The 54897-nt window shown below is 71.8% G+C and carries 59 protein-coding genes (1 of these 59 cut by a window edge); 14 read left to right on the top strand and 45 right to left on the bottom strand.

Features of this window, described 5'->3' with window-relative positions:
• From ACIBG6_RS19645 to ACIBG6_RS19610, 8 genes are all read right to left on the bottom strand, one after another.
• Positions 1 to 93, bottom strand: partial view of an aspartate-semialdehyde dehydrogenase gene (locus ACIBG6_RS19645; RefSeq protein ID WP_399223843.1) — the 5' end (the start) only. It extends 984 nt beyond the left edge of the window; the window shows 93 of its 1077 coding nt (coding positions 1-93); it begins with the start codon at positions 91 to 93; its stop codon lies off the left edge, out of view.
• Positions 90 to 1361, bottom strand: a complete 1272-nt coding sequence (locus tag ACIBG6_RS19640; RefSeq protein WP_329622594.1) for an aspartate kinase — start codon at positions 1359 to 1361, stop codon at positions 90 to 92. Before ACIBG6_RS19640 ends, ACIBG6_RS19645 begins: the two co-directional genes overlap by 4 nt.
• 115 nt (positions 1362 to 1476) lie before the next feature.
• Positions 1477 to 3468 (bottom strand): tetratricopeptide repeat protein, encoded by a 1992-nt coding sequence (locus ACIBG6_RS19635; RefSeq protein ID WP_399223842.1) that lies wholly within the window; start codon positions 3466 to 3468, stop codon positions 1477 to 1479.
• On the bottom strand, positions 3465 to 3863 hold the full coding sequence (locus ACIBG6_RS19630) for a hypothetical protein (RefSeq protein ID WP_399223841.1): 399 nt from the start codon (positions 3861 to 3863) through the stop codon (positions 3465 to 3467). The genes ACIBG6_RS19635 and ACIBG6_RS19630 overlap by 4 nt, the downstream gene beginning before the upstream one ends.
• A gap of 18 nt (positions 3864 to 3881) precedes the next feature.
• On the bottom strand, positions 3882 to 5873 hold the full coding sequence (locus ACIBG6_RS19625) for an NB-ARC domain-containing protein (RefSeq protein WP_399223840.1): 1992 nt from the start codon (positions 5871 to 5873) through the stop codon (positions 3882 to 3884).
• A gap of 36 nt (positions 5874 to 5909) precedes the next feature.
• Positions 5910 to 6572, bottom strand: coding sequence for a DUF5063 domain-containing protein (locus ACIBG6_RS19620; protein ID WP_399223839.1), 663 nt, complete (start codon positions 6570 to 6572; stop codon positions 5910 to 5912).
• Between the two features lie 44 nt (positions 6573 to 6616).
• A complete protein-coding gene (gene recR / locus ACIBG6_RS19615; RefSeq protein ID WP_024760125.1) occupies positions 6617 to 7216 on the bottom strand; it encodes a recombination mediator RecR in 600 nt (199 codons plus the stop codon).
• 104 nt (positions 7217 to 7320) lie between these two features.
• Positions 7321 to 7656, bottom strand: a complete 336-nt coding sequence (locus ACIBG6_RS19610; protein ID WP_399223838.1) for a YbaB/EbfC family nucleoid-associated protein — start codon at positions 7654 to 7656, stop codon at positions 7321 to 7323.
• Between the two features lie 270 nt (positions 7657 to 7926).
• Between ACIBG6_RS19610 and ACIBG6_RS19605 the strand changes: the two genes are divergently transcribed.
• Entirely contained in the window at positions 7927 to 8649 is a 723-nt protein-coding gene (locus ACIBG6_RS19605; RefSeq protein WP_399224024.1) for an SLATT domain-containing protein, read from the top strand.
• Between the two features lie 72 nt (positions 8650 to 8721).
• Here ACIBG6_RS19605 and ACIBG6_RS19600 read toward each other — a convergent pair whose 3' ends face one another.
• The 3 genes from ACIBG6_RS19600 to ACIBG6_RS19590 form a co-directional block, all read right to left on the bottom strand.
• A complete protein-coding gene (locus tag ACIBG6_RS19600; protein WP_399223837.1) occupies positions 8722 to 9372 on the bottom strand; it encodes a hypothetical protein in 651 nt (216 codons plus the stop codon).
• A gap of 125 nt (positions 9373 to 9497) precedes the next feature.
• Positions 9498 to 10205: a GntR family transcriptional regulator gene (locus tag ACIBG6_RS19595; RefSeq protein ID WP_399223836.1), complete on the bottom strand. Its 708-nt coding sequence runs from the start codon at positions 10203 to 10205 to the stop codon at positions 9498 to 9500.
• An 82-nt stretch (positions 10206 to 10287) separates the two neighbouring features.
• On the bottom strand, positions 10288 to 11652 hold the full coding sequence (locus ACIBG6_RS19590) for an aspartate aminotransferase family protein (RefSeq protein WP_399223835.1): 1365 nt from the start codon (positions 11650 to 11652) through the stop codon (positions 10288 to 10290).
• Between the two features lie 166 nt (positions 11653 to 11818).
• On the opposite strand from ACIBG6_RS19590, the gene ACIBG6_RS19585 reads away from it, so the two are divergent.
• Positions 11819 to 12424 carry a DJ-1/PfpI family protein gene (locus ACIBG6_RS19585; protein ID WP_399223834.1) on the top strand — a complete coding sequence of 202 codons (606 nt, stop codon included), beginning with the start codon at positions 11819 to 11821 and terminating at the stop codon, positions 12422 to 12424.
• Positions 12421 to 12894 (top strand): MarR family winged helix-turn-helix transcriptional regulator, encoded by a 474-nt coding sequence (locus tag ACIBG6_RS19580; protein ID WP_399223833.1) that lies wholly within the window; start codon positions 12421 to 12423, stop codon positions 12892 to 12894. The genes ACIBG6_RS19585 and ACIBG6_RS19580 overlap by 4 nt, the downstream gene beginning before the upstream one ends.
• A 76-nt stretch (positions 12895 to 12970) precedes the next feature.
• Here the strand turns inward: ACIBG6_RS19580 and ACIBG6_RS19575 are convergent, their stop codons facing one another.
• From ACIBG6_RS19575 to ACIBG6_RS19555, 5 genes are all read right to left on the bottom strand, one after another.
• Positions 12971 to 13369 (bottom strand): type II toxin-antitoxin system VapC family toxin, encoded by a 399-nt coding sequence (locus ACIBG6_RS19575; protein WP_399223832.1) that lies wholly within the window; start codon positions 13367 to 13369, stop codon positions 12971 to 12973.
• The gene (locus tag ACIBG6_RS19570; protein WP_384137584.1) at positions 13366 to 13632 is read right to left on the bottom strand and encodes a hypothetical protein; all 267 of its coding nucleotides are present in this window, start codon (positions 13630 to 13632) and stop codon (positions 13366 to 13368) included. The genes ACIBG6_RS19575 and ACIBG6_RS19570 overlap by 4 nt, the downstream gene beginning before the upstream one ends.
• 49 nt (positions 13633 to 13681) lie before the next feature.
• Positions 13682 to 14029 carry a hypothetical protein gene (locus tag ACIBG6_RS19565; RefSeq protein ID WP_399223831.1) on the bottom strand — a complete coding sequence of 116 codons (348 nt, stop codon included), beginning with the start codon at positions 14027 to 14029 and terminating at the stop codon, positions 13682 to 13684.
• A gap of 94 nt (positions 14030 to 14123) precedes the next feature.
• Positions 14124 to 14915 carry a DUF2785 domain-containing protein gene (locus ACIBG6_RS19560; protein WP_399223830.1) on the bottom strand — a complete coding sequence of 264 codons (792 nt, stop codon included), beginning with the start codon at positions 14913 to 14915 and terminating at the stop codon, positions 14124 to 14126.
• Between the two features lie 47 nt (positions 14916 to 14962).
• A complete protein-coding gene (locus tag ACIBG6_RS19555) occupies positions 14963 to 15382 on the bottom strand; it encodes a hypothetical protein (protein WP_399223829.1) in 420 nt (139 codons plus the stop codon).
• 183 nt (positions 15383 to 15565) lie between these two features.
• On the opposite strand from ACIBG6_RS19555, the gene ACIBG6_RS19550 reads away from it, so the two are divergent.
• Both ACIBG6_RS19550 and ACIBG6_RS19545 read left to right on the top strand, forming a co-directional pair.
• On the top strand, positions 15566 to 16402 hold the full coding sequence (locus ACIBG6_RS19550; RefSeq protein WP_399224023.1) for a helix-turn-helix domain-containing protein: 837 nt from the start codon (positions 15566 to 15568) through the stop codon (positions 16400 to 16402).
• Positions 16399 to 16578: a DUF397 domain-containing protein gene (locus ACIBG6_RS19545; RefSeq protein ID WP_399223828.1), complete on the top strand. Its 180-nt coding sequence runs from the start codon at positions 16399 to 16401 to the stop codon at positions 16576 to 16578. Before ACIBG6_RS19550 ends, ACIBG6_RS19545 begins: the two co-directional genes overlap by 4 nt.
• On the opposite strand, the gene ACIBG6_RS19540 is transcribed toward ACIBG6_RS19545, so the two are convergent.
• The 4 genes from ACIBG6_RS19540 to ACIBG6_RS19525 all read right to left on the bottom strand — a co-directional run bounded on the left by ACIBG6_RS19540 (position 16579) and on the right by ACIBG6_RS19525 (position 19926).
• A complete protein-coding gene (locus tag ACIBG6_RS19540) occupies positions 16579 to 17466 on the bottom strand; it encodes a glycoside hydrolase family 19 protein (RefSeq protein WP_399223827.1) in 888 nt (295 codons plus the stop codon).
• Between the two features lie 178 nt (positions 17467 to 17644).
• Complete coding sequence (locus ACIBG6_RS19535) at positions 17645 to 18493, bottom strand: FG-GAP repeat domain-containing protein (protein WP_399223826.1); 849 nt, start codon at positions 18491 to 18493, stop codon at positions 17645 to 17647.
• Between the two features lie 160 nt (positions 18494 to 18653).
• Positions 18654 to 18872, bottom strand: a complete 219-nt coding sequence (locus ACIBG6_RS19530; protein ID WP_399223825.1) for a hypothetical protein — start codon at positions 18870 to 18872, stop codon at positions 18654 to 18656.
• Positions 18873 to 18981: 109 nt separating this feature from the next.
• Complete coding sequence (locus tag ACIBG6_RS19525) at positions 18982 to 19926, bottom strand: NADP-dependent oxidoreductase (RefSeq protein ID WP_399223824.1); 945 nt, start codon at positions 19924 to 19926, stop codon at positions 18982 to 18984.
• Between the two features lie 172 nt (positions 19927 to 20098).
• Between ACIBG6_RS19525 and ACIBG6_RS19520 the strand changes: the two genes are divergently transcribed.
• Both ACIBG6_RS19520 and ACIBG6_RS19515 read left to right on the top strand, forming a co-directional pair.
• Positions 20099 to 21640, top strand: a complete 1542-nt coding sequence (locus tag ACIBG6_RS19520) for a PstS family phosphate ABC transporter substrate-binding protein (RefSeq protein ID WP_399223823.1) — start codon at positions 20099 to 20101, stop codon at positions 21638 to 21640.
• A 68-nt stretch (positions 21641 to 21708) separates the two neighbouring features.
• Positions 21709 to 23619, top strand: a complete 1911-nt coding sequence (locus ACIBG6_RS19515; protein WP_399223822.1) for a serine/threonine-protein kinase — start codon at positions 21709 to 21711, stop codon at positions 23617 to 23619.
• A gap of 2 nt (positions 23620 to 23621) precedes the next feature.
• On the opposite strand, the gene ACIBG6_RS19510 is transcribed toward ACIBG6_RS19515, so the two are convergent.
• The 4 genes from ACIBG6_RS19510 to ACIBG6_RS19495 all read right to left on the bottom strand — a co-directional run bounded on the left by ACIBG6_RS19510 (position 23622) and on the right by ACIBG6_RS19495 (position 27143).
• A complete protein-coding gene (locus ACIBG6_RS19510) occupies positions 23622 to 24731 on the bottom strand; it encodes a hypothetical protein (protein WP_399223821.1) in 1110 nt (369 codons plus the stop codon).
• 376 nt (positions 24732 to 25107) lie between these two features.
• A complete protein-coding gene (locus ACIBG6_RS19505) occupies positions 25108 to 25473 on the bottom strand; it encodes a hypothetical protein (RefSeq protein ID WP_399223820.1) in 366 nt (121 codons plus the stop codon).
• A complete protein-coding gene (locus tag ACIBG6_RS19500) occupies positions 25470 to 26123 on the bottom strand; it encodes a DUF6232 family protein (RefSeq protein ID WP_399223819.1) in 654 nt (217 codons plus the stop codon). Before ACIBG6_RS19500 ends, ACIBG6_RS19505 begins: the two co-directional genes overlap by 4 nt.
• A gap of 75 nt (positions 26124 to 26198) precedes the next feature.
• Complete coding sequence (locus ACIBG6_RS19495; protein WP_399223818.1) at positions 26199 to 27143, bottom strand: LysR family transcriptional regulator; 945 nt, start codon at positions 27141 to 27143, stop codon at positions 26199 to 26201.
• 88 nt (positions 27144 to 27231) lie between these two features.
• On the opposite strand from ACIBG6_RS19495, the gene ACIBG6_RS19490 reads away from it, so the two are divergent.
• Positions 27232 to 28062 (top strand): oxidoreductase, encoded by an 831-nt coding sequence (locus ACIBG6_RS19490; RefSeq protein ID WP_399223817.1) that lies wholly within the window; start codon positions 27232 to 27234, stop codon positions 28060 to 28062.
• 66 nt (positions 28063 to 28128) lie between these two features.
• On the opposite strand, the gene ACIBG6_RS19485 is transcribed toward ACIBG6_RS19490, so the two are convergent.
• Complete coding sequence (locus ACIBG6_RS19485; protein WP_317596806.1) at positions 28129 to 29412, bottom strand: adenylosuccinate synthase; 1284 nt, start codon at positions 29410 to 29412, stop codon at positions 28129 to 28131.
• A gap of 142 nt (positions 29413 to 29554) precedes the next feature.
• Between ACIBG6_RS19485 and ACIBG6_RS19480 the strand changes: the two genes are divergently transcribed.
• The 4 genes from ACIBG6_RS19480 (at position 29555) to ACIBG6_RS19465 (ending at position 31982) form a co-directional block, all read left to right on the top strand.
• Entirely contained in the window at positions 29555 to 30373 is an 819-nt protein-coding gene (locus tag ACIBG6_RS19480; RefSeq protein WP_399223816.1) for a diacylglycerol kinase, read from the top strand.
• A gap of 85 nt (positions 30374 to 30458) precedes the next feature.
• Complete coding sequence (locus ACIBG6_RS19475) at positions 30459 to 31034, top strand: hypothetical protein (protein WP_399223815.1); 576 nt, start codon at positions 30459 to 30461, stop codon at positions 31032 to 31034.
• Between the two features lie 87 nt (positions 31035 to 31121).
• The gene (locus ACIBG6_RS19470; RefSeq protein ID WP_399223814.1) at positions 31122 to 31814 is read left to right on the top strand and encodes a hypothetical protein; all 693 of its coding nucleotides are present in this window, start codon (positions 31122 to 31124) and stop codon (positions 31812 to 31814) included.
• Between the two features lie 27 nt (positions 31815 to 31841).
• A complete protein-coding gene (locus tag ACIBG6_RS19465; protein ID WP_399223813.1) occupies positions 31842 to 31982 on the top strand; it encodes a hypothetical protein in 141 nt (46 codons plus the stop codon).
• A gap of 31 nt (positions 31983 to 32013) precedes the next feature.
• On the opposite strand, the gene ACIBG6_RS19460 is transcribed toward ACIBG6_RS19465, so the two are convergent.
• The 18 genes from ACIBG6_RS19460 to ACIBG6_RS19375 form a co-directional block, all read right to left on the bottom strand.
• Positions 32014 to 33216: a cytochrome P450 gene (locus ACIBG6_RS19460; protein WP_399223812.1), complete on the bottom strand. Its 1203-nt coding sequence runs from the start codon at positions 33214 to 33216 to the stop codon at positions 32014 to 32016.
• Between the two features lie 27 nt (positions 33217 to 33243).
• Positions 33244 to 33909, bottom strand: a complete 666-nt coding sequence (locus tag ACIBG6_RS19455) for a response regulator (RefSeq protein WP_399223811.1) — start codon at positions 33907 to 33909, stop codon at positions 33244 to 33246.
• Positions 33906 to 35240, bottom strand: coding sequence for a sensor histidine kinase (locus ACIBG6_RS19450; protein WP_399223810.1), 1335 nt, complete (start codon positions 35238 to 35240; stop codon positions 33906 to 33908). Before ACIBG6_RS19450 ends, ACIBG6_RS19455 begins: the two co-directional genes overlap by 4 nt.
• Before the next feature lie 76 nt (positions 35241 to 35316).
• Positions 35317 to 36186, bottom strand: coding sequence for an alpha/beta hydrolase (locus ACIBG6_RS19445; protein WP_399223809.1), 870 nt, complete (start codon positions 36184 to 36186; stop codon positions 35317 to 35319).
• Between the two features lie 103 nt (positions 36187 to 36289).
• Complete coding sequence (gene kynU / locus ACIBG6_RS19440) at positions 36290 to 37492, bottom strand: kynureninase (protein WP_399223808.1); 1203 nt, start codon at positions 37490 to 37492, stop codon at positions 36290 to 36292.
• Positions 37485 to 38342 (bottom strand): tryptophan 2,3-dioxygenase family protein, encoded by an 858-nt coding sequence (locus tag ACIBG6_RS19435; RefSeq protein WP_399223807.1) that lies wholly within the window; start codon positions 38340 to 38342, stop codon positions 37485 to 37487. Before ACIBG6_RS19435 ends, kynU begins: the two co-directional genes overlap by 8 nt.
• 124 nt (positions 38343 to 38466) lie before the next feature.
• Positions 38467 to 39282 carry a DUF3152 domain-containing protein gene (locus ACIBG6_RS19430; protein ID WP_399223806.1) on the bottom strand — a complete coding sequence of 272 codons (816 nt, stop codon included), beginning with the start codon at positions 39280 to 39282 and terminating at the stop codon, positions 38467 to 38469.
• A gap of 305 nt (positions 39283 to 39587) precedes the next feature.
• Positions 39588 to 40001: a DUF3151 domain-containing protein gene (locus ACIBG6_RS19425; protein WP_317596825.1), complete on the bottom strand. Its 414-nt coding sequence runs from the start codon at positions 39999 to 40001 to the stop codon at positions 39588 to 39590.
• Between the two features lie 28 nt (positions 40002 to 40029).
• Positions 40030 to 41487 (bottom strand): MFS transporter, encoded by a 1458-nt coding sequence (locus ACIBG6_RS19420; RefSeq protein ID WP_399223805.1) that lies wholly within the window; start codon positions 41485 to 41487, stop codon positions 40030 to 40032.
• 95 nt (positions 41488 to 41582) lie between these two features.
• Positions 41583 to 42743: a MalY/PatB family protein gene (locus ACIBG6_RS19415; RefSeq protein ID WP_399224022.1), complete on the bottom strand. Its 1161-nt coding sequence runs from the start codon at positions 42741 to 42743 to the stop codon at positions 41583 to 41585.
• 95 nt (positions 42744 to 42838) lie between these two features.
• Positions 42839 to 43861, bottom strand: coding sequence for a class II fructose-bisphosphate aldolase (gene fbaA, locus ACIBG6_RS19410; RefSeq protein ID WP_399223804.1), 1023 nt, complete (start codon positions 43859 to 43861; stop codon positions 42839 to 42841).
• A gap of 221 nt (positions 43862 to 44082) precedes the next feature.
• Positions 44083 to 44622 carry an orotate phosphoribosyltransferase gene (gene pyrE, locus ACIBG6_RS19405; RefSeq protein WP_399223803.1) on the bottom strand — a complete coding sequence of 180 codons (540 nt, stop codon included), beginning with the start codon at positions 44620 to 44622 and terminating at the stop codon, positions 44083 to 44085.
• A 24-nt stretch (positions 44623 to 44646) separates the two neighbouring features.
• The gene (locus tag ACIBG6_RS19400; RefSeq protein WP_399224021.1) at positions 44647 to 45432 is read right to left on the bottom strand and encodes an aldose 1-epimerase; all 786 of its coding nucleotides are present in this window, start codon (positions 45430 to 45432) and stop codon (positions 44647 to 44649) included.
• Between the two features lie 69 nt (positions 45433 to 45501).
• On the bottom strand, positions 45502 to 46344 hold the full coding sequence (locus ACIBG6_RS19395; RefSeq protein ID WP_399223802.1) for an SRPBCC family protein: 843 nt from the start codon (positions 46342 to 46344) through the stop codon (positions 45502 to 45504).
• A gap of 90 nt (positions 46345 to 46434) precedes the next feature.
• Positions 46435 to 48168, bottom strand: coding sequence for a polyamine aminopropyltransferase (locus ACIBG6_RS19390; RefSeq protein WP_399223801.1), 1734 nt, complete (start codon positions 48166 to 48168; stop codon positions 46435 to 46437).
• A 75-nt stretch (positions 48169 to 48243) separates the two neighbouring features.
• Complete coding sequence (locus ACIBG6_RS19385) at positions 48244 to 48762, bottom strand: DUF2617 family protein (RefSeq protein WP_055642633.1); 519 nt, start codon at positions 48760 to 48762, stop codon at positions 48244 to 48246.
• Between the two features lie 307 nt (positions 48763 to 49069).
• Positions 49070 to 49285, bottom strand: coding sequence for a hypothetical protein (locus tag ACIBG6_RS19380; protein ID WP_399223800.1), 216 nt, complete (start codon positions 49283 to 49285; stop codon positions 49070 to 49072).
• Positions 49286 to 49337: 52 nt separating this feature from the next.
• The gene (locus ACIBG6_RS19375; RefSeq protein ID WP_399223799.1) at positions 49338 to 49595 is read right to left on the bottom strand and encodes a hypothetical protein; all 258 of its coding nucleotides are present in this window, start codon (positions 49593 to 49595) and stop codon (positions 49338 to 49340) included.
• 130 nt (positions 49596 to 49725) lie between these two features.
• On the opposite strand from ACIBG6_RS19375, the gene ACIBG6_RS19370 reads away from it, so the two are divergent.
• A complete protein-coding gene (locus ACIBG6_RS19370) occupies positions 49726 to 50895 on the top strand; it encodes a pyridoxal phosphate-dependent aminotransferase (RefSeq protein WP_399223798.1) in 1170 nt (389 codons plus the stop codon).
• Between the two features lie 96 nt (positions 50896 to 50991).
• On the opposite strand, the gene ACIBG6_RS19365 is transcribed toward ACIBG6_RS19370, so the two are convergent.
• Positions 50992 to 51525, bottom strand: coding sequence for a YbjN domain-containing protein (locus ACIBG6_RS19365; RefSeq protein WP_317596843.1), 534 nt, complete (start codon positions 51523 to 51525; stop codon positions 50992 to 50994).
• A 128-nt stretch (positions 51526 to 51653) separates the two neighbouring features.
• Positions 51654 to 54245 (bottom strand): ATP-dependent chaperone ClpB, encoded by a 2592-nt coding sequence (gene clpB, locus ACIBG6_RS19360; RefSeq protein WP_399223797.1) that lies wholly within the window; start codon positions 54243 to 54245, stop codon positions 51654 to 51656.
• A 125-nt stretch (positions 54246 to 54370) separates the two neighbouring features.
• Between clpB and ACIBG6_RS19355 the strand changes: the two genes are divergently transcribed.
• Positions 54371 to 54775: a pyridoxamine 5'-phosphate oxidase family protein gene (locus ACIBG6_RS19355; RefSeq protein ID WP_399223796.1), complete on the top strand. Its 405-nt coding sequence runs from the start codon at positions 54371 to 54373 to the stop codon at positions 54773 to 54775.
• Positions 54776 to 54897 lie beyond the last annotated feature (122 nt).

Raw genomic sequence — 54897 nt, 5'->3', positions numbered from 1 at the left:
CCAGACGTCCGCGTGGTGCGTGAGCATCTGGAGCATCACCGAGCCGACGGCTCCGGTCGCACCGACGACCGCGAGTGTCGGCTTCGGCGTCATCGGCCGGTGCCTCCATAGACGACGGCCTCGTCCGAGTCGCTGTCCAGACCGAAGGCGGAGTGGACGGCGCGCACGGCCTCGTTGACATCGTCGGCGCGGGTGACGACCGAGATGCGGATCTCGGAGGTCGAGATGAGCTCGATGTTCACGCCCGCGTCGGAGAGCGCCTTGAAGAAGTCCGCCGTGACGCCCGGGTTGGTCTTCATACCGGCGCCGACCAGGGAGATCTTGCCGATCTGGTCGTCGTAGCGGAGCGAGTCGAAGCCGATCGCGCCCTTCGCCTTCTCCAGGGCGTCGATGGCCTTGCGGCCCTCGGCCTTGGGGAGGGTGAAGGAGATGTCCGTCAGGCCGGTGGAGGCGGCGGACACGTTCTGCACGATCATGTCGATGTTGATCTCGGCGTCCGCGACGGCGCGGAAGATGGCCGCGGCCTCGCCCGGCTTGTCCGGCACGCCGACGACGGTGATCTTCGCCTCGGAGGTGTCGTGGGCGACGCCCGAGATGATGGCCTGCTCCACCTTGCGGTCCCCTTGCGGCTCGTTGCTGACCCACGTGCCCTGCAGCCCCGAGAAGGACGAGCGGACGTGGATCGGGATGTTGTAGCGACGCGCGTACTCGACGCACCGGTGCAGCAGCACCTTGGAGCCGGAGGCGGCGAGCTCCAGCATGTCCTCGAAGGAGATCCAGTCGATCTTCTTCGCCTTCTTCACGACGCGCGGGTCGGCCGTGAACACACCGTCGACGTCGGTGTAGATCTCGCAGACCTCGGCGTCGAGCGCGGCGGCGAGCGCCACGGCCGTCGTGTCGGAACCGCCACGGCCCAGCGTGGTGATGTCCTTCTTGTCCTGGGACACACCCTGGAAGCCGGCGACGATGGCGATGTTTCCCTCGTCGAGGGCGGTGCGGATCCGGCCCGGCGTGACATCGATGATGCGCGCTTTGTTGTGGACCGAGTCGGTGATGACACCTGCCTGGCTGCCCGTGAACGACTGGGCCTCGTGGCCCAGGTTTTTGATCGCCATGGCCAGCAGGGCCATGGAGATCCGTTCTCCGGCGGTCAGCAGCATGTCGAACTCTCGCCCGGCAGGGATCGGGGATACCTGCTCGGCGAGATCGATCAGCTCGTCCGTCGTGTCGCCCATCGCGGAAACCACGACGACCACCTGGTGGCCGTTCTTCTTGGCATCCACGATCCGCTTGGCGACGCGCTTGATGCCTTCGGCATCGGCAACGGAGGAGCCTCCGTACTTCTGCACGACAAGGCCCACGTGCGCTCCTCGCTCAATGTGTGCCGCAGCCGGCGCTGCGATCGGCTCAGTCTAACGAGCGGCCTGAGAACGCCTACGTGATATCGGATGCTGAGACGGGGCGCTCACTGGGTGATCACTCCGGCCCCTGCGCGCCGCTCGGCCCCTCCGCGTGACTCGTCCCCTGCGCGCGGCTCGGCCCCTCCGCGTGACTCGGCCCCCGCCCGTCGTCCAGCCATGGCGCGTCGAGGGCCTCGCGTACGTGGACGGTGTACGGGTGGTCGTCGCCGAGGAGGCGTACGCAGACGGTCAGCAGCTCCGCGTAGTCGGCGCGGGCCCGGTCGGTCATGCCGGCGCCGGCGTACAGGCCGGCCAGATTGATCCGGGTGACCAGGGTGTCCAGATCTTCATCGCCGAGGACCCCCCTCATCTCGGCCGCCGCGTACGCGCCCAGCGAGACGGCCTCGCTGGTCCGATGCAAGGCCTGGTAGATCCCGGCGAGCTCGGAGCAGGCCAGCAGCGTGTCCCCGTCCTTCGCGCCCAGGACACGGACCATGTCCTGGAGCACGCTCTCCTGAAGGGCGACCGCCCTGTGGAGCAGCCCGGCCTTCACATGGGCCTTCGCGAGGGAGCACCGCGCCCTGAACGTGTAGGTGTCGTCGGCTCCTCGCACCGCGGTCGTGCGCCGCACCATCGCGGCCGACGCCTCGATCGCCTCGTCCGCGCGTCCCGCCGAGGCGAGGGTCTCGGCCAGTGCGCCGCGCATGCCGAGGGTGGCCGGATCGTCCGGGCCGAGCAGCCGCTCACAGCCGGCCAGCGTGCGCTCGGCCACGGCGGCGGACTCCTCGTACAGCCCGTTCAGACTCAGGTACTCGCTCGTGGCGGCCAGCACGGGAAGCAGGGTCTCGCCGTCCCCCGCGGGGTCGGTGCACCTCAGGTACGCCTCGACGTGCGGGAACAGCACCCGCCACGTCTCCCAGTGGGCCGGGTCCACGTCGTCCAGCGGTGCGGCGACCCCGAATGCCGTCTCCGCGAGCCTGCGGGCCCGCTCGATCGCCTCCCGCTGCTCGTGCTCGTCCCCGGGGGGCGGACGGCGGGCGATGGCCTGCACGAGCCGGTGGACGGACACCGAGCCGTCCTCGTGCAGGGTGACCATGCTGTGCGCGGCCAGCTCCCCGAGCGCCTCTCGGACGCCGGGGAACGGCGGCAGGAGCGGCACGGGAATCCGGTCGGGGGCGAACCAGCCGAGCAGCCGGAAGATCCCCCCCGCGTACGGGACCGTGGCGGCGAGCCGGTTGAGCGTGACACGCAACGCCCGGGCGACGGCCTCCTCCGCGGTGCCGAGTCCGCCGCTCCGGCCGAGCTCCGCCAGGTACGCGAGCGGGGGCGTGGCCGTGCGCCCGCAGTACGCGGCGGCGATCTCGACGGCCAGCGGCAGTTGCCCGAGGGTCTCGCAGAGCTCCTCGGCCCCGGTCGTGTCCCGGGGTCCCGCGTGGGTGGCGACCCGGGTGAACAGCTCCACGGCCTCGCCCGCCGCCAGCACGGGCAGCGTGAGCACCCGCCCGATCCCGTACCAGGCGTCCGTCGTCCGGCTGGTGACGACGAACCGTCCCCGGCCGCCGGTCCTGGCCAGCAGGCCCTCCACGTCACCCGGATCGGTGACGTTGTCGAGGACGAGCAGCCAGCCGTCGTGGGCCGACAGCCACTGCAGCGCCCGCTCGCGCAGGGCCTCCTGCGGGAGTACGTCGATCAGCTCCGGCTGCATCGCGGCGGCGAGGCCCGCGAGCCCCGCGTCCACGTCCGCCCGGCTCTCCGCGGTGATCCACCAGACGGGGTTGCGGTCCGCCGCCTGCCGGAGCGCCCAGCGGGCGGCGAGCGAGGACTTCCCCACCCCGCCGAGGCCGCAGACCACGACGGTCTCCGCCTCGCGGTCGAGCAGATCGCCCTCCTCGTCGCGCCCCACGAAGTGGGCGGCCTTGCGGGGCACGTTGACGAGTCCGGGCGGGCAGACCACGGGCCCGAGCGCCTCCGGCGGCAGCGTGGTCACCCGGTCGCCGGTGTGCACCCACCCGATGTCCCCACCGGCCGCGACGGCCCGGTCCCCGGAGGCGGAGACGCCCCCGCTCACGCGTCGCCGGTCGATACGGACCCGATGTCACCACCCGCCGCGACGGACCGGTCACCGGAGGCGGTGACGGGGCCCGAGGCGGTGGGCCCACCGGCCGGCATGGCGGGCGGCGCGACCGGCTGCCGGCCGTCACCGGTGACGACGACCCCGATGCTCCCGCCGGCGGCGACCGACCGGGTGCCGGACGCTTCCACCGGTGCCTGGCCCCTGCTTCCGAACTGCGCCCACAGGGAGAGCCCGATCCCGGCGAGGGCGAGTACGGCTCCGGCGACGCTGGCGATCTGGTCGGCCTTGCCGAGGTCGGACACCGCTACGGCGAGCAGGGCGCCGACGCCGGCGCAGGCGACGCCGATTCCGCTCCGGAGCAAGGCCTTTGAGGGTGTGGTGGCTGCCATGGGGTCATGATGCGGGACTCAGTCGCTCAACGACAGCCGTTCACAGGCGAGCCGCCGAACCATCGCGGTCAACAGCGTTCCGCTCAGGGTGGATTCGCAGTCGTCGAGGAGCTCCTTCGCCAAGGGCCGGGCGCGGTCGATCTCACCCGCCTCGATCAGAGCGTGGACGTGGAATCCCCGTCGCATGAGGGTCTGCGGATGGTTCCGGCCGTGCCGCGCACTCACTCCGCCGACCGCTGCCCAGGTGAGTTCGAGAGCCCGTTCCGTCCGCCCCAGTTCCAGGAGAACAGTGGTGAGCGACGCCGCGATGTCGTGGATGAGATCGTCGCCCTCCGGCAGGACTTCCCTGGACCGCGCAAGGAGCAGCTCCAGCCCGGAACAGGCGGCCAGGCGGTCGGGATCGGCGAAGAGCAGCGCACGCCGTGCCCCCAACGTTTCCCGGTCGTCCTCTCCCAGGGACCGGACCGCTCGGTCCACGTTCTCCCGCAGCAGTTCCTCGGCCCGGTGACGGGACGACCTCATCAGGGTCTTCGCCAGATGCCCCCGGGCCGCGATCGTGCGAGGGTGGTCGGGGCCGTACAGCCGCACGTTGAGATCGAAGTGCTCCTCGTGCAGCCCGGCCGGCTCCGTAGGGACACCGTGCTGCTGCATCCCCAGCACCAGACCGCCCAAGGCATTCAGGGAGCGTTCGTCCTCCGCCCCGTACAGACGCCTGTAGCCCCGCAGCGCCCGCGCGTGGAGCGCGAGGGAACGTCCGTCGGTCGTCAGCCCGAGCACGAACGCGGCCCAGTTGAAGAGCAGGCACGGGCCCCCGGTGTCCTCGTCCGGATCCGTGTACCGGGCGAGGGCCAGCGCCTGGATCGCATACGGCCGCCACATGTCGATGTTCGCGAACAGGTCCCCGGATCCGCGCGCCACCCACAGCAAGAGCTTCCCCGCCGTCTCCCGCCCCTCACCGCCGTCCCCCGCGCGCACCACCGCCTGCACCGTCCGGTGCACCCCGATCGCGGTGCCGGCCAGCGTGATCATGCTGTGCGCGCGGAGCCGCCGTACCGCCTCCGTCACCTCCAGGGGCGTCCCCAGGGGATCCAGGAGCCGTCTCGGGATGCCCTCCGGGGCCCACCAGGCGAGGACGCCGAGGATCCGGCCCGCCAGCGGGGTGTCCCGGAGCCGGTCCAGGGTCACCTGCCAGACCCGGGCGACCGTCCGGCCCGCCTCGCCGCCCTCGGCCGCCGCCGCGAACATCTCGGCCGGGTACGCGGCGAGCAGTTCCAGGTACGCCCGAGGGGTGATGCCCGCCTCCGCGCAGTACGCGGCGGCCTGCTTCAGCGCGAGGGGCAGGTAGCCCAACTCCGCGCAGAGCGGGTCGAGTCCGTCACCCGCCTCGCACACGCCCGTGAAGAGTTCCGCCGCCTCCGCCGGCCCCAGGACGTCCAGGACCACCGTCCGCGCGATGTCCTGCCAGCCGCTCGACCGCCGCGAGGTGACCACGATCCGGCCGCCGCCCACCCGCGCGAGGAGAGGGCGCAGATCGGCCGGGGTGGAGACGTTGTCGAGGACGAGGAGCCAGTCGTCGTGGGTGGCCAGCCACTGCAACGCCCGCTCGCGCAGGGCGTCTTCGGGCAGGACGCCCACGACTCCCGGCTGCATGGCCCGCGCCAGGTCGGCGAGGCCCGCGTCGAGTTCGGCGGACGTCTCGGCCGTGATCCACCAGACGACGGTGTGGTCGGCCACCCGGTCCGCCGCCCAGCGCGCCGCAAGGGTCGACTTCCCGATGCCGCCGAGTCCGCAGATGACCTGGATGCCCGAAGCCTCGTCCAGCAAGGCGAGTTCGCGGGCGCGGCCCACGAACAGCTGTGTGCGCTCGGGGAGATGGACCAGTCCGGCCGCCGGGGAGACCGTGAGCGCCTCCGCCGGCAGCACCGTCACGCGGTCGCCGGTGTGGACCGACCTGATGTCCCTGCCGGCCGCAACCGACCGGTCACCCGACGCGCCCACCGTCCCTGCCATCGGCCCATGATGGCAGGGCCCGGCCCGAGAGGTCCGCTACTTCCTGACCGACCTCAGGCCCAGCGGCGCCGCGATCTCCTCCAGCATCACGCGCCCCGCCTCCTCCGCCAGCTCCTCCTCCGCCAGGTCCTCGTCCGTGTCGAGGCCGTCCAGCTCGGCCAGGGGCTGGTCGAGGCGGACGTGGGCGACGAGGGACTGGAGGGCGCGGAGGGTCGCCGAGGCGGTGGGGCCCCAGTTGGAGAAGTACGAGAACTGCCACCACCACAGCGCCTCGCTGGTGCGGCCCGCGCGGTAGTGGGCGAGGCCGTGCCGGAGGTCGGTGACGATGTCGGCGAGGTTGTCGGAGATCCGCGCCGGCACCGGGGCCTTGCGCGGCTCGTACGGGTCGAAGACCTCGGAGAAGACGTCGACCGGGTCCAGCATCACGGCGAACCGCTCGCGCAGGTCGTCGACGTCCGGCTCCGGCCCCGTGTCCGGCTCGTACCGCTCGTCGGGGACGATGTCCTCGTGCGCGCCCAGCCGCCCGCCCGCGAGCAGCAGCTGCGAGAGCTCCAGGAGCATGAACGGGACCGCGCTGTCCGGCTCGTCGCCCTTGGCGACCTCGGCGGTCGCGACGATGAAGCTCTCGATCGAGTCGGCGATCTGGACCGCGAAGTCGTCGGGGTCCTGCGTGACGGAGTGAAGCGTGGCGTCAGACATCGAGCAGCCTTCCTCGGGGCGCACCTGCGTGGGCTCGGTCCTCGTCATACATCTAGCAGTCGCCGCCCCTCGAAGGCGCGGCCGAGGGTCACCTCGTCGGCGTACTCCAGGTCGCCGCCGACCGGGAGACCGCTCGCGAGCCGGGTCACCCTCAGGCCCATGGGCTTGATCATCCGCGCCAGGTACGTCGCGGTGGCCTCGCCCTCCAGGTTCGGGTCGGTGGCGAGGATCAGTTCCGTGACCGTGCCGTCCGCGAGGCGCGCGAGGAGCTCCCGGATGCGCAGGTCGTCCGGGCCGACGCCCTCGATCGGGCTGATCGCGCCGCCGAGGACGTGGTACCGCCCCCGGAACTCGCGCGTCCGCTCGATCGCCACGACGTCCTTCGGCTCCTCGACCACGCAGATGACGGTCAGGTCGCGCCGCGGGTCCCGGCAGATGTTGCACTGCTCCTGCTGTGCCACGTTGCCGCAGACCGCGCAGAACCGGACCTTCTCCTTGACCTCCAGGAGCGCGTGCGCCAGCCGTCGTACGTCGGTGGGCTCGGCCTGGAGGATGTGGAAGGCGATCCGCTGCGCGCTCTTGGGACCGACGCCGGGCAGCCTGCCCAGTTCGTCGATGAGGTCCTGAACCACGCCTTCGTACAACGGAACGCCCTTCTCGGGGGTGCTTGATTCTTACGGTAGTGGCTGAAAGCGAGGCTTAGAAGCCTGCAGAAGGCCACAAAAGGCTCGGCCCTGATGGGCCGGGGTCAGAAGCCCAGGCCCGGCATGCCGCCCAGGCCCTGCGCCAGCGGGCCCAGCTTCGCCTGCTGGAGCTGCTGCGCGTTCTCGTTGGCCGCGTGCACGGCGGCCACGATCAGGTCGGCGAGCGTCTCCGTGTCCTCCGGGTCGACCGCCTTGGGGTCGATCACCAGGCCGCGCAGCTCGCCGGAGCCGGTGATGGTGGCCTTGACCAGGCCTCCGCCGGCCTGGCCCTCGACCTCGGTCCTGGCCAGCTCGTCCTGGGCGCGGGCGAGGTCCTGCTGCATCTTCTGGGCCTGGAGGAGAAGCTGCTGCATGTCGGGCTGGCCACCACCGGGAATCACGGTCACTCCTGAGGTTCGGTACGTCCGTATGTCGGGTACGCCCGAGCCTACGTGGTCCCCGCCCGCCCTGCCTCCATCACTCTTTCGAGTGAGAAACTGCGGGCTTCTCTACCTGATCAACACCCTCTTGCGGGCGGAAAACCCGGGATTCCGGGTCCGCCGCCCACCATTCGGCGGTAGGAAGGGCAGGCACCACGTGCACCGCACGTCACAGAAGGACACGCGCGCTGAGCTGAACAGAGGAGTCCCCCGGTGAGCCAGCAGCCGGACATGCAGCCGCCGGGGCAGCCCGGGGAGAACGCGGAACACACAGAGCGGCCGGACCGCGATCTCACCGGTACGCCGTTCCCCCTGGGCGACTGGGGCGAGCCCGCCGAGCGGCTCGACGAGCTGTACCGCTGGGTCGAGTCGAATGCCCTGCGCACGGCGGAGTGGTACCTCTCCGACCGCGTCTGGAAGCGCCGCTGCGCCCGGATCCTGCGGGTGGGCACCGCCGCCGGCGTGATCGCGGGCGCCGCGCTGCCGCTGCTCGACCTGACCGGGGTGGCCGAGGGCGCGGTCGGGTGGGGCTATCTGTCGCTGCTGATCGGCGCGGCCTGCCTGGCCTGCGACCGGTACTTCGGGCTGACGTCCGGCTGGATACGGGACGTGGCGACGGCACAGGCCGTGCAGCGCCGTCTCCAGGCCCTGCAGTTCGACTGGGCCTCGGAGAGCGTCAGGGAGGTCCTGGGGCCCACGGAGGGCACGGCCAGCGAGGCGGCCGAGCGATGTCTCGGCGTGCTGCGCCGCTTCTCGGAGGACGTGACCGAGCTCGTACGGGCGGAGACCGCGGACTGGATGGTCGAGTTCCGCTCGGGTCCCGCGCCGCTCATGCTCCAGTCGGTGGGCGTGGTGCCCGCGCGCGCGGAGAGCTCCCACCCGTCGGGCCGCTTCCCGCTGCCGCCCGGCACCCGGCCGAACATGCCGCGCCAGCGGCCCCCGGAGGCTCGCTGAGCCTCCGGAGGGACCGACCCGGGGGCCGTGCGGGGCCGCCGGGGGGGCCAGGGCCTGTCCGGCGGAGGCGCCCTAGCTCAGGATGATCATCGAGCCCTGTGCCAGGCTCCTGGTCGCCGCCGCGTGCAGCCCCAGCCACACGTGCCGCTCCCGCGCGAAGGGACTGTCGTCGTACGGAATCGGTCCGGCCGGCTCCTCCAGGGAGGTCGGCCGCTCCGGCGGGACCGGCATCGCCGGCGGGTTCATCGGGTCGATGCCGATCGAGGGCGCCACGAACTCGAGCTCCCGCAGCAGCCCGTACGAGGAGCCGAGCGGGCCGCCCCGCTCCAGGAGCTCGTCGCTGGAGAGCGGCGCCGGGAAGTCGACGGGCACGTACGAGCCCGCGTGGTCGTAGTGCCAGACCAGGTGCGACTGCTGCGCGGTCGCCTCGAACATCTCCAGGAGCTGTTCGTAGTCCCCGCCGAGCGCGCCGACCGGCTCGACCGGCAGCCCGCACACCTGGAGGAGGTACGCGCGGCGCAGGAAGTGCAGGGCCTCGTAGTCGAAGCCCGCGATCGGGGCGACGTCGCCGGAGAGCCCCGGCATGTACGCGTAGACGGGCACGGTCGGCAGGCCGGACGCGCTCAGCACGGCGTCGTAGGCCGCTATCTCTTCGGCGAAGGGGTTGTCGGGGCTGTGGCACAGCAGGTCGACAAGGGGGACCAGCCACAGGTCACAGGCCAAGGGAGGCTCGCTCTCCGTCAGTTGCAGGGACGGCCAGGGTAGTCGGCACGGCCGACCACGCCCACCCGCTCAGGAACTGCCCCGGGAGGCGCCGCCTCAACCCGGCCCCCACCCTGAGGATCCCTTCAGCGCGCGCGGCGCTCCAGCCGGTCGGCCCAGTCCAGCGAGTGCGTGTTGTAGTCCCGTACGACCGCGACGGCCGCCTCCGCGTCGCCGCGCGTGACCGCGTCCACCAGGTCGACGTGTCCGCTCCACAGCCAGCCGTGCATCTCCCGCTCGGAGCGCAGGTAGGGCACGGAGAAGACCCAGGCCTGGACGCGGAGCCGGTGCAGGAAGTCGGCGATGTAGTCGTTCGAGGCGACGAGGCGGGCCAGTTCGCGCCAGTAGCGGATGTCGTACCCGATGAGGACGTCCAGGTCCCCGGCGCGGGCGGCGCGGGCCGCGGCCTCGCCCCTGCGCCGTATGGAGACGAGTGCGACGCCGATCCCGAGGTCGGGTTCGGTGGCCGCCGTGCGGGGCGGCACCAGGGCGGCGTCGCGGCGGAAGATGCCGTCGACGACGAGCATCCGGGCCTCGACCATCCGCCGGTAGTCGTCGACGGAGTACTGGTGGACGCGGAAGCCGCGGTGCTGGTCGGAGTCGAGGAGCCCTTGTGCGCAGAGGTCGACGAGGGCTTCCCGTACGGGCGTCGCGGACACGCCGTACTGCTCGGCGATCTGCTTGACGGTGAATTCCTCGCCCGGCTGGAGACGGCCCGCGAGCACCTCGTCACGCAGCGCGTCCGCGATCTGCTGTCGCAAGGTGTTGCGGGTGACAGCTCCGCTCGCGGGCATGTGGTCGGTCCCCTCCGTCCGGCTTCGGACACCCTAGTCCAAACGGAGGGAACCTCCCCGTATCGCCTTGAGCACTCCCCGCTTACGCGGTGTACTCGTCGGCCACCGAGAGCGCCGCGTCCAGGGCCGCCAGGCCCTCCTTGATCTCTGCCTCGGAGACGTTGCAGGCGGGGACGGCGTGCGTGCGGTTCATGTTGATGAAGGGCCACAGGCCGTTCTTCTTCGCCGCGGCGCCGAGGGCGGCCATCGGCGCGGCGGCCTCGCCGGCCGCGTTGTACGGGACGAGCGGCTCGCGCGTCTCGCGGTTCTTGACCAGCTCCAGCGCCCAGAAGACGCCCATGCCGCGCACCTCGCCGACGGACGGGTGGCGCTCGGCGAGCTCGCGCAGGCCGGGGCCGAGGACGTTCTCGCCGATGTGGGCGGCGTTCTCGACGACCTTCTCGTCCTCCATCACCTGGATGGTGGCGACGGCGGCGGCGCAGGCCAGCGGGTGACCGGAGTAGGTCAGACCGCCCGGGAAGGGCCGCTTGTCGAAGGTCGCGGCGATCTCGGCGCTGATGGCGACGCCGCCGAGCGGCACGTAGCCGGAGTTCACGCCCTTGGCGAAGGTCATCAGGTCGGGCACGACGTCGTAGTGGTCGGCGGCGAACCACTTGCCCGTGCGGCCGAAGCCGGCCATGACCTCGTCGAGGACGAAGACGATGCCGTACTTGTCGCAGATCTCGCGGACGCCGGCGAGGTAGCCGGGCGGCGGGGTCATGATGCCGGCGGTGCCGGGCACGGTCTCCAGGATGATCGCGGCGATCGTCGCCGGACCCTCGAAGGCGATCGTGTCCTCCAGGTGCTGGAGGGCCCGCGCGCACTCCTCCGCCTCGGTGGTGGCGTAGAAGGGCGAGCGGTAGAGGAACGGCGCCCAGAAGCGCACGACGCCGGCCGAGCCGTTGTCGGAGGCCCAGCGGCGCGGGTCACCGGTCAGGTTGATCGCGGTGGAGGTGGCGCCGTGGTACGAGCGGTAGGCGGAGAGCACCTTCGTACGGCCGGTGTGCAGCCGGGCCATGCGGACGGCGTTCTCGACGGCCTCGGCGCCGCCGTTGGTGAAGAAGATCTTGTCCAGGTCGCCCGGGGTGCGCTCGGCGATGAGGCGTGCGGCCTCGGAGCGGACGTCGATGGCGAAGGCGGGCGCGAAGGTGGTGAGCTTCCCGGCCTGCTCCTGGATCGCGGCGACGACCTTGGGGTGCTGGTAGCCGATGTTCGTGTAGACGAGACCGCTGGTGAAGTCGAGGTAGCGGTTTCCGTCGTAGTCCCAGAAGTACGAACCCTCGGCGCCGGCGACGGCGAGCGGGTCGATCAGACCCTGGGCGGACCAGGAGTGGAAGACGTGCGCGCGGTCGGCGGCCTTGACGGCCGCGCCGGCCTGGGGATCGGGTGCGGCGGCATGAGGGGTCATGCGGTCGAGGGTAGGTAATCGCTGGTGGGGTGGGCCATGGCCATCTTGTCCACCGAGACCGGGCCGGACGCGACATCTTGCTCCGTGGCGTTTCGCGCCGGGGCGGGGTCTCGGAGGAAGCCACATCCCCATTGACAGCAAGCTGTCATCATGACAGTCTTCTGTCATGGGAACCGAGAGCGACACCAAGACCGTTCATCTCGCCGTCTACGACACCCTCGCCGACTGGGAGACGGGCCACGCCACGGCCTGGCTCGCCCGCGCGGGCTACACGATCCGGACCGTCGGCCCGGTCGCCGGAGAGCCCGTCACGACGATCGCCGGGATCCGGGTCGTCCCCGACCTCGCGCTCGCCGACCTCGCCCCCGAGGACAGCGCCCTGCTGATCCTCCCGGGCGCCGAGAAGTACGACGAGGGCGACGAGCTCGCCCCCTTCACGGCCAAGGCCCGCGCCTTCCTCGACGCCGGTGTGCCGGTCGCCGCGATCTGCGGCGCCACGGCGGGCCTGGCGAAGGAGGGCCTCCTCGACGACCGCCCGCACACGAGCGCCGTCTCGTTCTACCTGGCCGCCACCGGCTACAAGGGCGGCGAGCACTACGTCGACGCGGACGCGGTGACGGACGGGGACCTGATCACGGCGGGCCCGACGGAGCCGGTCGCGTTCGCCCGCGAGATCTTCGCCCGCCTCGGCGCGTACGAGGGCAAGCGGGACGCCTGGTACCGCCTCTTCCACGACTCGGACCCGGCGGCCTTCGTCGAGCTGAACTCGTGAGCCGCCTGGAGCAGGACGCCCTGTCCCGTACGGCCCTGGGCGTCTTCCGCCTGAACGGCCAGTTCCTCGCCGTCTCGGAGAAGCTGGCCGAGCCGGCCGGCCTGACCGCCGCCTGGTGGCAGGTCCTCGGCGCCGTCCTCCCCGAACCGCTGCCGGTCGCCGGGATCGCCCGCGTCATGGGCATCACGCGCCAGAGCGTCCAGCGGATCGCGGACCTGCTCGTACGGGAGGGCCTGGCGGCGTACGAGACGAACCCCGCCCACCGGCGCGCCAAACTCCTCGCGCCGACGGAGGCGGGCCGGGCGGCGATCGACCGCATCGAGCCGGGCCACGCGGAGCTGGCGGCCCTGCTCGCCGCGGAGCTGGGCGGCCAGGAGGCCTTCGACGAGACGGTACGGGTGCTGGAACGGCTCTCGGGGGCACTGGACGCGGTCAGCGCGACCTACTCGGCCCCTGAGGCAGCCGACTAGAGATGGTCCGCCGGGCAGCTGCTGGAGCTCGTACTCGACCCGGCGGCGCGGCGGCCTTCGGCGCCCGCGCTGCGGCTCAGCGGCCGATCACGTCCACCGGGCAGCGGATGCCGGAGGCGCGGGCCAGGCGTCCGTCCGCGGTGACCAGCGCGCAGCCGTACGCCTCCGCGGCGGCGACGTACGCGGCGTCGTAGGCGGTGAGGTTCCCTCGTAGCTCCCACATGCGGGGCAGGAGGACACGTGACAGCGGAACGACGGGCTCCAGCTTCCCGAGGGCGGCAACCGCGTCCTCCGCGTGCTCCTTCGAGATCTTCCCGCCTAGCAGATTGCCCCGGATCACCGACAGCACCTCGATCGTCCAGTGCTCCGGCGCGATCCACCTGCTGTCGGCGGCGAGGGCTGCCCTGCAGCGGTCGCCGATGGCGCCTTCGTCGAGCAGCGAGAACGCGAAGACCGATGCGTCGACGACGATCACTCGTCGCCCTCCGGCACGCCGAGGACGATGTCGCGCTCCGTACGCCCGCCCCGCAGGGCGTCCAGCACGTCAGCGGTGTCGAGCCGCGCCCCGTACCTCCCTGCGGAGAACCCCTCAAGGACGGCCAGGTTGTCCCGGCGCCGCACTTCGTCGCTCAGCACGTCGAAGAGGTACGCCTGCAACGACTGGCCTCGCTCACCCGCTATGGCCGCGAGCCGGTCACGCATGTCCTCGGGCACGTCACGAATCTGCAGTGCAACCATGCACACCATGGTTGCATGCACATGTGCATGCACGCAATCGCCCGGACCGCTACGGGCCCGTCTTGCCCGTGAACGGGAAGACGGGATAGCCGTCCGTGCACGGGCCCCCGGGCGGGTGGTACGGCCACTCCATGCCGACCCGGTACAGCACGGTCAGGGCGATGGCCGCCGCGACCGGTGCGAGCCACATGACCGCCCGCCCGCCCCGAAAGGGCCGGCGCCGCAGCGCGAAGGGGAGCAGAGACAGCAGCAGAGTCATGCAGAGCCACATGACGAGCATCAGCATGTTCAGCCCGACGTTGCTGCTCGCGTCGTTCCCGAGCGGGCAGCTCGCCCACGACCGAACGGTCCACGCGGTGCCGCCGTACGTGCCGAGGGCAGCGAGGGCGCCGGCCATCCAGTACCACCCGCACCCCGGAGCGGAAACGGGCGACGGCGCGCCTTCGGTCGTCGATCCGCGCATCCCCCACGCCCTCCCTGAAGACTGCCGATCAGCGCCTGACGATCCGGTCGAGGACCTCGGCGAGGCGGGCCTTGACCGCCGGGGCGTGGTGGAGGGGCTGCGGCTCGCCGTCACGGGTCATCCGGACGCCCCGGTCCGCGAGAACGTACAACATCCGGAGCGTGCGCAGGCAGTTGGAGAGGTGGGCGGAGACCGGGACTCCGATGCTGTCCGCCCCGAAGTCGGCGGCGATCACGTCGAGCCACGCCGTCGCCTCGTTCTCGCTCAGGTCGGGGCGAGTGAGGACACGGGCGACGGCGCGCGCGAGCCGGTCGTCTTCCAGCTGGTCGAGTACGTGGCCGGTGGGCGCGGTCAGTCGTGCGGCGGCGAGGTCGAGCATCCGCACCGGGTCCACGTCGGCGTGACGCCCGAACACGGCGAGGAGGTCCGCGCCGTGCGCGACCGCGTGGAGCCAGCCGAGCGTCTCGTCGTGGCCCCGCAGGTCCTCCTCCGCCGGGTACCAGCGCGCGAACGCGTCCACCCACTCCGGCCGGAGGTCCCCCTCGCTCACGAGCATGTCGAGCACGAGCGGCGCGAAGGTACGGGCCTGGATCTCCGGGTCCTCGAAGCGGGCCGCCATCTCGTCGCCGAGCGCGAGCCGCCGGGGCCCGTCGATCACCCCGCGCTCGATCCAGGTCGCGAGGACGGAGTAGGCCGCCCCGTCGCGGATCCCCGGATCGGGATCCGCGAGCGCGCGGGACAGCTCTCCTGTCAGTTCTTCCAGGTCACGGTCGGCGGGTATGGCGTAGTCGGCGGCTTCGATGCCGCTCCAGTCGGTCACGGCGGCACAATAAGCGCATACCGCCACCTCGCGCCGAGAATAAAATTTCACTGACCCCGAGCGGTCGTGTCCGCGTACGCGTACGGGTCGGCGAAGAGCTCCGTCACGGCGCTCCGCAGGAGCAGCGTGTGCACGAACCGGCCCGGCGCGCTCGGCGGGAACCGCCACGACAGCGGCCAGGTCCGCCCCGTCAACGCCGGCACCGGTACGTAACTCACCTGGGCGGGCCCGGCGTTGAACCGGGTCACCCCGCGCGGCCACGACCGGTGCGCCGTCGACCCCGGCGGCACGAGGAAGTACACCCCGCGCCGGCCGTTCGCCTCGATGACGACGGGCCCCGGGTCGCCCCCGGTGAGCACCTCTATCCAGTCGGCAAGCCGCCGCCCCTCGTCGCCGTCGACGCGGACGGCGTCGAATTGCACCCCGGCCTTGCGGAGTTGGAATCCGGAAACAGGAATCCAATCCACGTTTACTTCCCGATTCTCTTCATTCACAGGGACATGTTCCCGCGCCGACGCTAGCGTTTTCCACGACTGCGGTGGGCGCGTCGGTAACCCCTTGACCTGCACCAACGCACCTTGTGTGCAGTCGAATTCGGCGGGGAGCAGTTGAGACCGGTTGAGACCGGTTGAGTTCGGATGGGGATCGCGATGGCGCGAGAAGAGAACAAGGAAACGGTGGGCCCCGCGGCGAGGATGGCGGCCGCCGTGGCGAAGAGAATGCGGCTGAAGAAGGGCCTGACGCAGGAGCAGTTGGGCGCGCAGATGGGCTACAGCGGCGCGGCGATCAGCGCGATGGAACGGCTCCTGCACGCGGTGAGCGACGAGATGCTGGTACATCTCGAAGTCGCCCTGGGCGGCGGGACGGGCATCTTCGAGGAGATGCGGGAGCTCGTACGGCTGGAGAAACTGCCGGAGCAGTTCCGTGGATACGCGCCGATCGAACAGAAGGCGCTGGCGCTGTGGCTGTACGCGAACCACGTCGTGCATGGGCTGTTCCAGACGGAGGCGTATGCGCGGGCGCTGATCGCGGGGAGCTACCCCGAGCCCACACCGGAGCGGGCTGAGGAACTGGTCGTCGGCCGCATGGCACGGAAGGCGCTGTTCGACCGGGATCCGGTGTGCCAGATCGAGCTGGTGCTCGACGAGTCAGTGCTGCGACGGCCCATCGGGGGCAAGGAGGTAATGCGGGAGCAGTTGGTGTACCTGGCGGAGTGCGCGCGAAGGAGGAACGTGAACCTTCAGGTGCTGCCGCTGGACGCGGGGCTGGGAGGCGAGTACTCAGGTGACCGAGGCAACCTGACCGTCATCGAAACCCCAGCCCACGACCGGGTGACCTACCTGGAAATCCAGGGGGAGAGCCTGCTGATCACCGACCGGGCGAAGCTGAGTACGCACCTGCAGCGGTATGCGAAGATCCGGGCACAGGCCCTGGATCCGCGCACGTCGCTGGGGCTCATCGAGGAGTTGGCGGGAGTACGGAGATGAACGACAACACCCTGCACTGGTTCAAGTCCAGCTACAGCGACGGCGGCGGCGGCGAGTGCGTAGAGGTCGCCACCTGCGCCCACGCCGTCCACCTTCGGGACTCGAAGGTCAGCGACGGGCCCACGTTCGCCGTGGAGCCCGCCGCCTGGACCGTGTTCGTCGCCTGGCAGGACTGATCAGCAGTACAGGTTCGAACCGGCCGGGACGCCCAGGATCTGGGTGAACTGCTGGTACTTGGTGACCCGGCTCTGGACCTGGGCCGGGTTGCCGCCGTTGCACTCCAGGCTGCCGTTGATCGCCCAGATGGTCTGGCCGAAGCCCGCGCCGTTGACCATGGCGTTGTGGGCGGTCATCGTGCCGGGGCCGTTCTGGGTGTTCCAGTACCAGAGGCCCGTCTGCATGGCGACGGCCGGATCCTGCTCGACCCGCCAGGGGTTGTTCAGCAGGTCGATGCCGAGGGCGTCACCGGCCGCCTTGTAGTTGAAGTTCCAGGAGAGCTGGATCGGGCCGCGGCCGTAGTACGCGGCCTGGCCGGCCGGGCAGCCGTAGGGCTTGCCCGCGTCGCAGTAGTGCGGGTAGTTCGCGGTGTTCTGCTCGACGATGTAGTAGAGGCCCGCCGTCTCGTGGGAGACGTTCGCGAGGAAGGCCGCGGCCTCCTGCTTCTTCACCGTGTCGCTGCCCGTCTTGGCGAAGCCGGGGTAGGACTTGAGCGCGTCGGTGAGGCCCTTGTACGTGTAGAAGGGGTTCCGGCTCGGGAACATCTGGTTGAACTGGGCCTCGGAGACGACGAATCCGGAGGGGTCCGGGTCCGTGCCGCCGCCGGTGCCGCAGGTGCCCTCGTCGCGCCAGACGTCGGAGGAGCCGGGACGCTCGTTCTGGGTCCACCACTTCGCGTACCAGTTGTGGCCGTTGTACGAGGCGGTCATGCCGCCGGTGTAGACGCTGCCCGAGTTCCAGGCGCCGACACAGGCGGGGGCCGCGCCGGCGGTCGCGGAGGGGAGGAGTACGGCGAGTCCAACGGCCGTACAGAGAGCGGCGATCAGAGTGATCAGCCTTCGCAGCATGAGCTGTCCTTCCGGGTGGGGTCCGGGTGGGGAAGGCCCAGCGAAGCGTGATTGGTCTGGACCTGTCAAGGTCTAGACCAGAACTTGTGACAGTTGGGGTTCCGGTTGCATACGAAGCGGCCCCGGGCTCGGAGATCCGAGGCCCGGGGCCGACGTGTGGCGCGTAACGCCCGTACTGCTACAGCAGGTTGTACGACTGGTAGCCGGTGCCGATCTGGGTCGGCGCCTTGAACGGGGTCGCGGCGACGCCCGTGCCGTAGTAGCGCATCAGCGCACCGCTGGGCTTGCGGGCGAGGAGGTCCGCCTTGCCGTCGAGGTTGAGGTCGCCGACCGAAAGGAGGCGGTCGTACGCGTTCCAGCCCTGGCCGATCTTCGTACGGCCGCTGAAGGGGGCCTTCCAGTTGCCCGTGCCCTTGTAGAGGTACAGGTAGCCGGTGGACTTCTCCTTGGCGACGATGTCGGGCTTGCCGTCACCGGTCAGGTCGCCCTGGCCGGCGATCTGGTCGTACGCGTTCCAGCCGCCGCCGACGCGCACACGGGTGGTGGTGGTTCCGTTCGGGTACGCGAGGTAGCTGTACAGCACACCGTAGGAGTCGACGCCGATGAGGTCGGCCTCCTTGGCCCCACCGATGTTGCCGGGCGAGAGGATCGTCTTGTAGATGTTCCAGCCGCGGCCGACGATGTCCGCGTCCTGCGAACCCGAGTAGTCCCCGAAGAAGATCAGCTGACCGTTCTTGAGGACGGTCCACTGGCTGTCGGAGATGGCGTCGTTGTCGTTGTCGGCATCGATGATGTCGGCGACGTCGGAGGCGTCGTCCCCGGTGTCCCACTTGTCGAAGCCGCCGCTGCCCGTGGAGAACCAGATGGTCAGGTCCTGGGTCGTCTTGTGGACGCCGTACATGTCGAAGAGAGGCTGCTCCGGCAGCTCCGCCGCGGAGGCCGTGCCGGCAACGGTCGCGGTCGCGACCGCGACGGCGGTGGCGACGAGGGCGCCCTTGAGCGCACGACGACGTCGAATGATGTTCATCGAAAATCCCCCCTGGGATACTTCGGCGGCGCACATGACACACCGCCGCTGTCCCGAATCCTGCCACAGCCGTTCGAATGCTTTGCGCCACAAAACGGCTCCGGGGCGGCGAGCTGCCGCCCCGGAGCCGATGGAGGGGGAGAGAGGAGAAACGGGCGCCTTAGAGGGGCAGGGCCGAGGTGACGTCGCCGAGCGCCGCGGGGTTCGCGGCGTCCGTGACGGCGCCCAGGGGGGAGTCGGACTGGCTGGCGCCGGTGACCGGGCCGAGCAGGCCGGTCGCGCCCGCCAGGGGGTCGACCGCGGCGGCGGCGCCCGCTCCGAGACCGATGGCGGAGGCGGCGAGGGCGAGGGCGGTGAGGACACGCTGGGAAGAGTTCATGTCCGGATAACGATCCCCCTCGTCCCAGGTACCGGTACGGCCGTCATCCGCCCCAGGTCGGGGCACCCGGGGCGGATGAGGTTGACGGGTCGGAACCGATCAGAACCGGTCAGATCATCAGGATGACGCGGCCCGGACGGTGGCCCGCCTCCGCGCGGCGGTGGGCCTCGGCGGCCTCCTCCAGCGGCATGACGTCGGCCACCCGGGTGATCAGCTCGCGGGCCGCGACCTTCTCCAGCGTCTCCTTCAGCCGGGCGGCGTCCGGGCGGGCCCGGACGGCCTCGACGCGGATGTTCCGCTCGGCGACCGGAACCCGGTCGGGAGCGATCGCGACGAAGACGCCGTCGTCCTTCAGCAGCGGAAGGAGCCCCACGCCGCCGAAGAGCGCCCCGTCGAAGATCCCGTCCACCCGCTCCGGGGCGACCTCCATCACCCTGGCGGCCACGTCCTCCGGCGCACCGCGCGGGACGGCGTGGTCCGCGCCGAGGATCTTCAGTTCGCTCTCGTCACCCTCGTGGGCGACAGCCACGACCCGCAGTCCGGCCGCATGGGCGTACTGGACCGCGAAGCGGCCCACCACGGCACTCGCACCGGTCACGAGCAGCGTCGCCCCCGCCGGGAGGGCGAGCCGGTCGAGGCCCTGCTGGGCGGTGGCCGAGGCCAGCGGGACGGACGCGGCCACGGTGAAGTCCACGTCGTCCGGGATCGGGGCCAGCCAGTCCGGATCGACCCAGACGACCTCGGCGTACGTGCCCTCGCCGGTCAGCTCCTCGTACCAGTTGACGTAACCGGCCACACGCGTCCCCTCGGCCATCCCGGGCACGGGATCGAGCAGCCTTCCCGCGAAGTCCGTCCCCAGGACGAAGGGGGGCTTGAGCGCGCCGACCGCGTCGGCGTACAGGCCGGCCCGGATCCGCAGATCCGCCTGGTTCACACCGGCGGCCTTGAGCCGTACGCGCACCCTGCCGGGGACGTCCCCGACCACCGGCTCGGGCCGGCGGGCCATTCTGAGGACCTCGGGTCCGCCGTAGGCGGTCACTTCGACGACACGCATGGGGTACTCCTCAGACGGAAGGCCCCCTCGTGGCCATTACACCCACGCCGGAGAGCCCCCAGCAACCCCTGTTGGCCCGCCCGCGAGCCTCCGGCCGAAGGAAGGGAGAACTCCGGGTGACGGCGAGCTACGCCTCGCACGGAACCGCACACACGTGCGTACCGTCGCGCGGGTGGACTGGCTCACCGCTGAGAACCTCATCGCCCTGGTCACCGCCCTCCTCGGTGTCCTCGTCTCCACCGGTGCCGTCTGGTACGAGCGGCGGGTGCCGCACCAGCGGCGGATCGGCTACCGCGTCCAGCTCGACACGACCATCGGGAACGCCGCCGCCAACGGGGCGGCGACCGGCCCCGGCGCGGCCGTGCGGCGCGGGTTCTTCAACGCGACCCCCGCCCTCAGGGACGCCACCCTCGTCCTGCTCCGGATCGAGAACGACGGGGCCCTGTCGATCGGCGCCGACCACTACACGGACGGTGACGACCACGGACTCACGGTCGAGTTCGAGCGCCGCCGGGTGCAGGCGGTCGTCGTGACCGCTCCCGACCATCCCCGGCTGCTCAGCCACTTCTCCGACAGCTGGGTGGGCCCGGCGGAGGGCGACGCCACCATCCTGCTGCCCAAGGTCCCGCTCAACCGCGGCGCCCACTACAAGCTGCTCGTCCTGCTCACCGGCGGCCCGATCGGCGACCCGGTGTCGGTCGACGGCAACATCGCCGAGGGCCACGTCCACGTCAACCACAGCACGACCCCCGACGACAAGCCGCCCGTCTTCAGCCGGGTCGCCCGCACGGTCACCGTCGTCCTCACCGTCTGTGTCGTCGCGCTCGCCGCGATCATCGTCCGCGAGCAGACCCCGCCGCCGATCGGCTGCGCCAGGGGCACGCTGACCGTCACCGGCTCGACGGCCTTCGCGCCGGTCGTCCGGGAGCTGGCGAAGAAGTACGAGAAGGACTGCGCGGGCTCGACGGTGAACGTGACCGCGCACGGCTCGACCGCCGGGATACGGGAGCTGGAGGCGTCCGGGACGAAGTCCGCCAAGGGCTCCCCCGCCGTCGTCGCCCTCTCCGACGGGCGCAAGCCGGGCGGCTACCCGCAGCTGCGGGAGAACATGGTCGCGGTCTCCCTCTTCACCCTCGTCCTCAACGACGGGATCCCCGTGGAGAGCCTCACCCTGGACGAGATCCGCCGCCTCTACCGGGGCGAGATCACCAATTGGAAGGAGCTGGTCCCCAGCCTCGACCAGCCGGTGCGGCTGATCAGCAGGGACGCCAACTCCGGCACCAGGGAGGTGTTCCAGCGCCGGGTCCTCGGCCGCAACGAGCTCGCCAACTCCTCCCGAGACTGCGAGAGCATCGACGACCCCGCGTCGAAGGTCGTCCGCTGCGAACTCGACTCCACCGAACAGGTCCTGTCGACCGTCGCCAGGCTCCCCGGGGCCATCGGCTACACCGAACTCCGCGGCGGCACCGGCCTGAAAGGGCTGCACCGGGTCGCCATCGACGGGCGCAGACCCGTCGTCGAGGAGATCGGCGAGTCCAGCTACCCGTACCGCGAGATCGAGTACGCCTACACCTGGGGCCGGCCGCCGGCCGACTCCCTGACCTCCAGCTTCCTCGACTACCTGATCCGGGGCAGCGGCCAGGACGTCGTCCTCACCCACGGCCATCTGCCCTGCTCCACCCCGAAGGGGCTGCGGATCTGCGGGGACGGCTGACGTCGGATCCGTGGGGACGGCCGACGTCCGTGGGGACGGCCGGCGCCCGGTCTGGCATGCTCGTCGCCGTGGAGCCATTGAACGCGGAAGACCCGGTCACCATCGGTCCGTTCCGTCTGATCGGCCGTCTCGGGGTCGGGGGGATGGGCCGGGTGTTCCTCGCGCGCTCGGCCGGCGGCCGGACGGTCGCGGTGAAGGTGGTGCACGCCGAGCTGGCCGCCCAGGAGGAGTTCCGGCGGCGGTTCGCCCGCGAGGTCGCCGCCCTGGAGCGGGTCGGCGGGACGGGCACCGCGCCCGTACTCGGCTCGGACACGTCCGCCGACGCCCCGTGGGTGGCCATCGGGTACGTACCGGGTCCTTCGCTGCGGACCGTGGTCGGCGACGAGTTCGGGCCGCTGCCACCCGCGACCGTACGGACGCTGGCCTCCGGACTCGCCCGCGCCCTCGTCCACATCCACGACGCCGGGCTCGTCCACCGCGACCTCAAGCCGTCCAACGTGCTGCTGACCGTCGACGGGCCCCGGCTCATCGACTTCGGCATCGCCCGCGCCGTCGACACGGTCGCCGACGGCGGCGGGCTGACCACCACCGGCGCGGTCGTCGGCTCCCCCGGCTTCATGTCGCCCGAGCAGGTCCGCGGCGACCGCGTCACGCCCGCGTCGGACGTCTTCTGCCTCGGCTCCGTCCTCGCCTACGCGGCGACCGGCCGCTCCCCCTTCGGGACGGCCGACAGCGGGGTCCACGCCACGATGTTCCGCATCGCCCACGACGAGCCCGACCTGACGGACCTCGCGCCCGAGCTCTCCGGCCTCATCCGGGCCTGCCTCGCCAAGGACCCGGAGGCCCGCCCCTCGGCGACCGAGATCGTCGAGACGCTGCCGGTCGCCGACCCCTGGCTCCCGGCGGACGTCCTCGCCCGGCTCGGCCGCCACGCGGCCCGCCTCCTGGAGGCGGAGGCCGCGACGGGGGCCGGGCCGGGGTTCGGCGGAGCCGCGGTGGCCGCCGCTGCCGGAGCCGGGGGATCCGCCGCCGGTGACCCGACGCCCGCCACGCCCCTGCCGCCCACCGCCCGCACCGCACCCCGCCCCCGCCGCCGTACGGCCCTGATCACCGCCCTGGCGACGCTGGTCGTGGCCGCCGCGGCCGGCGCCACGTACACCTTCTGGCCCGACCCGAACACCGGCGGCGACGAGCAGAAGAACCGCGGCAGGGGCGAGACCGACGGCGTCTCCGCCCGGCCCGCCGGGATCGTCCCCGGCGGCTTCCTCGGGGCCTGGGAAGGCGTCATCCAGGGCACCGCCGACCACCCCCGGGAGACCGCCCGCATCGAGATCACCCAGGGCGCGGCCGGCGCCAAGAACGCCGTCTACGTCCAGGTCTCCGAAGGCCGGCTCTGCATGGGCCGCTCCCGGCTCGTCTCGGCCGACGAGGACAAGGTCGTCTACGGCGAGTCCGACGTCACGAGCAGCGTGCCCGCGCAGCGCTGCACCCCCGCCGCCCACCAGACGCTCACCCTGCGCTCCCCCGACGTCCTGGAGTGGACCTCGGGCGCCGCGAAGGCCACCTTCCGCAAGGCGCCCACCGGCACCGCCGTCATCCCCGCCCGCTTCCTCGGCCGCTGGCGCAGCAAGCCCATGCCGGAGATCTACGGCGCCAACGACGACCGCTTCAGAACGGAAGTCACGGTCAGCCAGGGCCCGATCGGCACCCAGCTCGTCCGCTTCACCGACGTCTTCCCGCGCATGAACGACGCCGGTGAGATCACCACCGACATCGTCAGCTGCGGCTCCACCGCCGTCCTCGCGGGCGTCGGCGACCTCCTCGTCGTGGGCCCGCAGGCCAAGGACGCGGGCAGTTCGGACGCCGAGTGCCCCGAGGCCGGCTCCAGTTACCTGGTCGTGGACAAGTGGGAGGGCAAGGACCGGCTCCTCGTCTATCCGATGATCGACGCGGAGCCGGGTGAGTTCCTGCGGTTGTAGGGCTATTCGGGGATACGACCTGTGCAGGTGCTGAACGGCTCGTCCAGCACGCACTCGAAGAGGGCGTTCCAGTCGCTGTCGGCGTCCGCCGCGCCGGCCTGCACGGTGTCCTCGCAGGCCTTGTCGGTCAGGCCCCAGAGGGATCCGTCCGGCCAGCCGGCCTGCTGCGTGCGGTTCTGCACGACGTCGAGGCAGGCCTGCGGCGCCTTCAGCCGCTTGAGTTCCTCCACGAGCTCCTGGTACTTGGCGTTGTTCACCGCACCGGCCTGCTCGTCGAGCGTCGCCTTGGCGGCGGCCCGGTCCGACTCGGAGGAGTCCGCGCTCTGGTAGACCTTGAGCGCCGCGGCGTTCTGCTGCAGCTTCTCCTGGACCTTCTTCTTGTCCTCCGGTTCCGTCGGCGCGGTGCCCGGCTGCTGGGCAGCCAGCACACCGCCGAGGAGCACGTCCGCGTACTTGGAGTAGAGCACCTTCTCCTGCACGGTCAGGTTCTTGTCCGTGAGTTTCGTGAGGACGGTGTTCAGGTCCTGGAGGACCTTGAAGTAGACGAGCCGCTCGGCGACGGAACCCTGACCGTTGAACTTCTCCAGCGCTGTGGTCACGCCGAGGACGAGCTTGGCGTACCTCTCCTGGTCCTCCTTCGGGGTGTCCGCGTCCTTGCTGAGCCTCAGCGCTTCGGCCAGCCCCTTGGCGAGGGCCTTGGCGTCGTCCTTCTCCTGCTGCGTCCCGTTCCCGTTGACGATGGCCTGGAGGTCGTCCAGCTGCTTCTTGACCTTCGCCTTCTCCGTGGCGGAGAGGTTGGACGCCGCGAGGTCGGCCTGCGCCTGCTTGAGCTCGCCGGCGGTCAGGGTCTGGATCGCGATGTTCTGGGCAGGAGGCGCTTCGTCGCCCTCAGCAGGCAGCTCTCCGGGCTGCTCGGCCGGGTTGGCTTCCTCTTCCGCCGGGTTCGGCTCTTCCTCCACGTCGGGGTTGTTCTGCTGCTGCTCCTCGCCTGGGGGCACTTCCTCCTCAGGAGGCACTTCCTCCTCGGCGGGCGGCGGCACTTCCTCCTCGGCAGGCGGCGGCACTTCCTCCTCGGCAGGCGGCGGCACCTCCTCCTCGGCAGGCGGCGGCACCTCCTCCTCGGCAGGTGGTGGTGGCGGCGTCGGCTGAGCCCTTCCGCTTTCAACGGCCTGGACCTGCGCCGGGGCTGCCGGGGCCGCCATGGCGCCCATGCCTGACGACAAGGCCAAGCCGGCCGCCAGGAGGGACGCGCTCGCAGCCCGGACGACTCGTCGCTGGGCGGATGTGGTCATGGTGCATCCAGGTGGCTGTCAGTGTGCTGCTTCGTCCGCGGGGGCCTACCCGCGAAGGCGGGCCAAGGTGACCGGAGTTCCACGACTCAACGGTGCACGGGAATCACACGACCCACTCTTCTCCCGTGGCCCCGGGTCGGCAACTCGGGGCCACGGCACGCGAACACACTGTGTGAGCACACCCCCTGGAAGGGCCCTAGCCGCCTACGCCGAGTAGTTCCAGGGCGGCGCGGGCCGAGTCGAGGAGCGGCGCGCCGAGCGTCCCCAGCATCGCGGCGATGCCCGCGACCGTCAGCAGCGCCCGGCGCCGTACGGGCGTCTCGACGCCCGCGCCGGTCGCGTCGGCGGCGAGGACGGGCAGCGCCTCGTCGAAGGACTGCTGGTCCTCGGGCGCCACCTCCGCGCGCAGCTCCCGCATGAGCGCGACGACGGTCCGCAGCGCCTCCTCCAGGGTGGGCTGCTGCGGCGGTGCGGGGTAGTTGTTGACGATCCCCGTGATCTCGGTGCCGCCATGGATGTTCACGGCGTCGCCGAAGTAGTAGTTGTTCCCGTCCCCGCTCATGAGCCCACCTTGCCCGTGTGACCGGAGCCGCCGTAGATGTTCACGGCGTCGCCGAAGTAGTAGTTGCTGGGGTTGCTGATCGAGAGCGCGCCGACGACGACGTTGAGGTTCGCGTCCGGCTCGTCGATCGCGGCCGCGATCTGCCCCACGAGTCCGTCCAGGTGACGAGGGTCGCCGGAGACCATCGCGGTCGACTGGCCGTTCGTCTCGATGGCCAGGACGTAGTGCGCGGACGCGGTCACCACGACGAGCATGTCGGCCGTGAACCAGATCACTGCGAACACGATGGCGAGGAAGGAGAGCCCGGAGAGGAAGCCGATGAGGTCGTCCCCGTCCGCCCCGCCGCCGAAGGTGCTGGCGAGAGACCCGAAGAAGAGGACGAGGAGCAGGGCGAGCAGCGTGAGGCCGATCCGCTTCAGGAACGTGCCGATCGCCTCTGCCTTACGCGGCCGGAGGACGAAGGTGTAGACGCGGACGATGTTCTCCAGCGGATAGGCGGCGCCGCCCACCCAGAGCAGTCTCTTGCTGATGACCAGCGGCAGGTGCCGTGCGACACCTGAACCGGCACCCGGTGGCGGCGGGGTGGCCGGTGTGTCGGCGGGACGGTGCCACGGCCGCGGAGGTGTGGCGGGAGGTTCGGGCGTTTCCATGCTTCCCCCTGAGACGGAACCACGCGCGAGTGGACACTCATTAAGCGCCCACCACCCCTTGCCCGCAAGGCGAGTTCAGGACTCCTGTGGGCGGAGTTCGGCCGCCGCTCGGGCGTAGCCGCGCACCAGGGGGCGGGTGTCGTCGGCCCGCCAGGCCAGGACGAGGCGGCTCGGGGTGACGCCGCTGACGGGGCGGATCGCGACGCCCTCGCGGGCGAGCAGCGGCACGTTCCCGGCCGCGACCAGGCAGATGCCGAGCCCGCCCGCGAGCGCCTCGTACGTCTCGTCCACTCCGCCGATCTCGGCGCCGATCACCGGCGGGCGCCCACCCCGGGAGTCCAACGCCAGCCAGTAGTCGCGCAGTTCGGGCCCGGTGTCCGGCAGGGCGAGGAACGGCTCGTCGAGGAGGTCGGCGAAGTCCAGGCTCTCGCGCGCGGCCAGCGGGTGGGCCTCCGAGAGCGCGACGAACCGGGGCTCGGTGGCCACGACGACCCAGCGGAACCGGTCCGCGCCCGCCAGCGGAAGCCAGACGAAGGCGACGTCGCTGCCGCCTCCCCCTAGGACTCCGTCCTGGGAGGTACCCCCGGCGAGGCCGGCCGTCGGGTCGTCCCAGGCCACCTGGCGCAGCTTCAGCCGGGCCCCGGGGTGCGCCTCGGTGAAGCGGGAGCGGATCGCGGGCAGCAGGCCGCCCCGCCCGGGGCTGGTGCTCATGCCGATGACGAGGGTGCCGTCCGCGGCTTCCCGCGCCCGCCGCACCGCCTCCCGGCCCTCCTCCCAGGCGGCGAGCGCGGCACGGGCGTGCGGCAGCAGGGCGGTACCGACGGGGGTGAGGGCGACGCCCCGCCGGTCGCGGTCGAAGAGGGGGGCGCCGAGCTGTCGCTCCAGGGCCCGTATCTGCTTGCTGAGCGCGGGCTGGGACACGTACAGCTTCTCGGCGGCGCGGGTGAAGTGGAGCTCCTCGGCGACCGCGAGGAAGTACCTCAGGTCGCGGCCGTGGACGTCGCTGGTGGTCATGCCCATGGGTTATCACGGCAGGTCTTGGACGGCCAGGGGCCGGGCGGCGCAGCCTTGTCGCGTCAGCACGGAACAGTCGCGAGGGAGTACGGACATGAGCAAGGTCTGGTTGATCACGGGAGCCAACAGCGGATTCGGGCGGGCCTTCGCCGAGGCCGCGATCGCCGCCGGCGACGTCGTGGTGGCCGCCGCCCGCCGCCCCGGGACCCTGGACGAGCTGGTCGCCGCCCACCCCGACCAGGTGGACGCGGTCGCCCTGGACGTCACCGACGCGGCGGCGGTCGACCGGGTCGTCGCGGAGGCCGCCGAGCGGCACGGCCGCATCGACGTCCTCGTCAACAACGCGGGCCGCACGCACGTCGGTTCGGTCGAGGAGACCGCCGACGCCGAGCTGCGGTCCCTCTTCGACCTGCACGTCTTCGGCCCGGCCGCCCTCACGCGGGCCGTCCTGCCGCACATGCGGGCCCGCCGCTCGGGCGCGATCGTGCAGCTCAGCAGCGTCGGCGGGCAGGCGTCCATGGCGGGCTTCGGCGCGTACAGCGCGACCAAGTTCGCCCTGGAGGGCATGTCGGAGGCGCTCGCGGCCGAGGTCGGCCCGCTCGGCATCCGGGTCCTGATCGTGGAGCCGGGCGCCTTCCGTACGAGCCTGTTCGGCAACCACAGCCTGAGCGGCGACGGCATCGCCGACTACGCGGACACGGTGGGCGGGACGCGGGCGTTCGTGGAGACCGGGGGCGGTACGCAGCCGGGCGACCCGGCGAAGGCCGCGGCGGCCGTACTGAAGGCCCTGGACGCCGACGAGACCCCGCTGCGACTCGCCCTCGGCGACGACTCGATCGACGCGATCCTGGGCCACCTGGAGCTGGTGCGGGCGGACCTCACGGCCTGGGAGAAGGTCGGCAGGGACACGAAGCTGGACGGCTGACGGACACGAGGAAGGGCCCGCACACCGGTTCGTCGCCGGAGTGCGGGCCCTTCCTCGTGCGTACTCCTACAGGAAGGAGTTGATCTCGATCGTCTCGGTGCGGCCGGGGCCGACGCCGATCGCGGAGATCGGGGCGCCCGACATCTCCTCCAGGGCCTTCACGTACGCCTGCGCGTTCTTCGGCAGGTCGGCGAAGGTCTTGGCCTTGGTGATGTCCTCGGACCAGCCCGGCAGCATTTCGTAGATCGGCTTCGCGTGGTGGAAGTCGGTCTGCGAGTAGGGCAGCTCCTCGACGCGCTTGCCGTCGATCTCGTACGCGACACAGACCGGGATCTGCTCCCAGCCCGTCAGCACGTCGAGCTTGGTGAGGAAGAAGTCGGTCAGGCCGTTGACGCGGGTCGCGTAACGGGCGATGACCGCGTCGAACCAGCCGCAGCGACGGTCACGGCCGGTGGTGACACCGCGCTCGCCACCGATGCGGCGCAGCGCCTCGCCGTCCGCGTCGAAGAGCTCCGTCGGGAACGGGCCGGCGCCGACACGGGTCGTGTAGGCCTTGAGGATGCCGATGACCCGGCTGATCTTCGTCGGGCCCACGCCGGCACCGGTGCAGGCGCCGCCCGCGGTCGGGTTCGACGAGGTGACGAAGGGGTACGTGCCGTGGTCGACGTCGAGCAGGGTGCCCTGGCCGCCCTCGAAGAGCACGACCTTGTCGTCGTCGAGCGCCTTGTTGAGGATCAGCGTGGTGTCCGCGACGAACGGCTTGATCTGCTCCGCGTACTGGAGCATCTCCTCGACGATCTGGGCGGCGTCGATGGCACGGCGGTTGTACAGCTTGGCGAGGAGCTGGTTCTTGCCCTCCAGCGCCGCCTCGACCTTCTGGACCAGGATCGACTCGTCGTACAGGTCCTGGACCCGGATACCGACGCGGTTGATCTTGTCGGCGTACGTCGGCCCGATGCCGCGACCGGTGGTACCGATCTTGCGCTTGCCGAGGAACCGTTCCGTCACCTTGTCGAGGGTGACGTTGTACGGGGTGATCAGGTGAGCGTTACCGCTGATCAGGAGCTTCGACGTGTCGACGCCGCGGTCGTTCAGTCCGCTCAGCTCGGAGAGCAGGACCGCCGGGTCGACGACGACACCGTTTCCGATCACCGGGGTACACCCCGGCGAGAGGATTCCGGAAGGGAGAAGATGCAGCGCGTACTTCTGGTCGCCTACGACGACGGTGTGGCCGGCGTTGTTGCCGCCCTGGTAACGCACTACATAGTCAACGGATCCACCGAGGAGATCGGTGGCCTTTCCCTTGCCCTCGTCACCCCACTGAGCACCGAGCAGCACAAGTGCGGGCACAGGCGTACACCCCTTCCGGGTGGGGCATGTCCAAGGTCAGGGGCCGAGGCCGCCTCACCGGTGTGCCCCGGAATAGACGAAGCCCCTGGCGCAATAGCGCAAGGGGCTCTTGCACAAAGATGCTACCCGAGGAAGGACCGAGGTGTCGGATCACGACCAGCTGCTGGTCATCGTCGACCCGGTCGCCCGCCGAAGTGACGGCGAGTCCGTACGGATCGCGAAGGATGTCCTGTCGGCGCGCGCGGAAACGAAGATCTGCCTGCCGGACAGCCCGGAGGAATTCACCCGGGCCCTGGCCCGGCGCGGCTCCCGGCACCCCGTGGTGCTCGGCGACGACCGCGCGCTGCTCCGTACGGTGACGCTGCTGCACCGGGAGCGGGAGCTCGCCGAGGGGGCGCTGTCCCTCGTCCCGATCGGCCCGCCGGACGCCCTGGAACTGGCGCACGCGCTCGGCGTGCCGCGCTCCACCCCGGCGGCGGCGCGGGCGGTCCTCGACGGGGCGGTACGCCGCCTCGACCTGCTGGTCGACGACAGCGACGGGGTCGTCCTCGGCGACCTGCTCGTCCCGGCCGGCCGCGCCCTGGGCGCGCCGACCTCGTCCGTCTGGGGCACCTGCCGCTCCCTGGTCCGCACGCTGGTCCGCCCGGCCCCTACGGCCCTCGCGGTCCGCACCCACCGGCTGCGGGTGGAGGCGGACGGGGTGCTCCTCGCGGACGTGGACACGCCGGTGGAGGGCGTCTCGGTCCGCTCGGTCGCGGGCACGGCGGAGGTCACGGTCCACCCGGCCCACCCGTCGCCGGAGCCGGACCACCAAGCGCTGGCCCGCACGCTCACGGTCTCGGGCCCGGACTTCCGCTACCGCGCGGACGGCCGCGTCACGGGCCCGGTCCGCCGCCGCACGTGGACGGCCCGCGCGGGGGCGTGGGGGCTGACGCTTCCCCGGGACATCGGGGGGCTCTAGCCTGCCCGTGGGGTGGGAGTGGCTCGTGGGAGCTCGCGGGAGCTCGTGGGAGCTCGTGGGAGCTCGTGGGACGAGGGGGCTTGTGGTGGCGCGTGCGCTGGATCTGCCGGAGACGGCGGAAGCGCTGGAGCGGTACCGGCGGAGGGCGGTCACGCTGACGGTCATCGGCGCGGTCCTGCTCGTCCTCGCCGTCGGCGTCGGCCTGCTGTTCTCGGGCTTATGGACGTCCGCCGCGATCGGCTGGCTCGTGCTGTTCGCTCTCCCCGCGTTGGGTATCGGCGTCCACGCGCGGTCGATCGCGAAGCGGATGCGGCACGTCCTCGGCGTCGGGACCTGGTCGGCGCACGCGGCCCTGCCAGTGGCCCGTCCCTGGTACGCGGAGACCGTCGTACTGGCCTCCCCGGGCACCGGCGAGCTGTGGCCGCTGACCCTCGTGGCCATACAGCAGCCGTGCGTACTCCTGCTGCCGGGGCCGGACGGGGTGCTGTGGTGGTGCGGGGACCCTCGGCTGGGCGGTGTGATCGCGCCTCCCGGAGGCGGGGAGCTGATCTGGATGAGGCCGGTATGGGGGCGGGCCGGGCGGCGCCGGATCGTGGCGCGGGCGGAGCGGGTGGGCCTGCTGGACCGTCCGGTGCCGAGGAGCCCGCAGACGGCGGTCTGACGCGGCGCGGCGAGCCGGGGGTCCCGGCGTCCTGTCACCCCCGTCCCCGCCCCTCCCCGCGGCCACGCCTCCGGCTACGCTCCGCCCGTGAGCCTCGACGACGCCGGTACCGCGCCCTCCCCGACGTATGTCCTGCTCGCCGCCGAGGCCGCGCGTGAGGTCGTCCCGCCTGCCCGCGCGCACCGCCCGGAGGCGGATGTCCGGGCCGTGCCCTGGTGGCGGGTGCGGAGCCTGCGCCGGGTCTCCGGGATGGGTGAGGTGCTGATCTCGGGAGCCGTCGGCGCGGTGGCCGGGGCACTGGCGTCGACCGGTCTTGAGGGGCGCTTCGCGATCCCGGTGAACATCCTCGTGCTCATGGCGCTCGGCACCTTCCTGACCTCCGGCTACCGGTTGCTGACCACCGGCCGTCCCGCCGCCCTCCGCCTCGCCCGGGCCGCGACCGCTCCCCGGCCCGCCACCCGGCGGTACGTGCTGCTGCACGGCCCCGCGGGCGGACGGCCGAGTCTGTTCCTGTTCCCGGACGGTGAGCGGCCCGACGATCTGCCCGACGGTCTAGTGATGCTCCCGCCGGGCGGTCCGCTGCCGTCCGCGCCCACCGGTGCCGTGGAGCTGCGCGGCTGGCTCGACCGGGCGGAGTCCGGTCTGCCGGTCGTCGTCCCGTGGGTCGAGGGGCGGCCGCTCTGGCCTGCGGAGCCGCTCTGGGAGGCGGGCAGTGCCGACTTCGAGGGGCAGCTGGAGTGGCTGGCGCCGGGCGTGGAGGCCCCTCAGCCTCCGGCCTGACCCTCCTTGTGGGCCCGCCAGCGGTCCATGATCCCCAGCATCTCCGTCCGGAGGAACGCGAAGAAGTCGGCGGTCTCGGCGGTCCGCCGCCGTGTCCGGGCCGAGCGTCTCCGCTCCGTCGCGGCGGGCCTGGCGGGGCTGCGCCGCCGGGACGTGGAGACGAGCTGACGGCGGGCCCCACCCCGTACGGCGGCAGGCCTCACACCTCCACGAGCAGCTCCTCGAAGCCCCGGATCACGTACCCCGGCTTCCACACGGGCTCCGCGGCGAGCCGCAGGCCCGGCGCCTGGCGCAGCAACTCGCCGAAGACCGCCTCCAGTTCGAGGCGGGCGAGCGGGGCGCCGAGGCAGTAGTGGATGCCCGCGCCGAAGGTGATGTGCGGGTTGTCGGCTCGGGTGAGGTCGAGCTCGTCGGCCGTCGGGCCGAAGCGGGCCGGGTCGCGGTTGGCGGAGCCGAAAAGAAGGGCGACCTCGGAGCCGCGCGGGATGACCTGGCCGCCGACCTCGATGTCGTCGAGGACCCAGCGCTCGAACATCTGGAGCGGGGTGTCGTACCGCAGAAGTTCTTCCACAGCTGTGGACAACTTTTCGGGATCCGGACGGACGCCCTTGCGGAAGAGCGTCCACCAGCCGTTGACCGTGGTGTTCACGGTGGCCTCGTGGCCCGCGTTCAGGAGCAGGACGCAGGTGGAGATCATCTCCTGCTCCGTCAGCCCCTCCACCGCGACGAGGCCCGAGATCAAGTCGTCCCCCGGGCTCTTCCGGCGCCGCGCGATCAGCTCCCGCAGATAGTCCGAGAACTCGATCGAGGCCGTCACCGCCCGCCGGGCCGTCTCCTCCGAGGGGCTCAGCTCGAACATCCCGCAGATCGCCGCCGACCAGGGCCGCAGCCGCCCCCGCTCCTCGTCGTCCTCCGGGACGCCCAGCATCTCGGCGATCACCGCGACGGGGAGGGGTTCGGCGACCGAGGCGAGCAGATCGCCGCCGCCCCGCGCGACCAGGTCGCCGACGAGCCCGGCGGCGAGCCGCCGTACCGTCGGCGCCAGGTTCTCCACCGTCCTCGGCGTGAACGCCTTCGACACGAGCCGCCGGATCCGGCTGTGGTCGGCCGCCTCCAGATCGAGCAGCCCGTGGTCGTTGAGCGTGTGGAAGGGCTCGTACGCGGCGGCCGGCGCCTCCCGCCCGAACTCCTCGTGGGTGAACCGGTGCGTGTACGTCCGGCCAAGCCGCCGGTCCCGGAGGAGCGCCGACACGTCCTCGTGGTGCGGGATCAGCCATTGCCGGGTGGGACCGTGCCAGTGCGCGCGGCCGGCGGCGCGCAGCCGGGCGTAGGCGGGGTACGGATCGGCGACGAAGTCGGGGGACCAGGGGTCGTACAGGGCGTCGACATCAACAGCTTCCATGACCGGACGCTACCCCCGCACGGGCCGTCAGCCCCCGACGCGCACCAGACCCGCCTCGTACGCGAAGACCGCCGCCTGCGTCCGGTCGCGCAGCCCCAGCTTCACCAGGATGCGGCTCACGTGCGTCTTGATCGTGGACTCGGCGACGACGAGGTGCCCGGCGATCTCGACGTTCGACAGGCCCTGCGCGATGAGCACGAGCACCTCCGTCTCCCGCTCCGTCAGCTCCCCGATCTGCGCCATGGCAGGCGGCTTCGGGGAGCTGCCGGGTGCCTTGGCGAACTCGGTGATCAGCCGCTTCGTGACGGTCGGCGCGAGCAGCGCCTCGCCGGCCGCGACGACCCGCACGCCCTCCGCGAGCTGCCGGGCCGAGGCGTCCTTGAGGAGGAAGCCGGAGGCCCCGGCGCGCAGCGCCTGGTACACGTACTCGTCGAGGTCGAAGGTGGTCAGGACGAGGACCTTCGCGTCCTCGTCGGCGGCCACGATCTCCCGGGTGGCGTCGATGCCGTTCAGCTCGGGCATCCGGATGTCCATGAGGACGACGTCCGGGCGGAGGGCGGCGACCTGGGAGATCGCCTCCCGGCCGTTGACGGCCTCGCCGACGACCTCGATGTCGGGCATCGCGCCGAGCAGCACGGAGAAGCCCTCGCGGACCATCATCTGGTCGTCGACGATCAGCACCTTGATGCTCATTCCCCGGCCTCCTCGCGGACCTCTTCACGGCTGACGGGGATGAAGGCCGCCACCTCGTAGCCGCCGTCCGCCGTCACCTCGGCGGTCATCTCCCCGCCGAGCATGGTCACACGCTCCCGCATGCCGGTGAGGCCGTGCCCGGCTCCCGGCGACGGCTTCACGAGACCGCGCGCGGGGCCGTTGGCGACGCGCAGCCCGAGCCCGCCGAGGACATAGCTGACCTCGACCTTCGCCGCCGCGCCGGGCGCGTGGCGCAGGACGTTCGACAGGGCCTCCTGGACGATCCGGTACGCGGAGAGCTCCACGCCCTGCGGCAGCTCGCGCACCGCGCCGGTCACCGTCTTCTCGACGTCGAGCCCGGCCTCGGTGACGTTGCGGACGAGTGCGTCGAGGTCGCCGAGGGTCGGCTGCGGGGCGTCGGGGGCCTCGTAGTCCTCGGCGCGGACGACGCCGAGGATGCGGCGCAGCTCGGTCAGCGCGGCGACGGCGTTCTCGCGGATCGTGAGGAAGGCCTGCTCCAGCTCCGGCGGCGGGTTCTCGACCCGGTAGGGCGCGGCCTCCGCCTGGATGGCGACCACCGACATGTGGTGGGCGACGACGTCGTGGAGCTCACGGGCGATGGTGGTGCGCTCTTCGAGGACGGTCCGCTTGGAGATCTCCTGGGCGGTGACCGTCTTGTGGGCGGTGACCTCGCGGTCGGCCTGGCGGCGGACCTGGATCATGGAGACGGTGAGCAGGACGAGGGCCGAGACGAAGAGGAGCGGGACCGAGACGGAGCTGCGCCCCATGCCGAGGAACATCTCGGCGAAGAGGCAGTAGCCGGCCGTCACCAGCCACATCCACACAGCGGTACGGGGCCGGGTGCGGGCGGCGACCACGCCGAGGACCACCACATGGCCGACGAGGCAGGCCGCCGTCCAGGGCCAGCCGCCGTCGAAGCCGCCGACGTACCCGACGAAGGGGGCCGCACCGAGCGAAGCCCAGAAGGCGAGGATCGGCCGGACCATGGTGAGCAGCACGATCGCGGCCGGCAGACAGGTGATCACCAGCGCCGACGCGCCGAAGGCGTAGTAGATCCGGTCGTATCCCAGGGCGAAGACGATCACGGCGCAGAACGCGACGAAGGCGTGCGGGAGCAACCCCGCGAAGATGCGTATCCGCTCCGGCAGGAAGCGGGTCGGCCCGCTGTTCACGTCCATGCGCGGCAGCGGTCGGTAGGCGAAGGCGTCATGGAAGAGCTCTTGGCGCAGCCCGCCGATGGCCACCTGCGCCAGGTGGAGCTCGGGGCTGCGGCTCGTCTCGGAGGTCCGTGTCTCGGTCACGCGCTCCACGGTACGGGCGGCGGGAGACCCGGTCGTCCCGCTCGATGCGGATCCTCCACCGTCCCCCCTGAGGACTACGTGTCCGTCACCAGGCCAGCTGGGCGATCTCCTCCGAGACCACCGCGCAGGCGTCCGCCGCCGGGTCGATCAGGGGGAAGTGGCCGACGCCTTCGAGCAGGGTGAAGCCGACTTCCTCGCCGGCCTTCGCCGCCGCCTCCGCGTACGCCTCGGCGACCGTGTGCGGGACGACGATGTCCTCGCGGCCCTGGACGATCGTGGTCGCGATGCCCGTCGGGAGGAGGGCGGCCGGGTCCGCGAAGGGCGCCCGGTGCGCGTACTCCCCCTCGCCACCGAGGAGTTCGGTGACCGCGCCGCCGCACACGCCGAGCTCCACCGCCCTCGCGAAGTGGGCGATCGGGGCGAGGGCGACGACCCCGCGCAGCGCGGGCGGGGCGGGCAGCCGCCACGGGGAGCCGGCGGGCAGGACATGGCGGGCCGCGGCCCAGAGGGCGAGGTGGCCGCCCGCCGAGTGGCCGGTGAGGACGATCCGGGCGGTGTCCGCCTGCGGCAGGTGCGCGGCGGCCAGCTCCGGTACGGCGTCGAGCGCGGCGGCCACGTCGTCGAAGGTCTCCGGCCAGCGACCGGCGACCGGGGCCGTACCGCCCTGGCGGGGGATGTCGCTGCCGCGCCGGTACTCGACGCTGGCGACGGCGAAGCCGCGACGGGCCAGGAAGTCCACGAACGGGGTCAGGTGCTGCCGGTCGTACGGCGCCCGCCACGCGCCGCCGTGCAGGGCGACGACGAGCGGGGCCCGGGTGCGGCCGTCGCGCGGGGCGTAGAAGTCGACCACCTGGTCCGGGTGGTCGCCGTACGCGGCGGAGGCGTCCGGGGGGACGGCCGGGTGCGAGAAGGCCGACGCTTCTTCGGCGGCATCGCGCGCGGCGGGGTCCGGCATGCTGTTCCAACCTCTCGGTGACGCGGCCGAATTGGCCTGACCTGCGGGGACGGTACCAGCACCGGAGCCCCCGCAGATCAGGCGATCATCGGACGGTCGTCCCTCAGGCGGGGAGGTCGGCCAGGACCTCCGCGAGGACGCGGGCCGCGCGCTCCGCGTCCGCGAAGCCCACGTACAGCGGCGTGAAGCCGAACCGCAGCACGTCCGGGCGGCGCAGGTCGCCGACGACCCCGCGCTTGATCAGCTCCGCCATCACCGCGGGCGCGTTCTCGCAGCTCAGCGCCACCTGGCTGCCGCGCTCGGCGCGCGCACCCGGCGTCACCGGGACGACCCGGCCCGCGGGCGCGTAGGCGGCGACGCACTCCAGGAAGAAGTCCGTCAACGCGAGGGACTTGGCGCGCACGTCCTCGATCGCGACGCCGTCCCACACGTCGAGCGCCGATTCCAGCGCCAGCATGGAGAGGATGTCGGGCGTCCCGACCCGGCCCCGCAGCGCGCCCTTGGCCGCCTCGTACCCGGGGGTCATCGCGAACGGGTCCGTGTGCGAGTTCCAGCCGGGCAGCGGGGAGTCGAAGGCCGCCTGGTGGCGCTCGGCGACGTACAGGTACGCGGGCGAACCGGGGCCGCCGTTCAGGTACTTGTAGGTGCAGCCGATTGCCAGGTCGACCCCGTGGGCGTCCAGGCCGACGGGCAGGGCGCCCGCGCTGTGGCACAGGTCCCAGACGGCGAGCGCGCCCGCCGCGTGGAGCGCGGCGGTGAGGCCCGGCAGGTCCTGGAGCCGACCCGTCCGGTAGTCGACGTGGTTGACGAGCGCGAGGGCCGTGCGGTCGCTCACCGCGTCCGCCATGTCGGCCGGGTCGCACGCCACGATCTCGTGACCCGTCATGCGCGCCGCGGACTGCGCGATGTACCCGTCCGTGGGAAAGGTCGTCGCGTCGACGAGGATCTCGTCCCGCTCGTCGCCGTTGATCCGGGCCGCGGCGACGACCGCCTTGAAGACGTTCACGCTCGTCGAGTCGCCGACCACGATCTGCCCGGGGGCGGCGCCGACGATGGGGGCGATCCGGTCGCCGATCCGCTCGGGCGCGGTCCACCAGCCCGACTCGTCCCAGGAGCGGATGCGCAGCTCGCCCCACTCACGGGTGATCACGTCGGCCATGCGGGCCGGGACGTGCGCGGGCAGCGCGCCGAGCGAGTTGCCGTCGAGGTAGACGGTCCCGGCGTCGAGGGCGAACTTCTCGCGGTACGCGGCGAGGCCGTCGGCGGCGTCGAGTTCCAGGGCCCTGCCCTTGAGGAGGTCAGACATGGCTGCGCGCCGTCCAGAGCTCCGGGAACACGTTCTTCTGGGCCCGCTTCTCCAGCCAGGCCACGCCCGCCGAACCGCCGGTGCCGGTCTTCGCGCCCATCGCGCGCCGGGTCGCCACCAGGTGGTCGTTGCGCCATCGCCAGACGAGCTCGGCGACGTCGCTGAGGGCCTCGCCGAGCCGGACCAGCTCGGTGTTCTGGTCGGCGTCCGCGTAGATCCCGGCCCAGACGGCCTCGACCGCCGGGGAGGGCTCGTACCGCTGCGCGAGGTCACGGCCGAGGACCGACTGCGGCACGGGCAGACCGCGCCGGGCCAGCAGGCCGAGGACCTCGTCGTACAGGCTCGGCTCCTGGAGCGCCTTCTCCAGCTCGGCGTGGACGCGGGGCGCGCCCCGGTGCGGGACGAGCATCGACGCGGACTTCTCGCCGAGCAGGAACTCCATGCGGCGGTACATCGCCGACTGGAAGCCGGAGCCCTCGCCGAGCGCGGCCCGGTAGGCGTTGAACTGGCCGGGGGTGAGCTGGGCGAGCGGCCGCCACGAGTGGTTCAGCGCCTCCAGCTCGCGCACCGAGCGCTTGAGCGCGTCCATCGCGACGGGGACGCGGTCCTCGCGCAGGGCGCGGCTCGCGGTCTCCCACTCGTGGACGATGACCGTGAACCACAGCTCCATGACCTGGGTGGTGACCAGGAAGACCATCTCGCCCGGGTCGTCCGAGCGGAGGTGCTGGAGGTGGGTGAGGACGTCCGCCTGGACGTAGTCCTCGTACGGCGTGGTACCCGCGAAGTCGAGGTTCGGGTCGACGGCGACCGAATCGGCTCCGGAGTCGGGAGAACCGGGGATGGATGACATTGCTGTCTCCTCGAAACGAACTACCGGGTAGCGGTCTGCTCCACCGCGCGCGCGTTCTTCCCTGCGGCACGGGAGCCCCGGTCCCCTCGGGAGGCGTGCTTCGTCGCGCGCCGTCCCAACGGCATCATGACACGATCGGGCCCGTGATGTAGCTCCCGTCTTCGTCATACGGAAACGCGTTCGAACGACAGCCGTTCAGGCCCTTGATCTGCTGCATCATCGCGGGCGCGAGCTTGCCCGGACCCGGGCAGCCCATGTGCGACCGGATGCCGATCTCGTGCCCCACCTCGTGGTTGATGATCAGATGCCGGTACTCGGCCGCCTCCCCCGCGAAGGTCGGGGAGCCGAGCATCCACCGCTTGAGGTTCACCACGACGCCGTCGGTGGTCTCGCAGTTCAGCTCGCCGTGGGTGTTCAGGCCCTGCTGGGCGCAGAGGGCGTCCGCCGTGTCCGGGGTGGCGATCCGGATGACGAAGTCGGCGTTCTGCGAGACCAGCTGGAAACGGCCCCGGCCGTGCGCGGCCCAGCTGCGCGGATGGGCCAGGATCTGCTGGATCTCGGCCGCCGCCGAGCGCGCCGACAGCTCGATGCCGTCCTCGACCTGGACGCGGTAGCGGCGCAGCGAGCCGCCGGTGCCGACCGCGTCGCCGGCGGCCTGCGCGGTCGTGAAGGTCCCGGCGCCGGACTGCGGCACGGTCGTCTTCTTCGGCGTCGGCGTCGGCTTGGGTTTCGGCTTCGCCGTCGTGGCCTTCGGCTTCGGCTTCGCCGTGGTGGGCCGGGGGGTGGGCGCGTCCGTCGTCGGATCCGCGGTCGCGGTCGTCGCCTGCGGCGCGGGGGCCGCCGAATCGTCGGCCGCCTGACCGTTGAAGTGCGCGAGGGCGGCGCCGCCGCCGAGCGCGACGGTCATCAGGACCAGGACCGGCAGTGCGAGCCGGCGCACGGGGCCGCGTCTGCCTCTGCCCCGCCGGCGGCTCTGTGTCCCTCGCCGTCCTGCGGGTGCGGCACGCTTGCCCACGACAGTCTTCTCCCCTGCGTCGGCCGGTGTGGGGGAAGAGGAAGTGGGGCCTCGGAAACCGGCGTTCTCGGTGCTGCGGTCCCCGGGATCGTACCGGCCCTCTTCGAACAACCTCGAACGCGCTCGGACGCAACGAGAGGTCTGTCCCGTTTTCCCCCGACCCGGCGGGACGGGGGAAAATCGGGATGGATCAGGTCGTTCGGAAGACCGTCGGGAACGTCACAGGAAGGTCAGCCGAGCGTCTCCGCCGCGGTCTCCGAGGAGTCCCGCAGGAAGGTCGTGCAGCGCTCGAACTCCTCCTTCTCGCCGATCGCGCCGGCCGCCCGGGCGAGGGCGTGCAGCGCGCGCAGGAAGCCGCGGTTCGGCTCGTGCTCCCACGGCACCGGGCCGTGGCCCTTCCAGCCGCTGCGGCGCAGCGAGTCCAGGCCGCGGTGGTAGCCCGTACGGGCGTACGCGTACGACTCGACGACCCGGCCGCCCTCGAAGGCGTCGTCGGCGAGCTGCGCCCAGGCGAGCGAAGAGGTCGGGTACTGCGCGGCGACCTCCGCCGGCGCCGTACCGTTCGCGAGCAGTTCGCGCGGCCCCGGGTCGTCGGGCAGGTGGGTGGGGGCCGGTCCCCCCAGAAGGTTCTCGTGGATGGCCATGGGGACACCCTAGGGGGTGTCTTGTCGATCAGGCCGGGGCGTCCCGCTCGCCCGGGTCGAGTGGCGGTGACGTCACCCCGCAGTGGACCCGGCACTCCGGGTGGCACGTGGCTCCCCCGGCCGGGGTGCGCATCGTCGTCCAGGCGAGCACCGCCCCCACCACCAGGATCCCCGCGCACATCGGCATCGCGCGCCGGAAGGTCTCGTCGAACTCCTCCGCCGAGAGGTACGCCTCCGGGCCCATCCCGGCGAGCAGCGGCAGCGCGGCCACCGCGAGCAGCCCGGCCGCCCGCGCCGCCGCGTTGTTGATCCCGCTCGCCAGGCCCGCCCTGGCCACGTCCACGGAGGCCAGGACGGTCGCGGTCAGCGGGGCCACCAGGGCCGTCATGCCGAGACCGAGCACCGTCACGGCCGGCAGCACGTCCTGGACGTACGAGGCGTCCTCCCCGACCCGCAGCATCAGCAGCATCCCCGCCGCGCACAGCAGCGGACCCACCGTGAGCGGGATCCGGGGCCCGATCCGCTCCCCCACCTCCCCGGACTTCGCCGACAGCAGCAGCATGAGCACGGTGGTCGGCAGCAGCGCCGTACCGGCGCCGAGCGCCGAGTAGCCCGAGACCACCTGGAGCTGGAGCGCGGCCAGGAAGAAGAAGCCGCCGAACGCCGCGTACACGCACAGGGTGACCAGATTGACCGCCGTGAACAGCCGGGACGCGAAGATCGACGGGGGCGCCATCGCGCGCTCGCCGCGCCGCCGCTCCACCATCACGAACCCCGCCCCGAGCACCACCCCGGCCGCCCCCGCCCACCAGGCCTCACCGATCAGCGCGTACGTCACGAGCCCGAGCGCCGCCGCGCCCAGGACCGCGCCGAGCACGTCGAAGCGGCCGTGCGCGGTCTCGTCCCGCGACTCCGGCACATGGCGCAGGGCGACGGGCACGCAGAGGGCGGCGAGCGGCACGTTCAGGAGGAACACCCACCGCCAGCCGGGCCCGTCCACCAGCCAGCCGCCGACGAACGGCCCGACCGCCGCGCCCACCCCGCCGAAGCCGGACCACAGACCGACCGCCTTGGCCCGGTCGTCCTCGTGGAAACTGGCCTGGATCAGCGCGAGCGAGCCGGGTGTGAGCAGCGCCCCGCCCACGCCCTGGAGCGCGCGGGCCGCGATCAGGATCCCGGCGTTCGGCGCGAGCCCGCACAGCAGCGAGGCCAGCGCGAACCACACGACCCCGATCACGAAGACCCGGCGCCGGCCGTACCGGTCGCCGAGCGCCCCGCCGAGCAGGATCAGCCCGGCGAGGGTCAGCATGTAGGCGTTGACGGTCCACTGGAGCGCGCCGAGGTCGGCGTCCAGGTCCTCGCCGATGTGCGGCAGGGCGACGTTGACGACGGTGGAGTCCAGCAGCACCATCCCGGAGCCGAGGACGGTCGTGAACACGATCCACCGGCCGGTCCCCGAGGCCATCCGCACGTCCCGCTCACCCATGCCTGCATGGTCCCGCGAAGCCGCCGCCCTCGCCCTCCGAACCACCCGGCCTCGGGTCATCCGGAGCACGGCCGCCGCCGTACGACCCGTCTCGGTCAGGTCGTGCGCAGCCGGGTCGCCGCCCGGATCAGCGCGTCCACGCCCCGCTCGGCCTTCTTCCTCGGACAGCCCACGTTCAGCCGGACGAAGCCCGGTGTCCCGTACACCCCGCCCGGCATGATCGCGACCTTCTCCACGGACACCAGCTCCTCCTGGAGCCGGGTCTCCTCGATCCCGAGCGGCCGCAGGTCGATCCAGGCCAGGTATCCGGCCTGCGGGGGCTCCCAGACGACGCCGGGCAGCCCCGTGGCCAGCCGCTCCCGGAGCAGCTCCATCGTGCCCGCGACATAGCCGCGCAGTTCGTCCAGCCACGGCGCGCCCTGCCGGTACGCGGCGATGTGGGCGGTCAGCGAGAGGACGGCGGGCGAGGCGAGGCCCTCGCCGGTCTCCATGCGCCGGACGAAGGCCTCGCGGGCGTCGGGGTCGCCGACGATCCCGTACGAGCCGGAGAGCGCGGGGAAATTGAAGGCCTTCGTGCCGGAGGTGACCAGCGCCCAGCGGCGGCCCCGGCCCGGCTCCGCCACCCGCGTCCACGGGACGTGACGGTGGCCGTCGGTGGTGAGGTCGGCGTGGATCTCGTCGCTGACGACGGCCGCGCCGTGGCGCTCCGCCAGCGCGGCGAAGGTGGCGAGCTCCTCCTCCGTCCAGACGCGGCCGGTCGGGTTGTGCGGGGAGCAGAGCAGCAGCATCCGGCTGTCGGGGCGGGCCAGCTCCCGCTCCAGGGCGTCGAGGTCCCCGAGCGGCACGCCCCGCAGCTCGCGCCCGAGCCCGGTGACGGCCTTGCGGAAGCCGTCGTAGGTGGGGGTGTGCACGACGACGCCGTCGCCGGGCTCCGTCCACATCCGCAGGAGCTGCGAGAGCTGGTTGAGCACGGACGGCGCGTACACCAGCGCCCCCGGGTCGATCTCGGTCGCGTACCGGCTCGCGTACCAGTGCCGGATCGCGTCCCGGAAGTCGCCGAGCCGCCAGTCCGTGTAGCCGAAGACCCCGTGGTCGACGCGGTCGCGCAGGGCGGCGAGGACCTCCGGAGGCGAGGCGAAGTCCATGTCGGAGATCGTGAAGGGGAGCAGGTCGGAGACGCCGAAGCGGTCCGCGATCCCGTCCCACTGGACCGACCAGGTCCCGTGCCGGTCTATCTCACGGTCGAAGTCGTACATCAGGCCCTGCCCCTCTCGTCGACGCACGAGGGCCCGGCACCTCGCGAGGTACCGGGCCCGTCGTTCACACGATGACTTGCTTCAGCCTCGTGGACCTACTTCAGCTTCGTGCCGGTCGAGCGCAGCGCGGCACACGCCTCGGTCACGCGGACGGCCATGCCGGCCTCGGCCAGCTTGCCCCAGGTGCGCGGGTCGTAGGTGGACTTCTTGCCGACCTCGCCGTCGACCTTCAGGACACCGTCGTAGTTGCGGAACATGTGGTCCACGACCGGACGGGTGAAGGCGTACTGGGTGTCGGTGTCGAGGTTCATCTTCACGACGCCGTTCTCCAGCGCGGTGGCGATCTCCTCGGCGGTCGAGCCCGAGCCACCGTGGAAGACGAAGTCGAACGGGTTGACCTTGCCGAACTTCTCGGCGACGCCCGCCTGGAGGTCCTTGAGGAGCTCGGGGCGGAGCACGACGTTGCCCGGCTTGTAGACGCCGTGCACGTTGCCGAAGGACGCGGCCAGCAGGTAGCGGCCCTTCTCGCCCAGGCCGAGGGCCTCGGCGGTGCGGATGGCGTCGTCGACGGTGGTGTACAGCTCGTCGTTGATCTCGTGGGTGACGCCGTCCTCCTCGCCACCGGTCGGGGTGATCTCGACCTCAAGGATGATCTTGGCGGCGGCGGCCTTCGCGAGCAGCTCCTGGCCAATGGCCAGGTTGTCGGCGAGGGTCTCGGCGGAGCCGTCCCACATGTGCGACTGGAACAGCGGGTTCCGACCGGCCTTGACGCGCTCGGCGGAGATGTCGAGCAGCGGACGGACGTAGCCGTCCAGCTTGTCCTTCGGGCAGTGGTCGGTGTGCAGAGCGACCGTGATGTCGTACTTCGCAGCGACGATGTGCGCGAACTCGGCCAGGGCAACGGCGCCCGTGACCATGTCCTTGTTGTACTGGCCGCCCAGGAACTCGGCGCCACCGGTCGAAATCTGAATGATGCCGTCGCTCTCGGCCTCCGCGAAGCCTCGCAGCGCCGCGTGCAGAGTCTGGGTCGAGGTCACATTGATGGCCGGGTAGGCGAACTTGCCTGCCTTCGCCCGGTCGAGCATCTCGGTGTAGACCTCGGGGGTTGCGATGGGCATTCGTCCGCTCCTTGTGATGTGCGGGGTGTGTGCGTTGCTGTCCCTGACCTGGGGGCGACGTCATCGTCGCCCCCATCCTTCCAGACTCTTGTCCGGGCTCCCACGGGCGCGGCACGACAAGGGGCGCGGTGTTTCACGTGAAACACCGCGCCCCTTGGTGAAAATGCAGGTCAGGACCGCTTTCGTCGGGGTCCGGGACCTAAGTCACGACTTCGCGGCGGTTACGCCAGCTCGAGATCGCCCAGCTGGTAGCCGGTGAGGTACGGCAGACCCGCGTCGGCGATCGCGCCGGCCGCGCCCCGGTCCACGATCGTGGCCACGGCCACGACCTCGCCGCCCGCCTCGCGGACGGCCTCGACGGCCGTCAGCGGGGAGCCGCCGGTGGTCGAGGTGTCCTCGACCACGAGGCAGCGGCGGCCCTTGACGTCCGTGCCCTCGATACGGCGCTGCATGCCGTGCGCCTTCTGGGCCTTCCGTACGACGAAGGCGTCGAGGCGCTGTCCGCGCGCGGCGGAGGCGTGCAGCATCGAGGTGGCGACCGGGTCGGCGCCCAGGGTCAGGCCGCCGACGCAGTCGAAGTCCACGTCGGCGGTGAGGTCGAGCATGACCTGACCGACCATCGGCGCGGCCTCGCCGTCCAGCGTGATGCGGCGCAGGTCGATGTAGTAGTCGGCTTCCAGACCCGAGGAGAGGGTCACCTTGCCGTGCACCACGGCCTTGTCCTTGATCTGCTGGAGCAGCTCAGCGCGTACGTCAGTCATGGTCAGCAGCTTAGAGGGCACTCCCTAGAGCCGCCGCCAGCTCCAGACGCTCTCGATCTCCAGGGGGTCGATCGGAGTGACGAGACGCGGGTGGGTGTTGAGGCCGTTCGGCGGGCCGGACTGCGGCTCGACGCAGACCGCTTCCGCCGGCTCGTCGTAGATCACGACCCACTCGGCGCGGCTGCTGACCTTCAGCTCCAGCTCCTCCGGCCAGGTGAGGGTGACGTCGACGCCGTCGGGCATGCCGAAGCAGTCGTCCCAGGGGCCGGGGAGGGGGTCGATCCGGCGGCCGGTGGGAAGGTGGTTCTCGCCGCGCTCCTCCTGCCAGCCGGGGGCGAAGTCGAGCCGCACGTCCTGGCCGCCGTTGCCGAGGTTGCGCAGGAACCAGGGGTGCCAGCCGGCCTGCGCCGGGAAGGAGTCGTCGTAGGTCTCGACCCCGAAGCGGAGGGTGAGGGAGTCCTCGGCCAGCTCGAAGACCTGGGTCACCCTGCCCTTGTACGGCCACGGGTCCCCGAGCTCGCAGGTGAAGACCGCCTCCGTCTCGGAGACGCGGGCGGTCTTCCAGGCAAGATCGCGGACGGTGCCGTGGATGGCGTGCGGGGGCGCGTTGACCGGCAGCTGGTGCGTGGTCGCCCCGTCGCGGAAGCGGCCGTTCTCGGTCCGCCCGCACCAGGGCACCATCGGGAAGCTCCCGAACCGCTCGCCCTGGCGCAGCACCTCGGTGCCGCCGATGCGCAGGCCCTCGATCCGGCAGCCGTGCTCGGGGCTGATGGTCAACTCGGCGTCGCCCGCCGTCAGTCGCGTCTGCATGCTCACGCCCCTGACCCTAGGCCCTGTCCGGCCCGATCCGCCCGGACAGGCCCCACGTGCCGCGGGGATTCAGCGGCGTCGGCGCAGAGCCCGGCCGACGACGACGGCGGAGGCGATGGCGAGCGCGGCGGCGGGGGCGATCCAGCGCAGGGTGGCGGTCGCGCCGCCTGCCTCGGGGGCGGGGACGGGGGCGTACCGGCCGCGCGGTGGGGCGTGGTCGACCTCCTCGGCGCTGCGCCCGATCATGGTCCGCCGCGCGTGGGCGGCCTCGACGGCGGGCTGCGGGGCGGGGAACTCGACGGGGGTGACGCCGAAGTCCTCGTCGAGGAGGGGGTCGAGGGAGGGGGGCGGGACGGGCGCGTCGTAGGCGGAGGGGCGCGAGGGCTCCTCGACTCCGTCGTCCACACCGTCGTGATCGGAATCGGAGTCGCTCTCCTCCTCTTCCGGCTCCTCCGTCCTCTCCGTCTTCTCCGGCCCCTCCGGCTCCTCCGCCAGCGCCGCCAGCGCCTCCACGAACTTGTCGAGCAGCTTGGCGCCGGCCGTGGCCCGTGCCTCGTCCGTCGCCTCGGCGAGCCGGCCGACCGCCGTCAGGGCGCCGGTGAAGCCGATGTTCGTGCCGTCGTCCACGGGGGTGAGGAGGACGGTCAGGATGAGCTCGGCCGAGCCCTTGCCTCGGGCCTCGGTGCCCTGTCCCTCGTAGGTGATGGCACCGTCCCGCTCGACGACCCGCAGGGCACCGCGGTAGGTGATGGTGTGGCCGCCGACCCGGATCTTGAGCCGGCCCGCGAGGGGGCCCGCCTCCGCGTCGGCGTCCCGCTGGAGGCCGGGCACGCAGCGCACCACCCGGACCGGGTCCGTGAGCGTCGCGCGCAGGGCCTCGGCCGGTACCGGAACGAACACCTCATGCTCCATGGAAGCCGAGCCTACTCAGGCCGGGGCGCGGCGTCGCCTCTTTGCGCCGGGGCCCGCGCGCCCCTTCCGTCGCCCTCTGTGGCTCAGCCGTCAGCCGCCGTACCTCGGGTGCACCAGGGTCGAGGGCGGCAGCTCGGCGCCCCTGGCCCGTTCGGCGCGGCGGGCCGCGGCCTCCAGGGTGCCCGCGCCGAGGGAGCGCAGCCGGGGCGCGTCGGGCGCGAGGCCGAGGTCGGGCGGCCGGTCGCCCGGGACCGCGAGGAGGAAGCCCCAGTCCCCCGGCCCCTGCTCCGTACCGCCGGTGCGGTCGGCGCGGTCGGGGCCCGCAGCGAAGCCGGGGGTGCGGCCGCTCGCGCTGTAGGGGCGGGTCGCGAACCCGGCGGCACGCAGGGTGGCGTCCACGGTCCAGTAGGTGTGCGGCCGGTCGGCGACCGATCCGGCGTGGACGGCGAACCGCCCGGAACCGGTGAGGACGCGGGCCACGAGTCCGTGGAACTCCTCCGAGTAGAGCTTGGTGCTGGGGGTGATGCCCGGGTCCGGGAGGTCGGAGATCACCACGTCGTACCGTTCCTGCACACGATCGGCGGCGCCCCGGAGCCAGTTGAAGGCGTCCGCGTAGACCACCCGGACGCGCGGGTCCCGGAACGCCTGGGCGTTGAGCGTGGCGAGCGCCGGATCGGTGCGGGCGAGGCGGACGACCCCGGGGTCGAGCTCGACGACGGTGACGGAGGTGACGCCGGGGTAGCGCAGGGCCTCGCGGGCGGCGAGGCCGTCCCCGCCGCCGACGATCAGTACGCGCGCGTGCGGGCCCTTCATCGCGGGGTGGACGAGCGCCTCGTGGTAGCGGTACTCGTCCTGGCCCGCCACCCGCAGCCGGCCGTCGAGGAACAGGTCGGGCGGCCCCTCGCGGCCTCCGGTCACCACCACCTCCTGGAGGTCGGTGTGGACGGCGACCCGCACCCGGTCGCCGTACACGGCCCGGCGCGCGGCCTCCTCGAAGTCGTCGACGAGCACGGTCGCGGTGGCCAGGACGGCCAGGACCGACATGTTCACCCCGATCAGCAGGGCGCGGGAGCGGGCGGTCAGGTCGCGGCGGAACACCCACAGCACGAGCCCGCCGCCCGCGATCACGTTGACCGCGCCGGTGACGAGCGCGCCGGTGAGCTGGCCGAGCCAGGGCAGCAGGAGGAAGGGGAAGGCGAGGCCGCCGACGAGCGCGCCGACGTAGTCGGCGGCGAAGAGGTCGGCGACCGTCCCCGCGGCGTCGTCCTGCTCGCCGGTCGGGCCCTGCCGCCGCGCGGATCCGGCCCCGGACCCGGCGGCGCGCTGTATGAGGGACATGAGGAGCGGGATCTCCGCGCCGATGAGCACACCGATGGCGAGCGAGAACGCCACGACGACGTGCCGCGACTCGCCGAGCCAGGCGAAGGCCGCGTACAGCGCGAGGGCCGAGCAGCCGCCGATGAGGGCGAGCCCGGCCTCGACCAGGCCGAAGCCGACGGCGGCGCGGCAGCGCAGCCGTTTGGCGAGGAGCGAGCCCACTCCCATCGCGAAGACCATCACGGAGAGCACGACGGAGGCCTGGGTGACCGAGTCGCCGATCAAGTACGAGGCGAGCGCGACCAGTTCGAGCTCGTAGACCAGGCCGCAGGCAGCGCAGACGAAGACCACGGCGAGGACCGGGAACCGCACCGCCTCGGCCGACCGCGGCGGCCGGGGTGACCTGGGCGGCCTCGACGACCTGGGCGGTCTGGGCGGCCGCTCGCGCCGCCGCACGGGCGGTTGTCGCACCCTGGTGGGTGGCATGGTCACGGGCGGCTCGATCATGAACGTAACGCTACGTCACGAATAACCCACTCCTTGTCACCCACACGAGTGCATCTGGAGCTCTGGAGGGGCGTATCAGAGTGTTGCCGGCATACGTGCGCCGATCCGGGTCCTGGTCACGACCAGCTGCCCTTCCTGCGGGTAGGCGTGCCAGGTGCGCCAGCGCACCTGGCCCTCGTGGCGCTGCGCCAGCATCGCCGTGAAGGCGTGCGGGGAGCCGGGGAAGGTCCCCGCGAGGCCGTTGGGGTGGTCGGCGACGAGCGCGAGCAACTCCTGCGCACGGCCCGCGAAGGAGCCGTGCGAGAGCGTCTCGACGCGCGCCGCGAATTCGTACTCCCATTCGCCGACGCGCTTGGAGACGCCGAGCGGGAGGGGGGTGCTGCTGCCGGGCATACAGGCGACGGTCTCCGAGCAGCTGCGCCCCTCCTCCTCCAGGAGTACCTGATGGGAGGCGCCGAGCAGCCTCAACTGGAGTCTGGCACCGGAGAGTTCGAGGTCGAGCACGGCCAGGGCGGGCAGCGGCTCGCGCCCGAGGGCCCAGGCCAGATCGGCCGCGCGGGTGTCGGTGTAGGAGGTTTTCAGGGTGGTGAGCATGGGTCGGCTCCGCAAACACGGTTTGACGGGTGGGCCGGGGGCGCCCCGGAGAGGGTCCAACGGGAGTGGGGGATCGCCGGCTCGGTTCCACACACGGTCCGAGGGCTGTCTCTGTCAGGAGCGAGAGAACCACGGACGCCGGACGACTCGCAGCGTTTTTACCCAACTTGCTGTGTTTTCCAACCCCTTCGGGGACCCCACAGTTCAATTGTTCAATCAGAATCGATCGACAAGATCCGCCGAAATGCCAACGACACGTGCCACCGGGCTCGTTGCGCCCCGGACGGCCCACCAGGGCCGGGGCGCCTCAGCTGCCGCCGCAGCCGCCACCTCCACAGCTGGAGCCGGAGCTGCAGGAGCTGCCGCTCCCTCCACAGCCCGCCGTGCCACCGCCGCCGCCGTCGGCCCAGCTGCGCCCGTTCCGCCGACCGCCGCGCCGCCCGGCCGCGCCGGTGACGCGGCGGATGGTGGAGATCAGGCCGATGAGGATGACCGCCCCCATGAAGACGATGAAGAGTTCCATCTGTACTACCCCCGTTCTTCTGTGCGAGGGAGATGCCCTCCGCGGCCCTCCCTCAAAGACGACTTGAGCGATTCCAGAGCTTCAGCTGCACGAGGACGAGGAGCTGGAGCAGGAGGACGAGGACGAGGAACACGACGAGCTCGAACACGACGAGCCGGAAGTGGAGCAGGAAGAGGACGACGACGAGGAAGACGACGACGAACACGAGGACGACGACGAAGCCGACGACGACCCGGCCCACCAGCTCTCGGCACCACTGGCGCTGCCACCGGAACGCACCGTGCCGCGCATCGACAGCGCGACGACCCACACCACGATCGCGATCACCAGCGCGATCCCGAGGATGAAGAATGCGATGTTCATGCCAGGGCGATCCCCCCGGCGCGCCCTCGCCAAAGCGCACTTGAGGAAGTCCAGAGCTTCCCCCCAGGATGGCGGTCATGACACGACCGCTGCTCAACCGCCGGCTCGCCGAATTCGGGACGACGATCTTCGCCGAGATGTCCGCGCTGGCCGCCACGACCGGGTCGATCAACCTCGGTCAGGGCTTCCCCGACACCGACGGCCCGGAGGAGATCCGCGAGGCCGCGGTGCGCGCGCTGCGCGACGGCCGCGGCAACCAGTACCCGCCCGGCCCCGGCGTCCCCGAGCTGCGGCAGGCCGTCGCCGACCACCAGCACGCGTGGTACGGCCTCGCGTACGACCCCGACACGGAGGTACTGGTCACCGCGGGCGCCACCGAGGCGATCGCGGCCACCCTGCTCGCCCTCGTGGAACCGGGCGACGAGGTCATCGCCCTGGAGCCGTACTACGACTCGTACGCGGCCTGTGTCGCGATGGCCGGCGGCACCCGCGTCCCCGTCACGCTCCGCCCGCACGAGGGCGCGTACGTCCTCGACCTGGACGAGCTCCGGGCCGCGGTCACCGACCGGACCCGGCTGATCCTCCTGAACACCCCGCACAACCCCACCGGCACCGTCCTCACCCGCGCCGAGCTGACCGCGATCGCCGAGCTGGCGATCGAGCGGGACCTGCTCGTCGTCACCGACGAGGTGTACGAGCACCTGGTCTTCGACGACGCCGAGCACATCCCGCTCGCGAGCCTCCCCGGCATGCGGGACCGCACGGTCACCATCGGTTCGAGCGGGAAGACGTTCTCCTTCACCGGCTGGAAGGTCGGCTGGATCACCGCGAGCCCCGAGCTGACCTCGGCCGTCCGCTCGGCCAAGCAGTTCCTCACGTACGTCTCCGCCGGCCCCTTCCAGTACGCGATCGCCGAGGCGCTCCGCCTCCCGGCCACCTACTTCGACACGCTCCGCGCGGACCTCGCCGCCAAGCGGGACCTGCTGAGCGAGGGCCTCGCGCAGGCGGGCTTCGAGGTCTACCGCCCGGCGGGCACCTACTTCGTCACCACGGACATCCGCCCTCTCGGCGCCGACGACGGCTTCGCCTTCTGCCGCTCCCTCCCGGAGCGCGCGGGCGTCGTCGCCATCCCGAACGCCGTCTTCTACGACCACCGCGAGGCCGGCGCCCCCTTCGTCCGCTTCGCCTTCTGCAAGAAGACGGAGGTCCTGGAAGAAGCCGTCACCCGCCTCAAGCGCCTCGCCTGAGGTCGGCGCCGGACGTGCGAAAGCCCGGCGCGGGGCCGTGATCGCGGGGATCACGGCGCCCGGCCGGGCTTCGGCGGGGTGCGGGTGGCGGGAGGCTCAGGCCTCCTCGTCGCCCGCCTTCTGCTCGGGGGTCTCCAGACCGAACTGCTCGACGACCCACTTGTCGAACTCGATGGAGGCGCGGACCCAGCTGACCGTGGAGGACACGAAGTGCTCCAGGGCGACGCCGGTGCCGATCAGCATCTGGGCCTCACCGATGAGACGGAGGGTGGCGGAGCCGTCCTCCTCCTCGTGCAGGTGGGTGTAGACCTTCGGCCACAGGGTGCGGCGGTTCCAGTCGTCGATCGCGTCGAGGACCCTCGCGCGGTCGTCGGCCGAGTGCGGGCGGTCGTAGAACGTCCGCACCGAGAAGACCTGCTGCTCGTCCTCGCCGCGGAACATGAAGTACGTGCGGAATTCCTCCCACGGCGCCGCGAGGTCACCCTCGTCGTCGACGACGTACTTCAGCTCCATCTGCTCGAGGAGCTGCTTGACGAGGTCCTGGTCGGGGACGACGGGGCCCGCCGGTCCTGCGGCCTGAGGCTGGGGCTGGCCCCCGAAATTCGGAATCGAGGACGGGTCGATGCTCACCGTGAATTTCCCTTCGTACGGATGCTCGCCATCCTCCCCCATGTCGGGCGGTTCATGGGAGCCCCACCAGCCGCGATCCGCTGCGGGCTGACAAGAACGTCGCCCCTTACCGCCCCGTCACCGCCCTGTCACCGCGCCGGACCGACGATCAGGCCGTCCTCGAAGCGCTCCACCCTGACCGTGTCGCCGTCCACGACCTCGCCCGCGAGGATCTCCTTCGCGAGCCGGTCGCCGATCGCCGTCTGGATCAGGCGGCGCAGCGGCCGGGCGCCGTACGCGGGGTCGTTGCCCTCCTCCGCGAGCCATTCCAGGGCCTCGGGGCTGACCTCCAGGGTGAGCCGTCGGTCGGCGAGCCGCTTCGCGAGCCGGTCGATCTGGAGCCGCGCGATCCGGCCCAGCTCGGCCCGGTCGAGCGCCGAGAAGACGACGAGGTCGTCGAGGCGGTTGAGGAACTCCGGCTTGAAGCTCGCCCTGACGACGTCCAGGACCTGCTGCTTCTTCACGTCCTCCGAGGTCACCGGGTCGACAAGGTACTGGCTGCCCAGGTTCGAGGTGAGGATCAGGATGGTGTTGCGGAAGTCCACCGTCCGGCCCTGGCCGTCGGTGAGGCGGCCGTCGTCGAGGACCTGGAGCAGGACGTCGAAGACCTCCGGGTGCGCCTTCTCCACCTCGTCGAGCAGGACCACGCTGTACGGGCGGCGGCGGACCGCCTCCGTGAGCTGGCCGCCCTCCTCGTAGCCGACGTAGCCGGGAGGCGCGCCGACCAGCCGGGCGACGGAGTGCTTCTCGCCGTACTCCGACATGTCGATGCGGATCATGGCCCGCTCGTCGTCGAAGAGGAAGTCGGCGAGCGCCTTCGCCAGCTCGGTCTTGCCGACACCGGTCGGGCCGAGGAAGAGGAAGGAGCCGGTGGGGCGGTCGGGGTCGGCGATCCCGGCGCGCGTGCGGCGCACGGCGTCGGAGACTGCCTGCACGGCCTCGGACTGGCCGATCAGGCGCCGGCCGAGCTCGTCCTCCATGCGCAGCAGCTTCTGCGTCTCGCCCTCCAGGAGGCGGCCGGCGGGGATGCCGGTCCAGGCGCCGACGACGTCCGCGATGTCGTCGGGACCGACCTCCTCCTTGACCATGGTGTCCTTGGACGACTCCTGCTGGGCCTCGGCCTCGCTCGCCTCCGCCAGCTCCCGCTCCAGGGCCGGGATCTCCCCGTACAGCAGCTTGGAAGCGGCGTCGAAGTCGCCGTCGCGCTGGGCGCGCTCGGCGCGCCCCCGGGCCTCGTCGAGGCGCTCCTTGAGCTCGCCGACCCGGTTGAGGGACTGCTTCTCCTTCTCCCAGCGGGCGGTGAGGCCGCGCAGCTCCTCCTCGCGGTCGGCGAGGTCGCGCCGCAGCTTCTCCAGGCGCTGCTTGCTCGCCGCGTCCGTCTCGTTCTTGAGGGCCAGCTCCTCCATGCGGAGCCGGTCGACGGACCGCTGGAGCTCGTCGATCTCGACGGGCGAGGAGTCGATCTCCATCCGGAGCCGGGACGCGGCCTCGTCGACGAGGTCGATGGCCTTGTCGGGGAGGAAGCGCGAGGTGATGTACCGGTCGGACAGGGTCGCGGCGGCGACCAGCGCGGAGTCGTTGATCTGCACCTTGTGGTGCGCCTCGTACCGGCCCTTGAGGCCGCGGAGGATCGCGATGGTGTCCTCGACCGTCGGCTCGGCGACCAGGACCTGCTGGAAGCGGCGCTCCAGGGCGGGGTCCTTCTCGATGCGCTCGCGGTACTCGTCGAGGGTGGTCGCGCCGACCATCCGCAGCTCGCCGCGGGCCAGCATGGGCTTGAGCATGTTGCCCGCGTCCATGGCGGAGTCGCCGCCGGCGCCCGCGCCGACGACCGTGTGCAGCTCGTCGATGAAGGTGATGATCTGGCCGTCGCTCGCCTTGATCTCGGAGAGGACGGTCTTCAGCCGCTCCTCGAACTCGCCGCGGTACTTGGCGCCCGCGACCATCGCGCCGAGGTCGAGCGAGACGAGCCGCTTGTTCTTCAGCGACTCGGGTACGTCGCCCTTCACGATCCGCTGGGCGAGGCCCTCGACGACGGCGGTCTTGCCGACGCCGGGCTCACCGATGAGGACCGGGTTGTTCTTGGTACGGCGGGACAGCACCTGCACCACGCGCCGGATCTCGTGGTCCCGGCCGATGACCGGGTCCAGCTTGCCCTCGCGCGCGGCGGCCGTGAAGTCCGTGCCGAACTTCTCCAGCGCCTTGTACTGCCCTTCCGGGTCGGGTGTGGTCACCCGGCGTCCTCCCCTGCTCTTCTCGAAGGCGTCGAGCAGCTTCGATGCGCTCGCGCCCTGCCGGTCGAGGATCTCACCGGCCTGGCCGCCCCTGGCGGCGATCCCGATGAGCAGGTGCTCGGTGGAGAGGAAGTCGTCGCCGAGCTCCTTGGCCTGCCGGTCGGCGTCGGCGATGACCGCGAGGAACTCGCGGTTGGGCTGCGGGGGCGCGACCGTGGACCCCGTGATGCTCGGCTGGGCGGCGATGAGCCGCTCCGCGCCGGAGCGCACGACCGCCTGGTCGGCGTCGACGGCGGCGAGCAGATCGGTGATGTTCTCGTTGTCCTGACCCGCCAGCAAGGCGAGCAGCAGGTGCGCGGGGATGAGATCCGGGTTCCCCGCGGACACGGCGCGGCTCGTGGCCGCGTTGATCGCGTCCCGGCTCCGGTTGGTCAGTTCGACGTCCACGTGCGGTGTTCCTCCTGTGCCTCGACTACACGCCTTCTCTTTCTATGACCCTTCCAGCGTACACAAAGTTGAGTCCATTCCACTCAAGCTTTCGGACGGAGTTCTCCCCCGGGTAGTTTCCGGGCATGGCCACAGACCCGAGGAACCCCTCCGACTCGTATCTCAGCTTCTGGCGCGAGTACCACATGTGCACCCTGACGACCCCGCGCGCGGACGGCACCCCGCACGTGGTGGCGGTCGGCGTCACGTACGACCCCGAGGGCGGATACGCCCGGGTGATCACCAACAAGAACAGCCGGAAGGTCGCCAACGTCCTGGCGGCGGGCGCGGACGGCGCGCGCGTGGCGGTCTGCCAGGTCGACAAGGGGCGCTGGGCCACCCTGGAGGGCGTCGGGCGCATCCGCACGGAGGCCGAGGTCGTCGCGGACGCCGTCGACCGGTACGCCGAGCGGTACGGCCGCACGCCGGCCCCGAACCCGGACCGGGTCGTCATCGAGATCGCCCTCACGCGGGCGATGGGCCGCGCCTGAGAAAACGTACGCGCGGCACGAACGTACGCGCGGCACGAACGTGCGCGCGGCACGAACGTGCGCGCGGCACGAACGTGCGCGCGGCACGAACGTGCGCGCGGCACGAACGTGCGCGCGGCACG

Source organism: Streptomyces sp. NPDC050842, from assembly GCF_044456565.1.
Classification (GTDB): Bacteria; Actinomycetota; Actinomycetes; order Streptomycetales; family Streptomycetaceae; genus Streptomyces.
This window is presented reverse-complemented; position numbering and strand designations above follow the sequence as displayed.

Excerpts from the sequence above, each read along its gene's own strand:
- ACIBG6_RS19630 (WP_399223841.1), bottom strand. The coding sequence starts at position 3,863 with ATGGCAGCCACCACACCCTCAAAGGCCTTGCTCCGGAGCGGAATCGGC.
- ACIBG6_RS19625 (WP_399223840.1), bottom strand. The coding sequence starts at position 5,873 with ATGGCAGGGACGGTGGGCGCGTCGGGTGACCGGTCGGTTGCGGCCGGC.
- ACIBG6_RS19620 (WP_399223839.1), bottom strand. The coding sequence starts at position 6,572 with ATGTCTGACGCCACGCTTCACTCCGTCACGCAGGACCCCGACGACTTC.
- ACIBG6_RS19605 (WP_399224024.1), top strand. The coding sequence starts at position 7,927 with ATGCAGCCGCCGGGGCAGCCCGGGGAGAACGCGGAACACACAGAGCGG.
- ACIBG6_RS19595 (WP_399223836.1), bottom strand. The coding sequence starts at position 10,205 with ATGCCCGCGAGCGGAGCTGTCACCCGCAACACCTTGCGACAGCAGATC.
- ACIBG6_RS19590 (WP_399223835.1), bottom strand. The coding sequence starts at position 11,652 with ATGACCCCTCATGCCGCCGCACCCGATCCCCAGGCCGGCGCGGCCGTC.
- ACIBG6_RS19585 (WP_399223834.1), top strand. The coding sequence starts at position 11,819 with ATGGGAACCGAGAGCGACACCAAGACCGTTCATCTCGCCGTCTACGAC.
- ACIBG6_RS19570 (WP_384137584.1), bottom strand. The coding sequence starts at position 13,632 with ATGGTTGCACTGCAGATTCGTGACGTGCCCGAGGACATGCGTGACCGG.
- ACIBG6_RS19565 (WP_399223831.1), bottom strand. The coding sequence starts at position 14,029 with ATGGCCGGCGCCCTCGCTGCCCTCGGCACGTACGGCGGCACCGCGTGG.
- ACIBG6_RS19550 (WP_399224023.1), top strand. The coding sequence starts at position 15,566 with ATGGCGCGAGAAGAGAACAAGGAAACGGTGGGCCCCGCGGCGAGGATG.
- ACIBG6_RS19545 (WP_399223828.1), top strand. The coding sequence starts at position 16,399 with ATGAACGACAACACCCTGCACTGGTTCAAGTCCAGCTACAGCGACGGC.
- ACIBG6_RS19540 (WP_399223827.1), bottom strand. The coding sequence starts at position 17,466 with ATGCTGCGAAGGCTGATCACTCTGATCGCCGCTCTCTGTACGGCCGTT.
- ACIBG6_RS19535 (WP_399223826.1), bottom strand. The coding sequence starts at position 18,493 with ATGAACATCATTCGACGTCGTCGTGCGCTCAAGGGCGCCCTCGTCGCC.
- ACIBG6_RS19530 (WP_399223825.1), bottom strand. The coding sequence starts at position 18,872 with ATGAACTCTTCCCAGCGTGTCCTCACCGCCCTCGCCCTCGCCGCCTCC.
- ACIBG6_RS19525 (WP_399223824.1), bottom strand. The coding sequence starts at position 19,926 with ATGCGTGTCGTCGAAGTGACCGCCTACGGCGGACCCGAGGTCCTCAGA.
- ACIBG6_RS19505 (WP_399223820.1), bottom strand. The coding sequence starts at position 25,473 with ATGAGCGGGGACGGGAACAACTACTACTTCGGCGACGCCGTGAACATC.
- ACIBG6_RS19500 (WP_399223819.1), bottom strand. The coding sequence starts at position 26,123 with ATGGAAACGCCCGAACCTCCCGCCACACCTCCGCGGCCGTGGCACCGT.
- ACIBG6_RS19495 (WP_399223818.1), bottom strand. The coding sequence starts at position 27,143 with ATGGGCATGACCACCAGCGACGTCCACGGCCGCGACCTGAGGTACTTC.
- ACIBG6_RS19490 (WP_399223817.1), top strand. The coding sequence starts at position 27,232 with ATGAGCAAGGTCTGGTTGATCACGGGAGCCAACAGCGGATTCGGGCGG.
- ACIBG6_RS19465 (WP_399223813.1), top strand. The coding sequence starts at position 31,842 with ATGATCCCCAGCATCTCCGTCCGGAGGAACGCGAAGAAGTCGGCGGTC.
- ACIBG6_RS19460 (WP_399223812.1), bottom strand. The coding sequence starts at position 33,216 with ATGGAAGCTGTTGATGTCGACGCCCTGTACGACCCCTGGTCCCCCGAC.
- ACIBG6_RS19455 (WP_399223811.1), bottom strand. The coding sequence starts at position 33,909 with ATGAGCATCAAGGTGCTGATCGTCGACGACCAGATGATGGTCCGCGAG.
- ACIBG6_RS19445 (WP_399223809.1), bottom strand. The coding sequence starts at position 36,186 with ATGCCGGACCCCGCCGCGCGCGATGCCGCCGAAGAAGCGTCGGCCTTC.
- kynU (WP_399223808.1), bottom strand. The coding sequence starts at position 37,492 with ATGTCTGACCTCCTCAAGGGCAGGGCCCTGGAACTCGACGCCGCCGAC.
- ACIBG6_RS19435 (WP_399223807.1), bottom strand. The coding sequence starts at position 38,342 with ATGTCATCCATCCCCGGTTCTCCCGACTCCGGAGCCGATTCGGTCGCC.
- ACIBG6_RS19425 (WP_317596825.1), bottom strand. The coding sequence starts at position 40,001 with ATGGCCATCCACGAGAACCTTCTGGGGGGACCGGCCCCCACCCACCTG.
- ACIBG6_RS19420 (WP_399223805.1), bottom strand. The coding sequence starts at position 41,487 with ATGGGTGAGCGGGACGTGCGGATGGCCTCGGGGACCGGCCGGTGGATC.
- ACIBG6_RS19415 (WP_399224022.1), bottom strand. The coding sequence starts at position 42,743 with ATGTACGACTTCGACCGTGAGATAGACCGGCACGGGACCTGGTCGGTC.
- fbaA (WP_399223804.1), bottom strand. The coding sequence starts at position 43,861 with ATGCCCATCGCAACCCCCGAGGTCTACACCGAGATGCTCGACCGGGCG.
- pyrE (WP_399223803.1), bottom strand. The coding sequence starts at position 44,622 with ATGACTGACGTACGCGCTGAGCTGCTCCAGCAGATCAAGGACAAGGCC.
- ACIBG6_RS19400 (WP_399224021.1), bottom strand. The coding sequence starts at position 45,432 with ATGCAGACGCGACTGACGGCGGGCGACGCCGAGTTGACCATCAGCCCC.
- ACIBG6_RS19395 (WP_399223802.1), bottom strand. The coding sequence starts at position 46,344 with ATGGAGCATGAGGTGTTCGTTCCGGTACCGGCCGAGGCCCTGCGCGCG.
- ACIBG6_RS19390 (WP_399223801.1), bottom strand. The coding sequence starts at position 48,168 with ATGATCGAGCCGCCCGTGACCATGCCACCCACCAGGGTGCGACAACCG.
- ACIBG6_RS19385 (WP_055642633.1), bottom strand. The coding sequence starts at position 48,762 with ATGCTCACCACCCTGAAAACCTCCTACACCGACACCCGCGCGGCCGAT.
- ACIBG6_RS19380 (WP_399223800.1), bottom strand. The coding sequence starts at position 49,285 with ATGGAACTCTTCATCGTCTTCATGGGGGCGGTCATCCTCATCGGCCTG.
- ACIBG6_RS19370 (WP_399223798.1), top strand. The coding sequence starts at position 49,726 with ATGACACGACCGCTGCTCAACCGCCGGCTCGCCGAATTCGGGACGACG.
- ACIBG6_RS19355 (WP_399223796.1), top strand. The coding sequence starts at position 54,371 with ATGGCCACAGACCCGAGGAACCCCTCCGACTCGTATCTCAGCTTCTGG.